Below are 57,671 nucleotides of genomic sequence, written 5' to 3'. Positions count from 1 at the left end.
GACTGAAGTAAATGGCGAATTTACCGCGATTTCTGCGCGCAAGCACGATGGTGCCGAAGTGTGGAAAGTGGTAGGTAGTCGTTCTCACCAAAGCCCAGAAATTCAGAATTTATTGGCACAGCTTAAAGGTGAAACCGAGCTTGTGGCGATGGGCAGCTCACTGAAGCTTTGCTTGGTGGCTGAGGGCGAAGCACATCTTTACCCTCGATTAGGCCCAACATCTGAATGGGATACAGGTGCAGCGCACGCAGTCGCACTCGCAGCAGGCGCAAACGTCACCGTACTTGACCCTGAAAACCCATTAGATGACAACGCTGACGCTCTTACGTACAACCAAAAAGAGTCTGTGTTAAACCCCTTTTTCCTTGTGAGCGCATAACATGAACAATGAAAACGAATTATTGAGACAGGACATTCTGTCTTACCTAGAACAACACGAAAAGAAAGACATGCTACGTTTCCTTACCTGCGGTAGCGTAGACGACGGTAAAAGTACCCTAATTGGTCGCTTGCTTCACGATTCTAAAATGATTTATGAAGACCAACTTGCAGCTATCACTAAAGACAGTAAAAAAGTGGGCACTACCGGCGAGAAAGTTGACCTTGCCCTTCTTGTAGACGGTCTTCAGTCTGAGCGTGAGCAAGGGATTACTATCGACGTAGCATACCGCTACTTCTCTACTGACAAGCGTAAGTTTATTATCGCAGATACTCCGGGGCACGAGCAGTACACCCGTAACATGGTAACCGGTGCGTCAACGTGCGACCTTGCTATTATTCTTGTTGATGCTCGCGGCGGCGTTAAGGTACAAACGAAACGTCACTCGTTCCTGGTTTCTCTTCTAGGTATAAAACACGTTATTGTTGCTATCAACAAAATGGACTTGATGGACTATTCAGAAGAAGTGTACAAGCAAATTCAGGAAGACTACCTGAAGTTTGCTGAGCAGCTTGATATTCCTGACATTCAGTTCGTACCTATTTCAGCACTTGAAGGCGACAACGTAGTAGGCAAGAGCGAAAAGACACCATGGTTTGACGGCACGCCACTTATGGAAATGTTGGAAAACATTGAAATTGGTGAAGACGATAACTTAGAAGATTTTCGCTTCCCTGTACAATACGTTAACCGCCCTAACTTAGATTTCCGCGGCTTTGCGGGTACCGTGGTATCTGGCCAAGTTGCACCTGGTGATGAAGTAACGGCACTTCCTTCTGGTAAGAAATCAAAGGTGAAGCAAGTCGTTACGTTTGAAGGCGACCAAGAGCGCGCTTATGTACCTCAAGCAGTAACGTTAACGCTAGAAGATGAAATTGACATCTCTCGTGGCGATATGATTGTAAAATCAGACAACTTGCCACTGCTTAACACGCAATTTAAAACTCACCTTGTGTGGATGTCTGAAGAGCCGCTAATGCCAAACAAGCAATACTTGTTTAAGTTCGCGACTAAATCAACGCCAGGGGTAGTTGCTCATATCGATAATCAAATTGATGTGAACACGCTGGAAGAAACGGATGCCATGCACTTAAATCTTAACGAGATTGGTGTAGTAGACGTTAAGTTTACTCAACCTGTTGCCTGCGACCCGTATAAGCGCAACCGCCCTACCGGTTCATTCATCGTCATAGATCGCTTGACCAACGGAACCGTTGGTGCAGGTATGATCATTGACGAAATTGCGGGTGACGCACAGCATACATCACCAAACTTCTCTGAGTTCGAGCTTGAATTCAATGCACTAGTACGCAAGCACTTCCCGCATTGGAACTCTGTGGATATCAGTAAACTTTAAGCAGGACTGGAGCAATATGGATGTGACCCAGTTCATCGTACTGGCAGTATTTGCCGGTACGATATGCGCGCTGATCTTTACCAATCAGCGCCCTTCCACTGTGTTTTCTGGTGCAGTGTTAGCTTTACTGGTTACCCAGCAGTTATCTCTTGATGACATCTTGCTAAATTTAACAAACAAGGGTCTTATTACCCTTGTTTTGTTGCTTTTGGTAAGCAGTGCAATTGATAAAACAGCGTTAATAAAACGCCTAGGTAGGAAACTAGTAAGTGCTAACTTTACTCAATCCTATTGGCGCTTGTTTTCACTGACCTTTTTATCGTCTGCGCTTTTGAACAATACTGCTATTGTGGCAAGCCTTATTGGTCCAATTAAGCAAAACCAATATCATCCTGCCTCTCGATTACTGATCCCGCTCTCATACGCAGCTATCTTAGGCGGTACGGTCACCTTAATCGGTACGTCTACCAACCTAATCGTAGACAGCTTTTTGCAAGAGCACGGGCATCCAGGCTTTAACTTTTTTGACTTCACACTTTATGGCACCGTAGCGGGTTTAAGCTGTGGTCTTCTCATGTTTTTGCTACTGCCTTTGCTACCTCATATTGGCAATAAGAGTAATAACTATCACGAGTATATGGTTGAAGCCGAAGTGGAGTCTGGTTCAGAGCTCATAGGCAAAACCGTAGAACAAAACCATTTACGTAACTTACCAGAACTCTTTTTGGTAGAAGTGGTGCGCAATGGCAACCTGATATCTCCTGTTGGGCCTGACCTGGTCATTCTGGAAAACGACAAACTGATCTTCTCTGGCAACGTTCAAAAGCTTGATAACCTTAGCCACATAAAGGGGCTAAGCATGTTTGCTGAGACCGATGGGGTATTGCGTGAGAGCTTAACCGAGGTAGTTGTTGCCAATCGCGCTCAAATTATTGGGCAAACCATTAAAAAGCTTGGCTTTAGAGCCCTATTTGATGCGGCTGTTGTAGCCATTCGCCGCGATGGAGAGCAGCTGTCAGGCAAGTTAGGAGAAATTAAGCTTCAAGCAGGTGACTTCTTACTTTTAGCTACAGGCCCAGACTTTGCGACTCGTCAAAATTTAAATAAAAACTTTTTTATTTTGTCAGAGCAAAAAATCGCCCGCCCACTAACCAACAAGCAAGAGTGGATTACCCTTGGCGGCTTTCTTTCCACGGTGTTATTGGCTGCAACTAATGTCATTTCACTGGCTATTGGTCTGCTGTTTTTAGCCGCTGTGCTAATTGGCGTAAGGGTAACGTCAAACGGCGAAATGAAGCGAAATTTACCGTTGAATTTGATTGTAGTGATTGTGGGCGCGCTAAGCCTGGCAACCGCATTAGAAAATTCAGGGGTTATAAATATAACCACCGAGGCACTTATGCCAGTGTTGTCGGGTACTGACTGGTTCATAGCATTGTTAGTCATCTACTTGCTAACACTGGTTTTAACAGAGTTCGTTACCAACAACGCTGCTGCGGCACTAATGTTCCCGTTTGCCTACGGGTTAGTGCAAATCATTGGCGCACCGCTATTGCCATTTGCGTTAGCGGTAGCATTTGCAGCAAGTGCCAGTTTTATTTCACCATTCGGCTATCAAACCAACTTGCTTGTTTATAATGCGGCGAATTATAAGTTTTCGCATTTTATAAAAATTGGACTGCCTATTTCGCTGTTGTATAGCACCATAGTTTTGACACTGCTTAATATTACTTATTTGTAAGGTCTTGCGGCGCGTTTTGAGAGGACATAGAAAATCACCAAAGATAGAGCAGCAATCAGCAGTATTACGTAAAGGGAAGCGAACGCTTCCCTTTTTTTATTTATAACCTTTCAATAAATTCATTTTCTCTTACAAATATCAAGATGTTGTGCTGTACAACACCTGTAGCCAACAGTAATCTATAACTCAATTTATTGCCTGCCTGTTGGCAAGCTAACAATGACTCATGGCTTTACCCAGAGCCAGAGTAATAAGAAAAACGAAATAGGAGCAAGGGATGCACAATGTAACGAACCCCTTTCAAGCGTGTAACGATATTTTCTTCAAGCCTAATGGCGTATTTAAAGCAGTAGGTGAAAACAACAATTGGAGCTGGATGCCATTTATATTGATCATGGCAATTTCGCTTGTTTCCCAGTACTTGTATGTAAACTTCGTTGACATTGAATGGTTCGCTCAGATGAATATTGCCGCGCAAGGGGATATGAGTCCGGCAGAAGAAGAGCAAATGAAGGCCTTCTTCACCAGGGATGCTTTGCTTTGGTCATCGGTTATAGGTGCCTTTTTTATTCCTATTATCGTAAACGCCATTTACGCCGTGTACGTGAATTTAATGACCCGTTCTGACGACAGCCATGTGTATGGCTTTACTGACTGGTATGGTTTCGCTTGGTGGCTTTCAATGCCTTATGTGCTTACTGGTTTGGTGGGTGTTGCTTTGCTGTTGTTCGCAGGCGACCATCAAGTAGCGCCATCAATTTTATCGCCAGCGTCTCTTGGGTATATTGCGAATATCCCGATGGACTCGCCTTGGTACGCTTTCGGCCAGGCGTTAAGGGTAGAGCTATTCTGGGGCATTTATTTAGCCACCGTAGGCATTACTCAATGGACCGCCTTTTCTCTTAAAAAAGCGGCATTAATTGCAAGTGCACCTTATATTGTTATCTACGGCATCTGGTTGATTGCCCTCGCCTTGTTCTAATTAACCTTGCGAATGTAACGCGCCCACTATACGAAAAGTGCGCTGTGCTATTAATACAGTAGTTATGAATATAATGTTTGTGATTACCGTGTTTTAGTACAGCGTTTCTATAAACTGGCCGCGCAGCCTTACTTTAAAAAGACGCACCCTTTCATTTCTTTCACTACCCATGAATAGCATCATTGCCGCTTTTGTCGTCACACGAAGTATCATTATACCATATATGGTATTACACCCACAGCGGCAGCTGTTTCGTTGGCTTAGACCCTTGTCGTAACGGCCTGAAATAATCTTTATTTTGATAAAACTTCGCATCCTGCGGTGAATGCCATAAAGGCACGCCTAACAAAGGAAGGGGCTTTAAGAGTGGTGTGACCTGAAAAGCATCGAGTGCTGAAATTCGGGCTGACATTGCATCGTCGAGTACGGCGCGTTGTTGCCATTTATCGAGCTCACTAAATCCTTGAGGCACTGAAACCGCGAGCCACTTTCCAGTAAGCCCAATAAACGGGTTCAGCATCATTTCTAAATTCGCATGCCCAAATACATAGGGCGTTACTTCAGCATGCCAACGCCCTCGATTTGCTAGAAATACCTGTTCCCATTCATGGGTGGCCAGTTGCTGTAGGAAAACTTCTAGCGATTCAACGCCACTTGGTCTGGGCTCTTCTATCGCCAGCACCACGCCACATTCATCAAAGTGGGTAATCCGATTGCGACGTGCGGTGCGAGGGTTTACGCCGTACGCCTCGATATCGCTTATATGCAGCTCATTTAATAAGGATTTTGTTTTGGGAAATTGCAGCCAGATCAGTGCATTAAACAAATCGTGCCAGCTTTGCTCTCTGGTAGGGACAACCCCATCTTCACTAATAATCGTTTCATAGTAACGCTGTTCATCTTCTGAAAACTGACTCTGTCCTTTAAATACAGGCCCCGTCCATTGCTTGTGATATATAGATGTAAGTTCATTAAGCACATCAGGAGATGGAAACTTACTATGACTCGTTAAACCGAGTTCATCTAAAAGAATGGTTACAGGATAACTTGCGTGTTTTTTTAAGTAGTCTTTACGGAAAGGGATTGAGTCTGATTGCATATCAACTATTGGTTCGCTCTGGGGTTTTCTCTATACTGAGCAAGTATTGTAGAGCAAACAGAGACTAACAATGAAAAAAATGTTTTTGCCATTGCTTGTACCTACCCTTCTGGGCGTAAGTGCTTGCACACCTAACAACGACAGCGCGTCACAAGATCAGTCTGCGAAAAAAGAGATGCCTGTGGCGTCTAACTTTGACAGTGTTTACAACAATATTTCAGACGCCGATATTCGCGAGCCATTAAAGGTACTGTCTTCAGATGAGTTTGAGGGCCGTTTACCGACGACTGAAGGCGAAAAGAAAACCATTGAATACTTAGTTAGTGAATTTACCAAAGCGGGGCTTAAACCGGGTAACGGGGATAGCTTTTTACAAAAAGTAGCCCTTATGGAAATTACTGCTGACCCAGATATGACCATGACTATTGGCGACAATAACTTCGCGTATAAAGAGCAAATGGTTGCCTCTTCCAAGCGAGAACAGAGCTCAGTTTCCCTTGAAGATTCAGAATTAGTCTTCGTTGGCTATGGTGTGAATGCACCAGAGTACGACTGGAACGACTACGAAGGGTTAGATGTTGAAGGCAAAACCGTCGTCATGCTAATTAATGACCCGGGATTTGAAAATCCAGAAAGTGGTAAGTTTCAAGGCACAACGATGACCTACTACGGTCGTTGGAGCTACAAATATGAAGAAGCGAGCCGTCAGGGCGCTGCTGGCGCCATTATTGTTCACGAAACAGCCCCTGCCTCTTACGGCTGGTCAGTTGTTGCTAACAGCTGGAGCGGTCCGCAGTACGGCCTAGTAAGTGCCGACAAAGGAGCAAGCCGTGTGGCTGTTGAAGGTTGGTTAACGTTAGATGCGGCGAAAAAAGTGTTTGCTGATGCAGGGCTCGACTTTGACCAAGAGAAAGCAAACGCCATGCAAGGTCCTTACAACAAAGCAATGGATATCAAAGCATCGGTTACGGTTAACAACACCTTCAAAAAGTCAGAGAGCAACAACGTTATCGCGACTCTGCCGGGCGCAGAGTTTCCTGATGAGCATATTATCTACACGGCACATTGGGATCATTTAGGTAAAGACGAGAGCAAAGAAGGCGACCAAATCTATAATGGCGCTCATGATAATGCGACGGGCACTGCGGCTATTCTAGCCATGGCCAAAGCATACTCAGAGTTGACGCCTGCACCAAAACGCTCTGTATCATTTTTAGTAGTAACTGCTGAAGAGCAAGGGCTGTTAGGCAGTAAATATTATGCAAGCAATCCTGTTATTCCGATTGAAAATACGGTTGCTAATATCAACATGGACGCAATGAACGTATTAGGTAAAACCAAAAACGTTGCCGTTGTAGGCATGGGTAAGTCAGAAATGGAAGACTATCTTGAAGCCGCTGCGGCTAAGCAAGGCCGTACACTGACTCAGGAAGACAGACCAGAAGCTGGGTACTACTACCGCTCAGATCACTTCAGCTTTGCCAAGCAAGGTGTTCCAGCACTGTACGCTGAAGGCGGAAATGAACCAGCAGATGAAGAGACAGCCAAATACAGAAAACGTATGAATGTCATTGTTACGGGCTGTTATCATCAAGTGTGCGATCAGTATCGTGACGATTGGGATTTAAGCGGTATCGTGCAAGACACACAAATGCTGTTTGATGTGGGTGTAGGTGTTGCAAATGCAGAGGCTTGGCCGAAGTGGAATGAAGCAAGCGAGTTCCAGCGCCAAAACTAAATCACCTTGACGTAAAAACGCAAAGAAGGCCGCGTCTTCTTTATCGTTAATAAAGGGTTTCTTCGTGAAACCCTTTTTTATTGACCCGCATTAATTTACTACCCTCTACATTTGAACTCACTTCCCTCTATATTAAGCACTGCTTACCGCATTCATAAGCTTACCTTTGCATGGAATTAGGATAAAAATGTTAATAAACGGCTATTTTGGGATAAATGGAATAAGAATTTCCATTTTCTCATCATAATGTACTTGCAATTTCCTGTCAGACTGGCACATTCAGGGGCACGCGAATAAGAATAACAACAAATCATCGCCCACTCGTACGCGAGTACCGACAGAAAAAACTTCTATTATTTTTTTCAACAAGTGAACAGAGAGAATCCGTTATATGTGTGGTATTTTCGGTATCCTTGATATCAAAACCGATGTGTCTGAACTCAGAACCCAAGCCCTCGATTTATCAAAACTTTTGCGCCACCGTGGCCCTGACTGGTCGGGTATCTGGAATAATGACAATACCATTCTTTGTCACGAAAGATTGGCGATTGTCGACGTTGATACAGGGGCGCAGCCTCTTATCAGCCAAAACGATAAACAAATTCTTGCCGTTAACGGCGAGATTTACAACCACAAGCAACTTGCTGCTAATCTAGATGAGCCGTACCCATTTAAAACCCGTTCTGATTGCGAAGTTATTCTTCCGCTTTTTCAGCAAAAAGGCATCGACTTTATCGATGAACTAGAGGGTATGTTTGCGTTCATTCTATACGATGAAGAACAAGACGCTTACCTTATTGCCCGCGACCATATTGGTATTATTCCGCTTTATACCGGTTACGATGAACACGGTAACTTCTATGTTTCATCTGAAATGAAAGCGTTAGCAGGCGTATGTAAGACAATCAGTGAGTTCCCTCCTGGCCACTACCTGTGGAGCAAAGAAGGTAAAATTACCAAGTACTACAAACGCGACTGGATGGAATACGACAACGTAAAAGACAACACCAGCAACCTAGAAGAGCTACGTGTAGCATTCGAGAAAGCTGTGAAGTCACACATGATGTCTGACGTTCCATACGCTGTACTTCTATCGGGCGGCTTGGACTCTTCACTGGTTTCAGCTGTCGCTGCGCAGTACGTTGCAAAGCGCGTTGAAGACGAAGACAAGACAGATGCATGGTGGCCTCGCCTGCACAGTTTTGCTGTGGGTCTTGAAGGAGCACCTGACCTTAAGGCAGCGAAGAAAGTGGCCGACATGATTGGCACCGTACACCATGAAATTCACTTTACCATTCAAGAAGGTTTAGATGCCATCCGTGATGTTATCTATCACTTGGAAACCTACGATACAACAACGATCCGCGCCGCTACTCCAATGTACTTAATGACACGCAAGATTAAAGCGATGGGCATTAAAATGGTGCTATCGGGTGAAGGTTCTGATGAAATTTTTGGTGGTTACCTGTATTTCCATAAAGCGCCAAACGCCAAAGAATTCCACGAAGAAACGGTACGTAAACTTGATCGTCTACATATGTTTGACTGTGCGCGTGCTAACAAAGCCACATCGGCATGGGGTGTAGAAGCTCGTGTTCCATTCTTAGATAAGAACTTCATTGACGTAGCTATGCGTTTAAACCCACAAGACAAAATGTGTCTAGATGGAAAAATGGAGAAGTGGATCCTTCGTAAAGCGTTTGATAACGGAGAAACCCTTCCAGCAGAAGTACTGTGGCGCCAAAAAGAGCAGTTTGGTGATGGTGTAGGTTATTCGTGGATTGATTCAATTCGCGATTTCGTTGAAAACGAAGTGACTGATCAGCAACTTGCAACAGCGGAATTCCGCTTCCCAGTTAACACACCAGACACCAAAGAAGGCTACTACTACCGCACTATTTTCGAGAGCTACTTTCCTCAAGAAAGTGCGGCGCGCTGTGTGCCAGGCGGTAAATCTATTGCGTGTAGTACAGCAGAAGCACTTGAGTGGGATGAGAGCTTTAAAAACAACGCAGATCCTTCTGGCCGTTCGATGAAAGGCGTCCACGCTGGCGAGTCTTAATAGACAATCGTACAAGCAGAGCTAACATTTAAAAAAAACGCGGCCTAAGCCGCGTTTTTTATTGTCTATTTATTCTTTTGAAGCTTCTGTTTTTGGTTTATACCATAAAGCAGAATTAGTAAGAGGGGTCTCAATGGGTAATAACGGATTTTCGAGAGTGAAAATTTTACGCTCATTAACCCCTAAAGACGCTAAGATTGGGGCGTACGTAGATTCAAATAACGCATCAAAAGAGCCATCTTCAATGGCTCTGTTAAGGCCTGTTTCAATAAGATTCGCTAACGTCTTATTACTTGAACTTACAAAGTAATACATAGCTGTGGGGTAATACAGCGCCATTGAAGGCTCAAGGTAAAGGTTGTTACGACGACCTTCCACCTCCAGCTCTGCGTCCACTTCCATAACAGAACGAGGAAAGAAGTCTCCTTTACCTTGTTTAATCATGTCATACGCTTCGCGAAACTCAGGCACAGTAAACACGTTAAACCCGTTGGCTTGAAGAATTTTGGTGTCCGGCCATTCTTCACCCTGAATGGGTATAAGTTTACGCATGTCGGTCAGCGATAAGACATCGTCGAACTTCGTCTTTTTATTTTCGTTAATAACGAAAACACGAAGACCTATAAGCCCTTTTGCGATTGGAATACGAATGGGGGTCAGTTCCTTCTCGCGCTGGCTGTCCGTCATACTCCATACTACGTTAACTTCTCTGTTTTCACGCAGCTGACGCATCGCTTTGCCCGTCAGCAATATACGATCAGAAGGGCGTAGCTCATAATTTACGCCGGTTTTATCGAGCGCAAGTTTAAGCAGTGCTATCGGATATTGAGCACGGGCATCTGAGTCGTCAATCGGACGCGGATAAGTGATTGTCCAAGTAGCGGCCTCAACCATTGATGCAGCAGTAAAAGAACATAAAGCGACGGCCGCTATCACGGCTTTTTTTAGCAGATTAAAGCTATGCATCTTCTTTATGTCCTTTGTTAATTTGAATACTTAAGCGCAAGACGTGTTTGCCACAAAGGCGGCGCATTTCAAACACTTATTCAATACCAATGTATTTATGTGTTTGTAAAGATAGCCGCCAGTTACGTTCAATACAAGTACGCACTGCAAGTTCTGTGGCTCTCTTTTGCTGGCTAATTGGTTGTAAACAAACCTGTTTTCCGTCTAATGACGATACATTAGCAAGCAGCGCATCAAGCTCGTCAATATGCTTTTGCATTGCGATGGGGTGCTTGATTTCATTCGCTCTTTCAAGCGCACTTACTAAGACGTCATATCCGCCTTTCATGTTTATTTTAGGAGAAACCGTCACATACGTACGCGTGTCACAAAGTACCTCAAAAGTACCGCTGGTCTCTATTTGTGTTGTGTATCCGTTGTCGTGAAGTAGGCTCGTCAGAGGACGTAGGTCGTACATACATGGCTCACCGCCGGTAATAACCACATGCTTTGCCACATAGCCTTGTTTCCCAAACTCAGCCAGCAAAGCCTCCTCACTGGAGATGAAATAGGTTTCAGACTCTTCGCCTTTTGTGATCACAGCTTGTGGCGACACACTCAAGTCAGGCTTAATTTCCCACGTATGTTTTGTATCACACCATGGACAGCCCACAGGACAGCCTTGTAAACGAACAAAGATAGAGGGAATACCAGTGTGAGCACCTTCACCCTGGATAGTTTCAAACATCTCATTGATGTTTAATGTGGACATTACAGACAATTTGACACCCTTTAACGATTGTATGTTGGGATTTTACCAAGGATCACATAAAATTCGGGCATAATTTCTTAAATCTTCGAAAAACTATGTCAGAAAACGTTGTTGTTATCTATTCAGGAGGCATGGACTCCTTCACAGTGCTGCATAAGGCGCTAAAAGCAGGCAAAAAAGTTCATGCACTGAGCTTTAACTACGGACAACGCCACAAGAAAGAACTCGATTATGCTGCCAACGTGTGTAATTCGCTTAACGTTCCCCACAAAATTGTAGATATTAGCGCCATAAATACGCTCATAGGGGGTTCAGCGTTAACCTCAGATATCGAAGTTCCAGAAGGCCACTATGAAGAGCCAAGCATGAAACAAACCGTGGTGCCCAATCGCAACATGATTTTGTTATCGCTGGCCGTTGGCTACGCGGTCAGTTTAGACGCTAACGAAGTTTACTATGGCGCTCACTCTGGCGATCACGCCATTTACCCAGACTGCCGCCCTGAGTTTGTTCATAAAATGAATGATGTGTGCGGCATTGCGAATTATACACCGGTTACGATTATGACGCCTTATATCGACGACAGCAAAACCGCTATCTTGACCGATGGTCTGTCAATGGGACTGGATTACGGCCAAACGTGGACCTGTTACAACGGCAGAGAAAAAGCATGCGGAAAATGCGGTGCGTGCGAAGAGCGCTTAGAGGCGTTCAAGGAAAATAACGCCGTCGATCCTCTAGAATACGAATAGCGTAATCTGAAATAAAAACACCTCTTATTGTTTATAAACGCTTTAATCCAAGCATTTATAAACAATAAGAGGTGTGATCGCAGGTGCTTGCTGCTACTACTTTTGACTCTCTGAAATGAAGTAGCTCAATTCTTTAATACAGTGACGTAATACTGGGTTTAATCGCGTATTTTTTCCATTCATTACAAACAGTTCGTGACTAAATTTAAATAAGCTCCCTTTTGCAATAGGTACGAGCCCAAGTGCAGCGCCCTGCTCTTTCGCCATATAGTCTGGCAGCAAACCAACATATTCGCCGGTCATAATCGCAGACATCGCTGCATCAAATGAGTCTGAAAAAGTTTGAATCGATAATCTGGTTTCATCTTCAATGTAATTTGCCGACGACAATCCAGAAATACCAATGGCAGGATAATCACCAATTTTTACGCCTTCTGGTAAATCAGTATCACGATACTTTGCCAGAGGGTGTGTAGGCGCACAGTACAATCGCCCTTCAGTTTTGATGCCGACAGGATGAAAAGTTACTGATTCCGGTTTGACCATGTCATAGGTTGAAACAACGAGGTGGCACTCACCAGATAGAGCGACATGCTCAACTTCATTGTATAAACGAGTTTGGATATTAACGTGAATATCGTCAAACTTCTTCATTGTACTTTTAACCGCTTTACTTACGGCTAAGTGCATAGAAAGCGGAAGACCAGCCATCAAGACCAAAGTGATATGACCAGAATAGTCATCATGCAGCGATTTCAGATTGAAGACAAAGTTGTCGAAGGCATTAAAGATGCGTTTGGTTTCTTGGAAAACCACCTCACCCTCTTTTGTCATTTGAAAGCCACCACGACCGCGATGACATAACACCAAATCTAAACGTTCTTCCAGTTTTTTGATGGCTGCACTGATGTTGGGTCGTTGCATACGCAACACGGGTTCTGCCGCAGTAAATCCGTTGCAGCTCGCTACAGCGTAAAACACACGCAGTAGCTTTATATCTGACTCCTGAAGACGATTAAGCATATTAGCACCTGTTTATAGGTATAATTATCGATACTCAACTTAGAACTATATTCAACTAATTGTGCTATTACAACGACATTTTGCGGCTTTTCATCTCATTTTTTATTAAAAATTTGAGTTTTGTGCTACCCAAAAACTGACGTCAAGTCGTATTGTCCACAGGAAAAAAGGGGGATTTTCTTACATCAAAAGGAAAAGTGCTGTAGTGAGTTATCCGGTTTTATACGGAAAGAACCCACATACAGCCTCAGCTAGCGGGACACATCGTCATTTTTAAGAGAGTGTAACAACTTGCTTTCGAAGTGCTTCAATATCGTCACGCAATGATGCTGCTTTTTCAAACTCAAGCTCACGCGCATATTCAAACATTTGCTTTTCAAGCTCCGTGATTTGGTCCATTAATTCAGTAGCACTTGCTGTTTTCTGTTGCTTCTTCTTCTCTTCAACTTTGCGCAGTCTGACTTTTCCAGACGCAGGGTGCGCGCTGTCGCCTAAGTCCATAATATCGGTAATAGGCTTGTTAAGTCGCATCGGCGTTATACCATTTGCCTCATTATGCGCCATTTGCTTCTCACGACGGCGTTCAGTCTCGTCCATCGCTTTTTTCATCGACTTGGTAATACTGTCAGCGTACAAAATAGCTTTACCATTCACGTGACGCGCGGCTCTACCAATAGTCTGAATTAATGAACGCTCGGCTCGCAAAAAGCCTTCTTTATCGGCATCTAAAATCGCCACCAGTGACACTTCCGGCATATCTAAACCTTCACGTAAAAGGTTAATACCTACCAACACGTCGAATTTACCCAGTCGCAAGTCTCGGATTATTTCAATTCGCTCTACGGTATCGATATCCGAATGCAGATAACGAACTTTAACGCCGTGCTCATTTAAATACTCGCTTAAATCTTCAGCCATACGCTTGGTTAAGGTAGTAATAAGCACACGTTCGTCAAGCTCTACCCGCTTTTGAATTTCAGACAAGACATCATCAACCTGAGTGGCTACAGGACGTACTTCAATAACAGGGTCTAGCAGACCCGTTGGACGCACAACCTGCTCTACTATCTCACCGTCAGTTTTCTTTAATTCATAATCGCCTGGCGTCGCAGAAACATAGATGGTTTGGGGGCAAATCTGTTCAAACTCTTCAAACTTAAGCGGACGATTGTCCAACGCCGACGGCAGCCTGAAACCAAACTCCACCAAGGTCTCTTTTCTAGAGCGATCCCCGCGATACATTGCCCCTACTTGAGAGACAGTTACGTGAGACTCGTCGATAAACATTAGGCCATCTGCTGGAAAATAGTCCAATAAGGTTGGAGGTGGTTCGCCCGGTGCTCTTCCTGAAAGATAGCGAGAGTAATTCTCGATCCCAGAACAATAGCCAAGCTCCATCATCATTTCGATATCGAACTGGGTGCGCTGTGAAATACGCTGCTCTTCAATCAGCTTATTCGCCTCTTGAAGTTGCTTTTTGCGATCGCCAAGTTCTTCCTTGATATGCTCAATAGCATTGAGGATTTTCTCTCGAGGGGTTACATAGTGCGTTTTAGGAAAAACCGTTGCTCGAATAACTGACTTATCGACAGCCCCGGTTAGCGGGTCGAACAGACTAATTTTATCTATCTCATCGTCAAAAAGCTCGACCCTTACGGCTTGCTTTTCAGAGTCCGCAGGGAAAATATCTATAACATCGCCACGCACACGAAATGTACCCCTTTCAAACGCTAAATCGTTACGCTTGTACTGCAGTTCTGCAAGGCGACGTAAAATGTCACGTTGGTCCATGGTGTCGCCCTGGCGAAGATGCAATAGCATCTTCATGTAGGATTCAGGGTCCCCCAAACCATAAATAGCCGACACACTCGCTACAATGACTACGTCTCTGCGCTCCATCAACGCTTTAGTTGCGGACAGTCGCATTTGTTCAATATGATCATTGATTGACGCGTCTTTCTCAATAAAGGTATCGGTACTTGGAACGTAGGCTTCTGGCTGATAATAATCGTAATATGAAACGAAGTACTCTACGGCGTTATTGGGGAAGAACTCTTTCATCTCACCGTAAAGCTGAGCCGCTAAGGTTTTGTTATGTGCAAGAATAAGCGTTGGTCTCTGCACTTCTTTAATGACATTAGCCATGGTAAAGGTTTTACCCGACCCCGTAACACCAAGCAGTGTTTGGCCGGCCAAGCCACTTTCTAGGCCATCCACCAAAGCTTCTATTGCTTTTGGCTGGTCGCCTGCTGGCTTGTATTTAGAATGAAGCTCAAACCCTCTACTCATTTACTTAACCTTTTCTTTAGCTTACTGCTTAACATCTTGCTTGCGGTCAAACTACTCAACATTAAAAACGCACAGCCTTAAATAGCCGCTCTTGTATTAGCTGTGCTCAGACGTTTCTTTATCTGATTCAAACTGAGTAATCGCACGTTTGAAAACAACAAATGAAACACACGCCATTGCAATATTGGCAATGACCGTTCCTGCAAATAACCCTTTCAGTTCAAATAGAAAACTACCCGCAACGCTGATAGGTACGAAGAAAACAAATAAGCGGATGACACTTAACGTTAATGCCGTCATTGGGCGATGCATGGCATTCAACGATGAGTTAGTCAGAATGATAATGCCTTGCATGCCATAACCCAGCGGTACAATCATAAGAAACAGCTGTATTAGTACGCTTACCTCTGCTTCATTAGCAAAGGCGACGGCTATCCAGCTAGATAGTCCCCACATGACAAGAAAAATGGCGAACTGCCAAACCAGAACAAATTTCAATGTAAGCGAATATGCCGTTTTTACCCGTTCTACTTGGCCTGCCCCAACGTTTTGACTGATAAATGGAGGCAGTGTCATGGAAAGTGCTAGCACAACAATACTTGCAATAGACTCCATTCTATTTCCCACTCCCCACGCTGCAACCGCTTCAGCACCGTAACCAGCAACTACAGCTGTCATCACGCCACCGGCAACAGGGGTAAGCATATTCGCGCCCGCCGCAGGTAGTCCTATTTTGAGAATTTCACGGCTGCTATCACGCAGCTCGGCAAGTGTCAGCAGTCGAGGCAACATCAACTTTCGACGAACGGCTAAAATATAAAGAATCCATAATGCACCAACTATCCACGCTATAAAGGTAGCGAGTGCCGCACCTTTTATTCCCATTGCCGGAATGGGCCCAAGGCCGAAAATGAAAATAGGATCAAGCAACGCGTTTAATCCGCCGCCTGCTGCCATAACAATACTGGGTGTGCGGGTATCGCCACACGCTCGCAGCACACTATTGCCAACCATCGGCATGGCAAGAAAGATGCTCGACAAGTACCATAGCCCCATATAGTCAGATATGTACGGCATTAGATTGTCTGTTGCATTAAGCAACTTAAACACAGACTCTATGGTGAAAAAGCCAATTGCAGCTAGTGCACCCACAAGCAAAACGGACAGCATTAATGAACCCGTCGCATAATGTTGAGACTTGGTTATTTCTTTACTGCCCTGTAACTTGCCTATAATTGCAGAGGTACCAATACCTAAACCTATGTTTAGGCTTATTACGGTAAAAGTAACGGGAAAGGTAAAACTAATAGCGGCTAAAGGGTCGGTGCCCAACAAGCTCACAAAAAAGGTATCGATAAGTCCAAAGCTCATCATCATTACCATACCCAGTATCATGGGAATAGTCATACGCTTTAACGTAGTACCTATATCTCCTTCCAATAAGTCGGAAGTACGTTGTTTAGCGTTACTTTTTATCACTTGAGCTCCGGCAAACTAAAATCCCCTCATCAATTGCGCGTTAGTGTAAAAGAGTGAACACTATTTAGCTATGCGTATTCGACAAACAAAACAAAGCATAAGAGGGTTGTATGAAAAGCGATGTTTTTGACAAAAGTACGTGCGATGACCCATTTCGCTGGCTACGCCACAAAACTACGAGTTTTTTGTAAAAATAAATCAAAACACGTGCGTATGTGTTCATTACAGTTTAATTTCTATCCTGTTTCACTTTTAATATGCAGGCAAAACGTCTCGGGCGCATCTAGCTATCCAAATAGAGCGTTTAAAAGACACACAAAAATGTTAACAAAATGTAAGGCATTGAGAATTAAGATGGATTTCATTGAATAGCATTTAGGCATTCGTTGAATTAACACACAAGCTACTTTTTGTTCAACCGATCTATTCCGATCGAGAAACAAGATCAAAAAAAACACCCTAAACCACTGTATTAAAAAGATTATCCACTCAATAACGCCATAACCTCATTAGATCAATACGTACGCGATCTCGTAAATAACTACAGCGATTCTAAGCTATCAACATAGTTATCCACAGATTTAGTGGATAACTAACGCCAGACCATATTCGGCGGGATTTCGTGCTCGATTAATTTCTCAGCACGTAAGTGGTGACTAACCTTTTAATCCTCAGGTACAGGTTACAGATTTATTAAAGCCTGTACATAATACCAGTATGGAAGCGCTTTTTTATTCCATTTAGTTATACCCTTTAACTTTAGTGAGATATATAAGAAAACGAGATGGGTAAAACTATCAATTACTAAAACAACCTCTTGTTCATAAGCAATGAGGGAATAATGTGCAGTTATTAACCATCATTTTCTCAGCATTGACGACAAAATGAACATAAAAGCCGTAAAAAGCTATTTTTTGCGCAGTCAGCACAAATATTTCATTTATGTTGTTGACAGTTCCTAAGTACGTCTTTAATATTCGCCTCCGTTGAAGCACAGGTCCCCCTTAGCTCAGTTGGTTAGAGCGACGGACTGTTAATCCGCAGGTCCCCCGTTCGAGTCGGGGAGGGGGAGCCAACTTCAGCAAACAACTTAGGTGTCGATTCCCCCTTAGCTCAGTTGGTTAGAGCGACGGACTGTTAATCCGCAGGTCCCCCGTTCGAGTCGGGGAGGGGGAGCCACTTAGTTGGCTCTTAATCGCCTCACCCACTTCATTCTATTTTAATTCCTAAAACAACGCGTTTAGACATTAAATAACCCTAATTCAATCAAGTTGTTAAACCCGTTCTAAAAAGGGATAATAGACCTAATCTGTTTTTCTTTTTAATTCGCGGGCATTGTCCGTCAAAATTCCTCGAAGGAATTGCGTTATTCATGACTGAATTTTTACTGCTATTGATTGGTACAGTACTGGTTAACAATTTTGTGTTGGTTAAGTTTCTCGGCTTATGCCCGTTTATGGGTGTGTCTGGCAAACTTGAAACTGCCATGGGCATGTCTATGGCCACCACATTTGTTCTCACCCTTGCCTCTGCATCGAGCTATCTAGTGGAAACCTATTTACTTGCTCCACTGGGCATCGGTTACCTTAGAACGCTTGCCTTTATTCTTGTTATCGCGGTGGTGGTTCAGTTCACAGAAATGGTCGTGCACAAAACCAGCCCTACCTTATATAGATTGTTAGGTATATTCCTTCCTCTTATCACAACCAACTGTGCAGTGCTTGGTGTAGCGCTATTAAACCTTACCGAACAGCATAATTTCATGCAGAGTCTTATTTATGGTTTTGGCGCTGCTGTGGGGTTCTCTCTTGTACTGGTGTTATTTGCGGCCATGCGTGAGCGTTTAGCTGCTGCTGATGTACCTGTATCTTTTAAAGGTGCCTCAATCGCTATGATAACCGCTGGTCTCATGTCCCTAGCATTTATGGGCTTTAGTGGACTGGTGAAAGTGTAATGACGATATCTACCGCAATTATATTCGCCGTTGTTGCCATTGGCGTCCTTGCGCTTATTTTTGGCTTGGTTCTGGGCTACGCGAGCATTCGCTTTAAAGTTGAGGGCGACCCGCTTGTTGAGCAAATAGATGCCGTACTACCACAAACTCAGTGTGGCCAATGCGGATATCCGGGCTGCAAGCCTTATGCTGAGGCAATTGCTGAAGGTGATGATATTAATAAGTGCCCACCTGGTGGCGAGGCAACGATTAAAAAACTCGCAGACTTGATGGGAGTTGAACCTAAACCCCTTGATGCAGCTCATGGCGAAGAAGACGTTAAAAAAGTCGCGTTTATACGCGAAGACGAATGTATCGGCTGTACCAAATGTATTCAGGCCTGCCCTGTCGACGCCATTTTAGGTGCCGCCAAACACATGCACACGGTTATTACTGATGAATGTACTGGGTGTGACCTATGTGTAGATCCCTGCCCTGTCGACTGTATCGACATGGTGCCAATTGCTCAAACAACTTCTACATGGAAGTGGGATTTTAAATCATCGCCTAAAGGTGATATCCCCATCAAAATGGTGTCGTAATTGTGATGTATCCAAGTTTTGATTCAATTATAGAAACCCTTGAAGCGGGAAAGATGTACTCATTTCCAGGTGGCGTACATCCCGACGATAAGAAATCTCTATCTAATACATCAGTAATAAAGAAACCGTCGTTACCCGAATTATTGATTGTTCCTTTAAGGCAGCACATTGGCTCAGACGGTATCTGCTGCGTAGAAGTTGGCGATACCGTATTGAAAGGCCAAATTCTTTCGCAAAGCTCATCGCCTTTTTCTGTGCCAGTTCATGCGCCAACCTCGGGCGAGGTTGTTGCGATTGCTCCGCATGTTGTAGCGCATCCTAGCGGCCTAACAGAAATGTGTATTTCGATACGTCCTGATGGTAAAGACACATGGTGCGACCTCTCTCCAATAGCAAATTATAGCGACATAGATAAGAACAAGCTTATAGAAGCTATTTGCCAAGCAGGAATTTCAGGAATGGGTGGTGCCGGCTTCCCTACCCATATAAAAACCTCAACATCTAAACCTGTTGAGTTTCTTATTTTAAATGGGATTGAGTGCGAGCCTTACATTACTTCCGATGATCGATTGATGCGTGAGCACGCCTGGCAAATACGCCAGGGTCTAGACATTCTTACTCACCTTATTGGGCCGAAGGCCATTGTAGTTGCGGTTGAAGACAACAAGCCAGAGGCTTTCGAAGCACTTAATATTGCCTGTCAGGATAAGAAAGACTATCGCGTTGTTAGCGTTGAGACTAAATACCCTGCCGGCGGCGAAAAACAGCTGATTCAGGTACTGACTGGCCGAGAAGTTCCAAGAAATGGATTGCCTGCCGACGTAGGCGTGATGATGTTCAACGTTGGTACCTGCTATGCCATTGCAGATGCTATTTTACACGGCAAGCCGCTGATTGAACGGGTTGTTACCGTAACTGGTGAAGCCGTTGAATCACCAAGCAATTTTAGAGCGTTGTTGGGTACGCCCGTCTCTCATCTATTGGATGAAGCAAACTACAACCCGAAAAAACAGAAAGCACCTAAAGTGATTATGGGCGGGCCTATGATGGGCTTTACCTTATCAGACGCTACGATCCCCGTAGTTAAAACCACAAACTGTTTGCTGGTTCCTGCAAAAAAAGAGCTGGTAGACGACAATGCAGAGCGCCCCTGTATTCGCTGTAGCGCATGCGCCGACGCATGCCCTGCGTCGTTGCTCCCCCAACAAATGTTTTGGCACGCCAAAGCAAAAGAATACGATAAAGCCGAAGAATACGACCTTTTCGACTGTATAGAGTGCGGCGCATGTGCTTACGTTTGCCCCAGTGAAATCCCACTGGTGCATTACTACCGCCAGGCTAAATCCGAAATACGCATTCAGCGTGATGAAAAGAACAAGGCCGAAAAAGCTAAACAGCGTTTTGAAGCACGTAAAGAACGTTTAGAGCGCGAAAAACTTGAGCGCGAAGAAAAACATAGAAAAGCAAAAGAAGCACGATTAGCCGCCAACAAAGCCAAAGAAGAAAATGCAGTAGCCGATAATGCGAATAGCGCTGTTGATGCTGGCGCAACTGAGGCCAAGGACAAAGTAGCGGCGGCGCTTGCGCGTGCGAAAGCAAAGAAAGCGGCTATGCAGGCCAACGCAAAGGATGAAAGTAATACAACAAATACCAACGAGCCAAGCACTGCGGCAGACGATAAAAAAGCACAGGTAGCAGCAGCTATTGCCAGAGCAAAGGCGAAAAAAGCCGCACAAGCCCAGAACGAAGCTCAACTTGAAAGCGCGGATAAGCAAGTTGAGCAAGCGTCATCGCCAGAAGATGATAAAAAGGCAAAGGTTGCTGCAGCAATCGCCAGAGCAAAAGCGAAAAAGGCCGCACAAGCTCAAAACGAAACGCGAGATGAAAGCGCTGTCGAACCATCAACCACAGAACAGCCAAGTAACCAGTCATCATCACCAGAAGATGAGAAAAAAGCTAAAGTTGCTGCCGCTATCGCTAGAGCAAAAGCCAAAAAGGCCGCGCAAGCCAGCCAGTCTGAAGCATCTTCAGCAGAAAAACCTGCGGGCTCTCAAGGCGAAAAGCATACCGAACTTTCCGATACTGAAGCTAATTCAGAGCTAAACGCTGAAGCGCAGAAAAAAGCGCGTATTGCCGCGGCAATCGCTAAAGCTAAAGCGCAAAAAGCTGCTAAAAATAGCGAAGACGGGCAGCCTGATAAGTCAGTTTTAGAGCAAGGTGCGCCAACTCAATTAGATGAGCAACCAGACAGTCACTCCAAAGAACAGCTAGATGAAAAGCAGACTAGGATCGCAGCGGCAGTAGCGAAAGCGAAAGCTAAAAAGGCCGCTTCGCAAAAAGCGCAAGCATCTGGCCCTGATGGCGAGGCTGGTATTGAGAATCAAGACGGTAACTCGCCAGAAGAAGCCAGTTTTCAGAGCTTCAGCGATCAAAATAATAGTGCTCAGAGTGATAGCGCATCAGATCCTGCTAACAACTTGAGCGAAGCGGATGAAAAAAAAGCGCGCATTGCTGCTGCGGTGGCGAAAGCGAAAGCCAAAAAAGCGGCTAAGCAGGAAGAACATCAAGGAAGCGAGCAAACTGATGCTAACGACGCTGCCTCGACAAATGAAGCTGACGAGAAAAAGGCGCGCATTGCTGCAGCAGTGACAAAGGCTAAAGCAAAGAAACTTGCTCAAGACAGTAATGGCAATTTAGCGACCTCATCAAATACTGCTGAACAGGAAAGTAGTAAAGCACATGAGCAGAGCGAATCGTCTAGCCGTGTAGGTCAAGCAACAAGTACGCAAGCGCCTTCTCAACCGACGGCACAAGATGAAAAGAAAGCGCGCATTGCAGCTGCAGTAGCAAAGGCTAAAGCAAAAAAAGCAGCAGCTGAACAAGAGAAAGAATCATAATGAAGTTAAGTTTATCGAGTTCACCACACCAACGGGTTAAACGCGATACTGCCCAAGTCATGCGCATGGTTATTTATGCCATGCTCCCTGGCATGATTGCACAATCCTTCTTTTTTGGCTGGGGAATGCTCATTCAAGCCATCATTGCAGTAGTGAGTGCACTGGTCATTGAAGGCGTGATTTTATTTTTAAGAAATCGCCCCATCGAGCGCACATTAACAGATTACAGCGCAGTATTAACCGGCTTACTCATCGCAATTAGTATTCCTCCTACCCTACCTTGGTGGATGACGGTAACGGGTGTTTTCTTCGCTATTGCGGTGGCTAAACAGGTTTACGGCGGGCTTGGCTTTAATATTTTCAACCCTGCCATGATAGCGTATGTGGTGCTGCTTATTTCATTCCCTGCGGCTATGAGCCTATGGCTGCCTCCTGCGACTCACGCTGGCATTACGCCAAGTTTCTTTGATTCGGTATCACTCATATTTACTGGTTTTACTACTAGCGGATACGATGTCACTCAACTCAAAACCATTGCCGATGGTGTAACTATGGCTACACCGTTAGACACATTGAAAACCGACCTAACGCAAGGAGTAACATACTCAGAATCATTAGCGAAGCCAATCTTCGATGGCGGGGTATTCGAAGCTGCTGGTGCTGGGTGGGGAATGGTGAGTCTTGCGTATTTACTTGGTGGCCTCTACCTTTGGAAGACCCGCGTTATCAGCTGGCATATCCCGGGAGGTATGCTGCTAAGCGTGTTTATTTGTGCATCACTGCTTCATTTAGCAAACGCCGATTACTACGCTTCACCGCTATTTCACCTGTTTAACGGTGCAGTAATGGTAGGCGCCTTCTTTATCGCCACCGACCCGGTTTCAGCGTCAACAACACCAAGAGGCCGCATTATATTTGGTGCAGCTATTGGCTTTTGGGTGGTAATAATCCGTACCTTTGGTGGTTACCCTGATGCTGTAGCGTTTGCGGTTATTATTATGAACATGGCGGTGCCTTTAATTGATTACTATACCCGTCCTCGCGTGTACGGCAAAAACGTAAAAGGTCGAGGTAAACACTAATGATGAAAGAAAGCCTGGCCAAAAACGGCCTTATGTTAGGTGCGTTTGCCGTTGTTACCACAACATTAATAGCACTCACATTTTTTGGCACCCAAGATAAAATTGAGCAACAAAAGCAGCAAAAACTGCTAAGCGTACTTAATGAAGTCGTGCCTAGCGAATTCCACGACAATGCCCTTTACGCCAACTGCACAGAGGTCAATGCACCTGAACTTGGCAACAAAAAAGCCCACAAAATATATCGTGCGACGTTAAACGGCCAACCTAGCGCATTAGTATTAGAAGCCACTGCTCCAGACGGATACAGTGGAGATATCGATATCGTTGTTGGTGTAAAAGTGGATGCACACGTTGGTGGAAACACACAAGGCAGCTCGAGTACTGACTCGCTCGACGGTGAGAGCGAAAATCTCAATATCACCGCGTTAGCGCTCTCGGAGTTGTCCGAGCTTGACTCAACACCTCAGAGCCCATCGGAGCAAGACGAGAATGCGTCCGATATTTCTGCGCCCAACACTAATAGAATCAGTATGAGGGTGCTTGGCGTACGCGTTATCGAACACAAAGAAACCCCTGGCCTTGGCGATAAAATAGAGCTTGCCGTTAGCAATTGGATAACGGCGTTCAGTGACAAGCCTTTTTCACCCGACAATTTGGCGCCTTGGCAGGTCAAAAAGGACGGTGGTGAGTTCGATCAGTTCACTGGCGCTACCATCACGCCGCGAGCAGTAGTAAGAGCAGTACGCGAAGCCTTGCTTTATGCACAGGCCAACCAATCTGCACTTTTCAACGCTCCTAACACCTGCGCAATTACAGATTCCGTTGAAACAATTGATGCGATTAACGTGAATGAGGCTCAACCTCATAGTGTAGAGGAGCTATAACGTGACTGATTTTCGCGACCTGTCTTTACAAGGGCTTTGGAAGAACAATCCTGCGCTGGTACAACTGTTAGGTTTGTGCCCGCTATTGGCCGTTACCGCGACGTTTATCAATGGTCTCGGGTTAGGCCTTGCTACCATGTTGGTACTCATTGGCAGTAACGTTACCGTTTCACTCGTTCGTAATGTGGTAAGAAACGAAATCCGCATTCCCGTTTTTGTTATGATCATTGCTGCGTTCGTTACCATTGTTCAGCTATTAATGAATGCATACACCTATGACCTTTACTTAGCGCTAGGTATTTTCATTCCGCTGATTGTAACTAACTGCGCCATCATAGGCCGCGCAGAGGCCTTTGCGTCGAAAAACGGGCCGCTCGCCTCTGCCTACGACGGACTCATGATGGGACTGGGTTTTACCGCAGTGCTGGTCATTTTAGGTGGTATGCGCGAGATATTGGGTGCAGGTACATTGCTAGCAGGGGCAGACAGACTGTTTGGCTCAATTGCTGAGAACTGGACCATAACGCTTTTCAACACTGAAAATCCGTTTTTGCTTGCGATACTGCCGCCTGGTGCCTTTTTAGGTATGGGTCTTCTCATTGCTATCAAAAACAGTATTGATGCAAAGTTAGCCGCTAAGCAAACATCGCCTGCAGTGAAGGCTGAACGGGTACGCGTTACAGCTGAAAGCTAAACGCTAAAAATCAAAAACAAAAAAGTATTTAGAAATGAATGATGTAGCTAAGCCGGCCAAGCCGCTTTCTAAGCAGGAAAAAGTAAAAGAAATCATGCGAATACTGGATGACCTTTATCCGGAAATTCCTATCTTTTTAGATCATAAAGACCCATATACGTTACTCATTGCGGTTCTGCTATCGGCGCAATGTACAGACGAGCGCGTTAACCAAATTACGCCAAAGCTCTTTGCTCGGGCAGATAATCCGTACGACATGGTATTGATGAGTATTGAAGAAATTCAAGACATTATCCGTCCTTGTGGTTTATCTCCCATGAAGTCCAAAGGCATTTGGCATTTGTCTGACATGATCATCAAGCAGCACAACGGTGAAGTGCCTGCAAACTTTGAAGCGCTAGAAGCCATGCCCGCAGTGGGTCACAAGACTGCCGCTGTGGTTATGTCTCAAGGCTTTGGCATTCCTGCTTTTCCCGTAGATACTCATATCCACCGATTAATGTATCGCTGGGGTTTGTCGAACGGGAAGAGTGTTGAGCAGACAGAGCGTGACGCAAAACGCTTGTTCCCAAAAGAAAGGTGGAACGATTTGCATCTGCAAATCATCCTATATGGCAGAGAATACTGCCCTGCCCGCGGTTTCGACTTAAACAAGTGTGTTATCACACGTGAGTTCGGCAGAAAGAGTTTTATTAACGAAGTGCTGAAAGAACAAGAGAAGAAGCAAAAATTGGCGCTTAAGAAGAAGCGTAAATAGAAACTTTCAGAGAGGAGCCTTAGGCTCCTTTTTTATTCTCCATTTATTTTCTCTTAAAAGAAATTTTGCGACTAACACACGACTTACGCTTGTGGTTTGCCTCGAAAGGGACTACCAAATTGGCTATGATGGATGGGTTAGAGTTTTGCTCGCGCAAATAAAAAAAGAAATATAAAAATAAATCCATGGAGAACACATGTCTCGATTGAATACTATCGCTAGAAGGCTAGCGTTTGGTGCATTAGTAAGTGCATGCAGTTTTGGTGTTTTTGCAGAAACTTCCCCCATTACTGACGAGCAAAAGAAAAATGCGGAAGCATTAATTCAAAAAGCCCTGAAAAGTGATTTAGGCTATAGCATCGTTGAATCACTAACCACTGAGATTGGCCCTCGCCTGGGCGGCTCTGAAGCAGAAAAACGAGCTAGAGATTGGGGCGTGGTGGTAGGAGAGCGTCTAGGTTTTGATAAAGTCAGCATAGAAGAATTCACTATGCCATTTTGGGATAGAGGCCACCTACACATTTCACTCACGGCGCCTTATGCCCAACCGCTTTACGGCACAGCCCTTGGCGGCGCAGCGCCTTCTGAAAGCGAGATCAATGCAGACATCGTTTATTTCAGAGATATTCACGCGCTAACCGCAGTTAAAGATGGTGCCCTTAAAGGCAAAATTGCATTTGTAGACGGCGACGCCATGGTAAAAAGCCAAACAGGTGCAGGCTATGGTCAAGCGAACCAACGTCGCCGAATTGGTTGGCAACATGCTCAACGCGGCGGCGCTGAAGCGCTGGTCGTGCGCTCAGTAGGATCTGACTCTCATCGTTTTCCTCACTCAGGCATGATGAGCTCAGACGGCGATAATTGGGCAGATATCCCCGTAGTCGCTATCTCAAACCCTGACGCAGACCATTTACGACGTTTACATAACTTAGGTAAACCGCTGTCATTGTCGCTTCACTCTGAATCGAAATGGAAAGGCGAAGTAAACAGCGGCAACGTAATACTGGATTTAGTGGGCAGTGAGAAGCCCGAAGAAATTATCCTTATTGGCGGCCACCTAGACAGCTGGGATTTAGGAACGGGTGCAGTTGATGACGGCGCAGGCGTTGCTATTACCACGGCAGCGGCTGCGTTGATTGCTTCTTTACCAGAGCGCCCAAAACGCACCATTCGTGTGGTCATGTTTGGCGCTGAGGAAGTGGGCTTATTAGGTGCCTTTGCTTACGCTAAACAACACGAAAAGAACCTTGAAAATCACGTTCTGGCCACAGAGTCTGACTTTGGTGCGCAAACTATCTGGCAAGTAGTGTCAAATGTGAATCCCGAAGCGACTGTGCTAGTCGATGAAATCGCGAAGATTTTATCACCGCTAGGTATAGTGCGTGGCGGTTCAGACATTGCTGGCGGCGGCCCTGACATTATTCCGCTAGCAGCGAAAGGCGTACCAACGATTAGGTTAAATCAAAACGGTAGAGATTACTTTGATCTTCACCATACGCCAGATGATACCTTAGATAAAATTGACCCCGATGAGCTTGCGCAAAACATTGCAGCCTACGCAGCAAGTATATACTTGTTAGCCGATTCGGACGTTGACTTAAAAGCTAAACAGTAGTTACACGTTAGTAATCATCAAACATTGGTCAGTGCATCTCGTGCTGGCCAATGCTTACCAGTGCTCTGCTTACCCTCGCCTCTGCTAATACCCATTCTGCATTCCCACGCTCCGCTAGCAAACTTGCCAGCGCCTTCTGAGTAGGCAATGATCTATGTGGATTGGTAAATATACCTCGTCCGAAATACTCAAGCTTTATTGCGCTTGAATAAGCTGGGCAACAAATCGCTTCGCCTCTTGCCTTGATGGCAGCTCTACATGCCGATACGTATTCGCATGTTTAAAAGCAACGGTTGTTTTATTTATGGAGATATTTGAGATTAACGCACCTGACATGGCGCTATTAAAGGTAGAGATAGAATCTTGAAATTGCATAGTAAATACTTCTTTATTAATGTTGTTTGTTTTGAATTCCTCGCAGGTTGGGTAAAGAAATCGAAAAACGATAATTAGGCTCTAGCGTGAACATAGCGTTTCAGAAAGAGCCCACTTTTTTGAGGTCACTTCAGAAAAGAGAAATGACCTTAGATAAGCATAGAGGTCTTATCGAACTACTACGTTAGCAGCTTGAGGACCTTTTTGGCCTTGTTCAACTTCGAAGCTAACTTCTTGGCCTTCTTTCAACGTTTTGAAACCGTCAGAAGCAATTGAACGGAAGTGTACGAATACGTCTTTGCCGCCAGCTTCAGGAGTGATGAAACCAAAACCTTTTTCTTCGTTGAACCACTTAACTGTACCGTTTACAGAATTAGACATAATAAAAACCTTTTAAAAAATTGATGTGATGGTGGAAAACCACCGAATAGCTATAGACATCTCCAAGCTAGTAAAGCAGTTGTATATCTATATAAAACTTCAATTTGAAGGATTTAAAAAAGAGGTACAGCGCAGTATTAGGTAAAGCAAATAACATATCTAGAGCGATGCGAAAGGTACAGGTAATTGCGAGCAATGTCCACTAGTTTTCAGTTTATTTTTTAACCAAAACACAACTTTTTTACAAATTTTTTTGGCGAAGCTGAATACGTATGGTTGTTCAAGGCACTTGAAAGGGAACAGCCATTCCTGCATTCCCACGCTTCGCTAGGAAACTTGCCAGCGCCTTCTGAGTGGGTGATTATCTATGCGGATTGGTATAGTACGTTTAACGAGAATTGTAAAACTGTCTTAAAGCGTTAACATTTCCTGATTAACATAAAAGCGTGTTGTTTGCGTTTACTCAAATAAAGTACTCATCGTATTTATGTGTACAAAAAGTTACGGCCAACACGCAATCACAGTGCAGTGTGCCATCGAGTAATTCCGATGGCTCAAAAAAGGAATCTCTTATGCGAATGCTTCACACCATGCTTCGAGTTGAAAACTTAGAGGCCTCTCTTCACTTTTATACCTCACTCATGGGCATGCGCCTTCTTCGCCAGTCTGAAAACAAAGAGTATGAATACACGCTAGCTTTCGTGGGATATGGCGATGAAACCGAGAGTACCGTCATAGAACTTACCTACAACTGGGGCGACAACACCTACGATAAGGGTAACGCATATGGTCATATTGCGATTGAGGTAGATGATATCTATCAGTTTTGTGAAAACTTAGAAACAAACGGCGCTGATGTATATCGTAAACCGGGGCCAGTAAAAGGCGGCTCCACAGTTATTGCTTTTGTTCGCGACCCCGATGGGTATGCAATAGAACTCATACAAAATAAATCCATTTCGCTATGAAATGGCTCAAAAACAAGAACTGAAGATGCAGCCAGCGTAGTCAAAGCGATTTGAACGCTTAAATCGCCAAACTATCAACTTAAAAACGTGCGGCTCTGGAAAAACGATAAAAACCACATGGAGTGATACTACATGCTACGTAACCGCTTATTATTTTCGCAAAATGATAAAAACAAAAGCCAAGCTAGAACAGCGATAAGTCGGAAGCCTCGAGCAGCGCACAATATCGGCTTGCGCAGTCAGCCAAAAGCAAAACTGGCCGCTATTCTGCCAGCGTTGGTTGTCGCTTTTACCGGTACAGTTGCTGCTGGCAGTACGTTTTCGGCCATGGCTGCAAATAACGAGAATGGACAAATACACGCTGACACAAAAGAAAATGTTGAAACGCACTTTACCGTGATAGCCCATCGCGGCGCGTCGGGCTATTTACCTGAGCATACCCTTGAAGCAGCTACCCTCGCCTTTTCTCTGGGCCCCGATTTTATTGAGCAAGATGTTGTTATCACCAAAGACGACATACCCGTTGTGCTACACGACATCCACTTAGAAACGGTCACCAATGTAGAAGATGTGTTTCCTGCACGCCACCGCGATGACGGCCGCTATTACGCGCGTGATTTTACTCTTGAAGAACTGCGACAACTGCGGGTACACGAGCGCGCTAACAGTGACGGGAAGCAAGTTTTTAAAGATAGGTACCGCGGCACACATGCTAATTTTAAAGTTGCCACGTTAAATGAACACTTTGAGCTAATCAGCGAGCTAAATCGCCAATTTGGAACGTCTGTCGGGGTTTATCCTGAAGTAAAGTCCCCTGCCTTTCACATTAAAGAAGGCGTTGATGCCAGTAAAATCGTTGTAGATGCTTTGAATGCTTACGGGTTTGGTGGAGAGAGCGGTAATAGCTACCTGCAATGCTTCGATTTTAACGAAGTTAAGCGCGTTCGTGAAACCCTGGGCTATAAAGGCAAAGTTGTGATGCTGATTGGCGAAAACGACTGGGGCGAAAGCGACACAGATTATAACTGGCTGCGCACTCAGGAAGGCATGCAGCAGGTTGCGTTGTATGCCGATGGCATAGGCCCTTGGTTAGGCCATTTACTCGATAATGAAGCGATGACTCAAGGAAAAATAGAAGCCGCGGCATGGATTGCCTACGCCCACGAAAATAACCTGACAATCCACCCCTACACCTACCGACATGATGCACTACCAGCAGGTATGAGTTCAGAACAAGTCTTGGAAGTTTTAGACAAGGTGGTAGGTGCTGACGGTGTTTTCACCGATCATTTAGTACCGGTATTAAGGTGGCGAGAAAAATTAAACTAACGCATTTTAAAGCGAGTGTAGGCGCGATAATTAGCGCCTAGGATTTTGAAAGTCGCACCACCACGCGTCTGTTTTGGGCGCGGCTTTCTCGCGTATCGTTTGGCGCAATATGGCGTTTCTCACCGTGGCCTGTCAACTGAATTCGATCTTCAGGTACACCTAGCGTAGTCAAATAGCTTTTTACTTCGTTAGCACGTCGAATAGACAACTGCTCATTATTATAGCGACCGCCGTAGCTATCGGTGTAACCATCAAGAAGCACAAGCTCAAGCTCGCTGTCTTCTTTTAAGTATTCACCTATCATGGTTAAGCGCTTCTGCGAATATTTGGTTAGCTCTGTACTGTTGTTTTGATACGACAATACCGTGTAGGCAATGTCATCAAAACCGAAGGGCAATAAGTTCGATACACACTTCACAAATTCACGATACACACCAGAGAAGTTGCTAGCGTTTAATGCCACACTCACTTGGTCGTATTTGTTATACCAATCTTGGTAATAGATTGTGGGCCAAAAGCCTTTTTCTAATTCAGACAACATAGTCCAAGCCGCATCCTGCGGAAGGTCGCCATTGTACTGTTTACGAATAGACATGTCGGCAATGGTTTTAGGCGCAACGCCGGGCATCCATTTAGGTGGTACAGAATAAACAGCAGCCATATCAAATTTGCTTGGCAGCAAATACATGTCCAGTTCAAATTCCATATTAAGCTGCTTCGACGCTGAGCTCGTGAACATGGCTTCGCCATAACCGGGTAGTTCGTGGTTCAAGGTACACTGAAGTCGCGTGTCTTTGTCTATTCGCCAGTTGGAGCTTTCTATGGTTGCAGAATATTGCCGCATGGCAGCGTGGGAAGACAATGACCCCAGCATCCCCAATAAAGCGATGTATTTTAATTTCGACACCATTTCGACACCATAACGAAAATCAGACTAACACAGGTAAAAGACAACACTACGTGCACAAATTACCGAACATAATGAATCAAATTAGCTCACACAAAAAGAAGAAATGTGCCTAATGATTTTTTCACGCTTAATTTGATTATCGTCCAAATTGTAGAAAAGTTTAGCGTTTAATACCATTCGCGTTTTGTACTTTTGCTAGCCCCCTGATTTAACAGTTTATAAATTGCAACTGGCAACTCGAGAGTATCCTTGCGATAATTCTTTTACGCAATATGCTTCGCAGGTTGGTACGCATTTTAGTCACCAACCAATTAACGCAATCGAGTCTTACAAGAGTGTTTATGTCTGCCAACCCGCCCCTTCTCTCCCAGCGCTTTCGAGGTTACTTTCCCGTTGTTATCGACGTTGAAACAGCCGGATTTAATGCAGGCACTGACGCTCTGTTAGAATTAGCCGCGGTAACGGTGAAAATGGATGAAAACGGTATACTTCATCCTGATCAAACTTTTCATTATCACATTGACCCCTTTGAGGGCGCTAACCTAGAGCCAGCAGCCTTAGAATTTAATGGCATCGATCCTAATTGTGCATTGCGAGGGGCTATTGAAGAAAGCGAAGCCATGAAGGACTTATGTAAAGGCATCCGCAAGGCGCAAAAAAATGCAGACTGCCAACGTTCAGTTATTGTTGCTCACAATGCAACGTTCGATCAGAGTTTCGTCAATGCCGCGATAGAACGCTGCAATATAAAACGCACGCCGTTCCATCCGTTTGTTTCATTTGACACCACCAGCCTTGCTGGATTGGCCTTAGGCCAAACTGTTTTGGTAAAAGCATGCCGTGCAGCGGGGATCGCATTTGACCAAAGTGAAGCGCACAGTGCGCTGTATGACGCCCAAAAGACCACCGAGCTATTTTGCTATATGGTAAATCGCTATAAAGCGCTAGGCGGATGGCCTGTAGAAAATAAAGAGTAGTTTTATTCAAACTGATATAAACAAAAACAGCGCCAAAAGGCGCTGTTTTTTTTATAATCTTTAAACAGTTTAGCTTATAGCTTGTCTGCTTCTTCAGATAGGTACTTAGCGACACCTTCAGGCGACGCATCCATACCAGCTTTACCTTCAGTCCAACCCGCTGGGCAAACTTCACCATGCTCTTGGTGGAATGCTAGTGCATCAACCATGCGTAGCATTTCATCAACGTTACGGCCAAGTGGAAGGTCATTGATTACCTGATGACGTACCATACCTTCTTCGTCGATTAGGAATGAACCACGGAACGCAACGCCATCTTCTGGGTGCTCAACATCGTATGCCTGGCAGATGTCGTGCTTAACGTCAGCAACAAGGGTGTACTTAACCGGACCAATACCACCTTGATTTACCGGAGTGTTTCTCCACGCATTGTGTGAGAACTGAGAGTCGATTGAAACACCGATCACTTCAACACCACGCTTTTTGAACTCGTCGAAACGCTTGTCAAAGGCGATAAGCTCTGACGGGCAAACAAACGTAAAATCTAGTGGGTAGAAGAATACAACAGCTTTCTTGCCCTTGATTGCTTCACTTAGTGTGAAAGTGTCAACAATTTCACCACTACCAAGTACCGCTGCTGCAGTAAAGTCAGGTGCTGGACGGCCAACTAATACACTCATGAGTCTCTCCATTTATATTTGGATTGTAATAATAGAAGTGATTACGTTGCGTAACCACTTTGATAAGAAATTTCCTTCAAAGAAAATAGGTACGAATATGCAAATAACAATATTAAACAACGAGTTTTTTTACTGATCATACCAATAACCGCTTAACATCCACCCACACTGTTCAGTCTTTCTTCAATTACCTTGTATTAAATTTGTCATTATCCACTTGCCAAAGCAAAGAATAACAATTATTATCATTTACAGATTCATTTGGAGTACGTTTAATGTTTGTTTGCATGTGCTATGGGGTAACTGATAAAAGCATTCGCGCAGCGGTTGAAGAAAACGGTGTGGGAAATATGCGAGAGTTACGTCAACATTTAGAGCTTGGCTCACAATGCGGTAAGTGCATCAACATGGCGCAACAGATCATTGACCAAACTATCGTCGATGAGTCCCTATTCAAAGACGTTGGCTAGGCAATTAGCCAACCCGCGTATTCTTAACACGCAACGTCATCGCTCTTAGCATCCTTGGCTAGACTTAAAACACCATATTTATTATCACGATTATTTCTTTAAGTGGCCTAAGTCATATCCTAGTTTAAATACCTAAGTAATATTCACATCGTCACCTAAAACGATCGGTTGTTGTCCTTTCAAACTCAGAGCTAGGCTCATTTTCTTACTTTCACTGAGTGCAGCGTGCTATTTAACTACGTAGCTTTGCTGAAACACGCCCTAGTTAAAGGTGTACTCAATGCCTGCATAATAGAAAGCCCCATTGATACCGCTAGGCGATGTAGGTGGGTAGAGTGCGCCAACTTCACCTTGAAAAGGATTTTTATTAGGCAGCGAATCAAACAGATTTTGGGCGCCGAGGGTAACTTGTGTTTGAGGCAGTACTTTCCATGCAACTTGGGCATCGAATGTGGTTAACGCATTGCCGTATATGTCCATGCCTGCGGACGCATCAAGATGGTCTTCATAAAACTCATCGTAATAGTTAAGCCGCCAAGTAAATGCCCAATTTCCTTTCGATTGCTCCAGCGTGATACTGCCTCGATGAGCAGGCAAGTTATCTTCCAGCATACGAATTCTTGCCTGTGTTAGATTAGGTAGAAGCCGTATTTCGTCCCTCACTTGCGCAGGATAAAGTGTAACCCGCTCTACTTGTGTGTCTGTCCAGTTGAAGGCAAGAAGTAAAGAATTTGACCAATCAGCTAGCGCAAAATTGTAGTTAACAACTAAATCAACACCCTGAGTTTTTGTGTCAAAGTCATTTGTAAAATACTTTGCAGCATTATATTTCGCCGCATCTGGACGCCCTTGGGCAATAAGCGCACTAATGTCGTCGTCGGTTAACGGGATTGCAGATGTCGTACTAATGCGATCAGAAAGGCGAATATTGAAATAGTCGAGCGTCGCAAAAAAGTTCTCGCTTGCCTGCATAACAAGCCCGAGGCTAAAGTTCACCGATTCTTCAGGCGTAAGCGGAGTTGCGCCTAGTTGCAGTGAGATAAGATCAGTTGGAGGCAGCGTTGCTTGGTCTTCCAAACCGTTAACACCGTAGGCGGTAGTTACGTTGATAACATTACTCTGCCCCACTGTTGGCGCCTTAAAACCGGTGTTTACAGATCCGCGTAATGCAAAAATATCATTTAATTTATAGCGAGTACTCAATTTGCCATCAAATGTCGAGCCGAAATCACTGAAATGCTCTACACGTGTGGCCACGCCAAACTGCCATGCTTCGGTAACATAAAATTCCAAATCAGCGTACACAGCCCAATTGCTTCTGCTCCAGTGCCCGGCACTTTGAGGCTGATACCCCGGAAAACCGTTGGAACCGATGGAAAAGCCTTGGTTCAACCCAAGTGGCGGCTCTAGAGCGAAAGGGCCTGCAATATATGACGCTTCGTCGCCGGACTTTTGAAAATAGGTTTCTTTACGCCATTCTAAGCCCACGGCAATGCTAACCGGATCGTCGAAAATAGTTTGAATGAGTTTGTTAAAATCTAAGTTAAGCGTTCGCTCTACTTGCGACACACCACCGGGCGAAAACGACGTTGGCGTTTGTGGCCCTAACGATGGATTAACTGTATTTGAGATGGTGTACTCAATGTCACTGTAGCCCAATGTCGCACTGGCATCCATCGCCCAGCCATTAGGTAACTCATGTTTAACGCCCATCGCAACAGAAGCGTCCGTTATCGTCCCCCCAAATTTTGGTGTGAAACCGCCAGGGAACCACTCGTTGAAAGCAAAACAGTTGGCACCAAGCGCCGTTGTGTTATCTGCAATAAGTTGATACGTGGGGTCCAGCAATACGCTATTACTAGACAAGGTTATAGAAGGGCAAGCAATTCCACTTTCCAGCCCGTCGAGATCGGCTACAATCAGACGACTTTCCCCAGTATTTGGGTCGGTACGGCTGAACACCCCTTCTCGGGTTTGCGGATTTCGAAAGTAAAAACCACCGTTTATTTCTCTTCTTGCTGCAGTGGCAAAGCTGTAAAATTGTGATTTAGACGAAATGTCTGCGCCTGCATTTAGCGCAAGTTTAATATCTTCGTTAACATCAAGCGCTCCCCATACTTGGGACGGTGACGCGATGAACACATTCCCTTGGTCAATCAAGTTCTGCGCATCAATCCGCTGTACAGAGCGCGACGTGCCATTTTGCTGACGATACTCTGCCGTTGCATTTAAAAAGCCGTTTTCTCCAATAGCAAAGCCTTTATTCAACTGCACTTGAAACAGTTCGCCGTCGCCTTCACTGTATCCGCCAACTTTCAGCGCAACATGCCCTCCTTCACGAGCATCCTTAAGTACGAAGTTAATCACGCCTGCAATGGCGTCTGAGCCGTACTGGGCTGCTGCACCATCTCGCAATACTTCGACTTGCTTTAGCGCATAGGCAGGAATAACCGATATATCAGGCCCTTGTGCACCGTCAGATAAACCTCCGCCTAAAAACGTGATTACCGCAGAGCGATGGCGTCGCTTTCCGTTAAGCAGCAAAAGCGTGTGATCCGAGGACATGCCTCTAAGGTTCGCCGGCCTTACCAGGCTACTGGCATCGTTGATGGGCTGATCGTTTACGTTTAACGAAGGAACCATCACGCTTAACATAGAAAGTACGTCTGAATTTCCCTGTGAGTTGAGGGTTTCAGAACCAATCACATCCAAAGGAACTGGTGAGTCAACAGCACTTCGAGGCGAGTTACGAGTACCGACGACCGCAATTTTTTCAAGTCCATTGCCTCCCTCGTCTGTTTTCTTTTCGGTATCTTGTGGCTGTGTTTCCTTCGCCACTAACGATGAACGAGAACGAATACTTACCGCACCGCTTTCATCAGTTACTACCGCCAATTCTGTTCCTTCAAGAAGCTGTGCCAGCGCTTCATTCAGTGTGAACGTACCTTCCAATGCGTTTGTTTTCACTTTTTTTGCTAAATCAAAAGGAAAAAGCAATGTGGTATTTGCCTGTTTAGCTAGTTCGGTTAGCGCTTCATTAGCATTTTGTGCGGGTATTGAAAAGCTGTAAGCACCCAATTTTGGTTCGGTTTGGTCGGGTGATTGCGAAGGGCTGTCTGTTTGTGCATGAAGCGTTGGCGCTGGTGCTATGAAAAGAAAAAAGCCGGACGCTATGTGAAGTGCCGAGAGGGACAAGATACGGGAGAATTTGCGCATTCTTTTTTGCGAAAGGCATTGGGCCGAACACGCTAGGGCATGCAGCTTTTCTATTGCCTTTTTGGTTTGCCTGCTTATCGCAAAATTGCTGTATTGCAAGATATAAAATCGATGTGCTTATTATTTTAATTATATTGTCACATTAAAGAAATTGATGCCAACTACGAATAGTAGAAAGCACCTATCTTTCAGAAATATTTAACTTTTCGCTAGCTTAAGCTCAATACTTGTTTCTGTGACTTTCTCGTAGTTGATGTTAAAGCTGCTCTTAAGTGCAGACAACAAACCGTCTATATCGCCTACCTTAAAGTATCCCGCTACACGTCGCTTGCGCAGACTTTCGTCCGAAATGTTAAAGCGAACGGGTGTATAGCGGCCAATCTCAGCTAATACGGCCTCTAGCGGTTCACCTTTAAATACAATCATACCTTGTTGCCACGCTAAATCGTCATCAATGTCATTTTGAGACATGCTTTCACGGGCTTCCACTTTACCTTGTACAGTGGCTTTTTCACCCGCGAACATAAGAAGCCCTTCTTCAGCAACAGGACGTTTAGTGAAGAGCGATTCATTTGAGGATGAAGCCTTAAAGCGGTCTTTCACCAATACCTTTCCGTCGGTAACCACTAACTCAAACGCATTATCATCCACATATTGCATATTAAAAGCAGTTCCGACAGCGGTAACGGTGTTGTTGCCTGCGGTCACAGAGAACGGGCGAGACGTGTCGTGAGCCACTTCAAAGTGTGCCTCCCCTTTCAATAAAACGATATTGCGCGCCGTTGATGAGAAGTCTACGGTAACTACCGAGTTTGTATTTAGATGAAGTTTAGAGCCATCAGCTAGCGTCACGTTTTTCTGTTCGCCAACACCCGTTTGCACTTTCTGCATTACCGCTGCGAATTCAGGGGTGCTATTTAGCCACGTGCGCTGAACCACTACCCCAACAGCAATTGCCATCACTAAAAATGTGGCCGCAATGCCCCAAACCGCTGTTTTAGGCATATTGCGTTTTTTCGACGACTGACGTGAGGTAGGCTGCGGGAATAAACCGCTCAATTCATTTAATACCGACATGTCGTCCCACAAGCTAGCGGTGTCAAGCAAAGCTTGACGATGCGCATTACTTTCCGACAACCAAGCATCTAGCTCCGTCTTTTCGTCACTGTTTAAGCCGCGATCGAGACGGCTTATCCATAAGCATGCTTGCTCTTGGATATCTTCTTTGCTTGAAAACTGGCGAATATTATTCATGTTAACTACGGCTTATGTCCTGAGTCGCGTTAGCAGTGGCACGGGGGGATGCACTGTCCTTTGACAGCTCGGCTAAGTACCTAGAGCACATCATTAAACCTTTGGCGACATGCTTCTCAACGGTGCTTTCGCTTAGCCCCACAAGCTCTGCAATCTCTTTTTGTCGCATGCCATATACTTTTTTCAGCAAAAATACGCGTTTTACATCAGCAGACAATGTATCTGTCGCTCGGCAAAAATGAATAAAACGCTCTTTGCTTTCTACATTTTTTTCTAAACTGTGCCCTACAAGTTCATAAGGCAAAATATCCATGTCATCGAGCTGCTGCTTATTTTTGTTTTCAGCTTTCGCAACATGGTTCAGCGCTAGATTACGCGCTGTCTTGAGCATATAGGTACGCTCATACTGTATTTCTTGTTTTAACTCTGCTTCGTAGCTTTTAATAAAAGCTTCTTGCACGATGTCTTCAATGTCGTCGGCGCCAACAATAGAACCTACCGCACGCATTAGCTTTGAGCGGTATTTTAAAAAGGTTTCAGCTACTGTCGACTTTCTCGTCATAATGTTAAATGTTTTGTGTTTCGATTTGCTTACATTGGCATCAATCATGCCTGCTTTTTCGTTCTTTTTCACCTAATAAAATAAAAGGGGGCTAATGCCCCCTTAACTTTGAAACATTAAGTGAAAGTTTGGTTTATAGGTAATTGCTTACCTATTAAAAAGTGTAAACACCTCTTAGGTAGTAGAAGCCACCGTTAATACCAATTGGCGAGGTTGTTGGATACAACGAACCTGCGATTCCGGCATACTGTGTATTCTCATCAGGGTATTCATCAAAGGCATTTTTCGCACCTACAGTTACAGTAAGTTGCTCTGTGAAATTGTATGCTACTTCAAGGTCAACTGTAATTTCTGAACCTACGTTATCAATCGGAAGTGCAGAATCTAAGTGGTCTTCGAAAATGCTACCGTAATAGTTCATACGTGCAAGGAAACGCCAGTCGCCATTAGTGTGGTTAGCTGTTGCACTGTAACGTACCGCTGGAAGGTTATCTTCCAGCATGCGAATACGGAAATCAGAGATATTATCCGACGCGCGGTCAACTTCAGTAGATGTCCAGTTGTATGCAAGTGAGAACTTAGTTTCACCGCCCATCATATCCATCGAATAGTTTGCTACTACGTCTACACCTTCGGTGGTGGTGTCGAAGTCGTTAGTAAAGAAGCTGATTTCAGAGAAGCTAGACGCATCGTTGATACCTTGCTCAAGCAGCGTGGCAATGTCTTCTTCAGTCAGCGCAATACCAGAGGCAGTACTGATACGGTCAGTCAGTTCGATGTTGTAGTAGTCTGCGGTAATGAATAGACCATTATCGAAATCGGCTACCACACCAAACGTGATACTTTCTGACTCTTCAGGCGTTAACTGCTCACCACCTTTAAGTTGAGACACTGGATCTGTCGGAGGCAGTGTTGCACGGTCAATAAGTTCACCACCAGTACCAAACGCGGTAGTTACGTTACGCACGTTGCTTTGACCAAGGGTAGGTGCTTTAAAGCCTGTTGAGAACGCACCACGGAAAGCGATGTTCTCAAGTGCTTGCCAACGGAAAGCAATCTTACCTTTCGTTGTGTCACCGAAATCAGAGAAGTCTTCATAACGTAGCGCACCGGCTAACATGAAGTTTTCAGTAATATACGCTTCTGCGTCAATGTACAGTGCGATGTTGTTGCGGGACACACGACCTTGGCTATTGGCCGCCAAGCCAGGGAAACCATTTGAGCCAATGCCAAAGCCTTGTGTCGCCAGCGGACCTATTTCATAAGAGGCAGTATCACCTGCAAAGCTCTCATAACTTTCGTTGCGATATTGGAAACCAGTTGCCACGAATAGTGGTTCATATAAACCAACATCGAACGGCTTAGTGAAATCAATATCAAGGGTTTGCTCAGACTGCGTATAGCGACCTGGGCTAAATTCTGTAGGTGTTTCTGGACCTAAAGACGGGTTGATGGTGTTGCTAATAGCAAAGTCAACTTCGTTTTGGCCAAGGTTCAAGCTCACGTCATACGTGATATCGTGGTCAAGTTCGCCTTTCGTACCAAAGACAAGTGACATATCTGTAACCGTACCACCGAAACGAGGTGTGAAACCACCTGGCAGCATTTCGTTGAACGCCCAACAGTCAGGATTGTTCTGAACTTCGTTAATATAACGCGGGTTCTCTAGTACGTTATCACCAACTACGATGTCGGTTGGACAGTTACCTGACATATCACCGGTTAAATCACCAACAAGCAGTAGTTGCTCGCCATCGTCATTTGTACCACCATCGTTCACACCACCACGATTATGCGGATTACGGTAGTAGAAACCACCTTCAACTTCACGCTCGGCGTAGTTACCAAACATGTAAGCTTCTGAGGTAGCAGAAAGCTCAATACCTGCATTAGCGAAAAGTTTGATGTCGTGTTTGATTTCAGGTGAGCCCCAAATTTGCGCAGGATCTGCAACAAAGGTGTTCCCTGCCGCTATCAATGCAGCAGCATCGGCACGCTGTACACTTCGAGATGTGTCGTCTGCAGTGCGGTATTCAGCTGAAAGGTTAATAAAGCCTTTATCAGATAGCGGAAGACCTACGTTGCCCGACATCTGAATCATGTCGCCGTCGCCTTCGTAGTAAGAGCCGTAGCGAGCTTCAAATGAGCCGCCTTCTGATGCATCGTTAAGTACGAAGTTAATTACACCCGCAATCGCATCAGAACCGTATTGTGCTGCTGCACCATCACGAAGTACTTCCACTTGCTTTAATGCCGCTGCTGGGATAACAGAAATATCAGGACCTTGTGCACCGTCAGAAAGACCACCACCAAGGAAAGTGATAACCGCAGAACGGTGACGACGTTTACCATTTACAAGCACAAGCGTGTGGTCTGATGCCATACCGCGAAGGTTAGCAGGACGAACAAGCGTTGAAGCATCGTTGATTGGTTGGTCGTTTACGTTAAAAGACGGAACAACAGTCTGCATCATAGATACCATATCGGTGGCACCCTGCTGCTTAAACTCTTCGTCAGAAATAATATCAATTGGCACCGCTGAGTCAGCGACCGAGCGAGGCGCTGCACGTGAACCAACTACCGCAATTTGTTCAAAATCTTCGGCCTTAGCACTCTCTTCAGCTTCTTGCGCATAAACAGGTGCAACGGCCATTACTGAAAACGCAGCTGATGCAGCTAATACGCCGCGCACGTTTTTGGTCAATAAAGACAAGGTTGTATTCATGGTGGTTTCCCGGAGTTTCTCTAAGACACTTCAGCGTTTTAAACACATTTAAAAAATGCTCAGAGTAGTTGTTATTTTTTTACCTTCAACACTGACTCATTTGCGGTCAGATGATGTTTTTTATAGAACGCAAGATATTAAAAAACAAACCTTTTTCGACAAAATAAAAATATTTTTTCACTCCGTAGAGGATTTTAATTTCTGACCTGTCTATATAACTTTTACGGGAATAAAAGTGCGGGATTTTTGGCGGGTTTTAATAAAAAAAGCCGACTATAAGCCGGCTTTTAAATCGTTTTTACAAACCTAAAGATTTGTATATGGAAACAAGATTTACTCTGCTTCTTTGTACTTTGCAGCCGTTTCTTTAATAAGCGGTTGAAGCTCGTTTTGTTGGAACATTTCAATAATGATATCGCAACCGCCTACAAGCTCACCTTCAACCCATAGTTGCGGGAATGTCGGCCAGTTTGCATATTTTGGTAGTTCTGCGCGGATGTCTGGGTTTTGAAGAATATCTACATAAGCAAATGGTTCGCCACATGACATCAACGCTTGCGATGCTTGTGAAGAAAAGCCACAGCTAGGTAGTTTAGGAGAACCCTTCATATACAACAAAATTGGGTTTTCTTCGATTTGCTGCTTGATTCTATCTAGCGTTGATTGATTTTCAGTATTATCCATTTGATTCCTCTGAGCACAAAAGTGTATTCCCAGTTAGATGGGAATGCATGAATGATTTATCAAGGGAAAGGGTATCATAATTTTATGTTTAATTACCCATAGCTGAATTGATCTTTTCAACCTCTGGATCGTTATCTACCCATACATTGCAATACAAATTAGTGTCACATTTTAACTTTTGAAAAAAAATTCACATTTTTGTCATTGAGTTATAGGACTTTATCCCCACATTTGGGATATGCTTTAGCGTCTAAAGCAGTATATTGAACATAGAATTAATATGCACTTATTGAACAGGCGAAGATAAGTGGGCTTTAGACTACAATACTAAACCAACATGGAGACCGTCATGGCTTTTGAATTACCAGCATTACCATACGAACAAAATGCACTAGAACCGCATATTTCTGCTGAAACGCTTGAGTACCACTATGGCAAGCACCACGCTACTTATGTAACTAAGCTTAACGGCCTAGTTGAAGGTACTGACATGGAAAACAAAAGCCTAGAAGAAATCATCAAATCTTCTGACGGCGGTGTTTTCAATAACGCAGCGCAGGTATGGAACCACACGTTCTACTGGCACTGTCTAAGCCCGAATGGCGGCGGTGAGCCAACAGGCGCGCTAGCAGAAGCTATCAACGCGAAATGGGGCTCATTTGCAGACTTCCAAGCAGCATTTAACGATAAAGCGGTTAACAACTTCGGTTCAAGCTGGACGTGGTTAGTTAAAACTGCAGACGGCAGCCTAGATATCGTTAACACAAGCAACGCGCAAACGCCTATTTCTGGCGACGACCTTACGCCAGTGCTTACTGTTGACCTTTGGGAACACGCTTACTACATCGACTACCGCAATGCGCGTCCTAAGTACCTAGAAAATTTCTGGGCGCTGGTTAACTGGGAATTCGCAAGCAGCAACTTTGCATAAGCCAAAGACTGAAGCGTTAAGCGCCTTGCGCTCTTAACAGCGTAAAGTATCAGTTATAAAAAGCCCCGCTTCCAAGCGGGGCTTTTTTTATGCACTATTGTTCATTAAGTGACACTAAATTCTTATTAAAGTTGCATTTTTCATTAGACGAAAAGATTAAAAACTATACACAATAATTACTATCGTTTTCCCAAATACCTACTAAGCTGAAATTACGGGGTTCCGTATTTAAGGGGTATTCATGGGTATTTTTGAACACTATCAAAGTCGCTATGAAGAGCGAAAACAGGAAGAGTTCACCATTGGGGAGTTCCTTGAAATTTGTAAAGAGGATCAAACCGCTTATGCAAATGCAGCAGAACGTTTGCTACAAGCTATTGGTGAGCCTGAATTAATCGACACTGCCAACGACCCGGCACTTAGCCGCATTTTCTCAAACCGCGTTATTTCTCGTTATCCAGCTTTTTCAGAATTCTATGGCATGGAAGAGGCCATAGAACAAATCGTTTCTTACCTTAAACACGCCGCACAAGGTCTTGAAGAGAAGAAACAAATTCTCTATTTGCTCGGCCCAGTGGGTGGCGGTAAATCGTCTCTGGCAGAGAGACTTAAAGAACTGATGCAGCACGTACCTATTTACATGCTGAAAGGCTCGCCTGTTAACGACCATCCATTCTGTCTGTTTGATGTCAAAGAAGATGGCGACATTTTACAAAAAGAGTACGGCATTCCTAAGCGCTACTTAAAAACCATTATGTCGCCGTGGGCACGCAAACGCCTGCATGAATTCAATGGCGATATTACCCAGTTCAAGGTGGTTCGCGTTTATCCATCAGTGCTCGACCAGGTGGGTATCGCTAAAACCGAACCCGGTGACGAAAACAACCAAGATATTTCATCTTTGGTGGGCAAAGTTGATATTCGCTGCTTAGAACAATACGCACAAAACGACCCTGATGCTTACAGTTATTCAGGTTCACTATGTAAGGCCAATCAGGGCTTAATGGAATTCGTGGAGATGTTCAAAGCACCGATTAAGGTGCTGCATCCACTATTAACTGCTACACAAGAGGGTAACTACAACCCAACAGAGGGCTTCTCTGCCCTTCCCTTCGATGGGCTTATACTTGCGCACTCAAATGAGTCTGAGTGGCAATCGTTTAGAAACAATAAGAATAACGAAGCCTTCCTAGACCGTGTCTATATTGTAAAAGTTCCGTACTGTTTGCGAGTACGTGAAGAGATTAAGATCTACAAAAAGTTGCTAGACAGCAGCGAGCTTAACGGCGCGCCCTGTGCGCCAGACACGCTAGAGTGTTTAGCGCAGTTTACTGTGTTATCGCGCTTGAAAGAGCCAGAGAACTCCAGTCTACTTTCTAAAATGCGAGTGTATGATGGCGAGAGCCTGAAAGACACCGACCCGAAAGCCAAGTCTTATCAAGAGTACCGCGACTACGCCGGTGTCGATGAAGGCATGGAAGGGTTATCCACCCGCTTTGCATTTAAGATTCTCTCCAGGGTTTTTAACTTCGATCACCAAGAAGTGGCGGCAAACCCAGTCCATTTGTTTTATGTACTAGAGCGTCAAATTGAACGGGAGCAGTTCCCTCAAGAAACCGCTGATAAGTATTTGGAGTTTTTGAAAGGCTACCTCATTCCTCGCTACGTGGAATTCATTGGTAAAGAGATTCAAACGGCTTACTTAGAATCGTATTCTGAATATGGGCAAAACCTGTTTGACCGCTATGTAACCTATGCTGATTTCTGGATCCAAGACCAAGAGTATCGCGACCCAGAAACCGGACAGCTGTTCGACAGAGCGTCACTGAATGCTGAGTTAGAAAAAACAGAGAAGCCTGCGGGAATAAGTAATCCGAAAGACTTCCGTAACGAAATCGTCAACTTTGTTTTGAGAGCCCGTGCAAATAACGGCGGCAAAAACCCAGTATGGACCAGTTACGAGAAACTTCGCACCGTGATTGAGAAGAAAATGTTCTCTAACACGGAAGACTTACTGCCGGTTATTTCTTTCAACACCAAAGGCTCTGCAGAGGAGCAGAAAAAACACGACGACTTTGTAAATCGTATGACCGAGAAGGGATATACGCAAAAACAAGTTCGGTTGCTGTGTGAATGGTACCTGCGCGTACGTAAAGCGTCTTAGCGCTAAACGCATGTGGTGCTGAAGCGCGTGTAATGCGTGCTTCAGCACGGGTATTTGTAGTTCACAACAAGACAAGCAGGTGTGTATGGCGCATTTTATTGACCGAAGATTAAACAGCAAAGGTAAGAGTACGGTAAACCGCCAGCGCTTTATTAAGCGTTACAAACAGCAGATAAAGCGCGCTGTTTCTGATGCAGTGGGTAAACGTTCTGTTACCGATTTAGATTCTGGCGAGCAAATTAGCATTCCAGCCAGAGATATCTCTGAACCAATTTTTCATACCGGCCGCGGCGGCAGTAGAGATATTGTCCACCCTGGCAACGACCAATTCACAGCGGGTGATAAAATTGATAGACCGCCAGGTGGCGGTGGCAAGGGCGCAGGCGAAGGCGACGCTAGCAATGAAGGCGAAGGCCAAGATGAGTTCGTATTTTCTATATCCAAAGACGAATATTTAGACCTACTTTTTGAAGATTTAGCGCTTCCCAACTTAAAGAAAAATCAATTTGATAAAGTCACCCAATACGAAACTTATCGCGCAGGTTATCAGACCGATGGCGTGCCAAGTAATTTAGATATTGTTCGCTCACTCAAAGGCTCTGTGGCAAGGCGTATTGCCTTAAGCGGAAGTGATAGAAAGAAACTGAGAGAGCTTGAAGAAAAACTTGCACTGCTTATAGAAGACAAGCACGACAATACGTTAGCCATAAATGCATTAAAAGAAGAAATTGAAGCACTTAAAGCCAAAATAGCCCGAGTGCCTTTTATTGATACTTTCGATTTGCGCTTTAAGAACTATGACAAGCGTCCGCTTCCCTCAAGCAAAGCCGTAATGTTTTGCTTAATGGATGTATCTGGCTCTATGGACCAAGCCACCAAAGACATGGCTAAACGGTTTTATATCTTGCTGTATCTCTTTTTGACGCGAACCTACGAAAATGTAGACGTGGTGTACATTCGTCATCACACGCAAGCAAAGGAAGTAGACGAGCACGAGTTTTTCTACTCTCAAGAAACCGGCGGCACTATTGTTTCAAGTGCATTGAAGCTAATGGATGAAGTCGTTCGCGAGCGCTACAGCGATGGAAACTGGAATATCTATGCAGCACAAGCGTCAGATGGCGATAACTGGGCTGATGACTCGCCACAGTGTCGTGACTTGCTTACCGCTAAACTGCTACCCGCAACCCGTTACTATGCCTATATAGAGATAACCGAGAGGCAGCACCAAAGTTTGTGGCGAGAATACGAGAAAGTGGCCGCCACTCACGACAACTTTGTATGTAAGCACATACAAACACAGGCCGACATCTATCCTGTGTTCAGAGAGCTATTCAAACGCTCTGAACAAGATGCGCAGCAAGGAGCCTAATATGACAACCGACGCTATGGCAAAAGAAAACAGCAAGCCTGAAACATCAAAACGCCACTTATTAAGCGATGGGCCCGACTGGACGTTTCCACTTATCGAAGAGTATGAGCAACACATTGATCGCATCGCCAAAAAATTTAAGTTAGACACCTATCCCAATCAAATTGAGGTGATCACCGCAGAGCAGATGATGGATGCTTACGCCAGCATCGGCATGCCGCTTAACTACACGCACTGGAGCTTTGGCAAAAAGTTTATTCAAACTGAGCAACAATACCGTCGTGGACAAATGGGGCTGGCTTACGAAATCGTCATTAACTCTGACCCCTGCATTGCGTATTTAATGGAAGAGAACACCATTACCATGCAAGCGCTCGTTATGGCTCATGCGTGCTACGGTCACAACTCATTCTTCAAAGGCAACTACTTATTCAAAACCTGGACCGATGCCAGCTCTATCATCGACTACCTAGTATTTGCTAAAAACTACATTGCTAAATGCGAACAAAAATATGGATTTGACGAAGTCGAAAATATGCTCGACTCGTGCCACGCGCTAATGAATTACGGCGTTGACCGATACAAACGCCCGCAGAAAATTTCGTTACAGGAAGAGAAAAACAGACAAGAAGAGCGCGAGGCCTACCTGCAATCGCAAGTGAACGAGCTTTGGCGCACCCTGCCAAATAGCCCGCATAGCAAACACAAAGAAAAAATTCGTTTTCCACAAGAACCGCAAGAAAACCTGCTTTATTTTATTGAAAAAAACGCACCTTTACTTGAACCTTGGCAACGTGAAATTGTGCGTATTGTACGGAAAGTTTCGCAGTATTTTTATCCGCAAAAACAAACCCAAGTAATGAATGAAGGATGGGCCTGTTTTTGGCACTACCACATTCTAAATGAGATGTATGACGAGGGTTTGGTCAGCGACCGCTTCATGATGGAGTTTTTGCACAGTCATTCAAGCGTCGTTATGCAGCCAGAGTACAACAGCCCTTATTACTCTGGCATCAATCCGTATGCGTTAGGCTTTTCCATGTTCATGGATATTAAACGGGTGTGTCAGTCTCCCACTGAAGAAGACTATAAATATCTTCCAAGTATCGCAGGAAAAGACTGGCTTGAGACCGTGCATTTCGCCATGGAAAATTTTAAAGACGAAAGTTTTATCAGTCAGTTTTTATCGCCTAAAGTTATTCGCGACTTTAAGTTATTCGCCCTTGAAGATGACACCACCAAGCCCTTTATTGCGGTGAGCGCTATTCATGACGAAATGGGTTATCAAATTATTAAAGAGAAGCTGTCTGCTCAATACAATTTGAGTAATTTAGAACCCAACATTCAGGTACATAACGTTGATGTAAGAGGCGACCGTTCGCTTACTCTTCGCTATATTCCTCAGCGAGGAATTCCGCTAGGCGATTCAAAAGATGAAGTTATGCGCCACCTGCACAGGCTGTGGAAATTTGATGTACGTTTAGAGCAAGACAATGGTGATGATGGTATTGACGTGATATCAGAGTGTAAACGTGCACCGCAGGCGTAAGCCTGCGGTCAGCCATCAGAACAAGATTTTAAGCCGCCTTTGCACTTTCCATTTCTTTTCTGGAACACAGTAGCAGTGACAGTGCGCCTATTGCTGCAAAAACTGCTGCAGTAACGAACGTCTCATAGGCGTTAGTGCCTTGCTGCCACTGCTGCCCTGCCAAGTAGTTTCCAAATGCGCCACCTAATCCAAACGCTATACTGATGTATACCGCTTGCCCTCGGCTTTGATACGCCTTCGGCAGGAACTGGTGGATAAAATGCACCGATACTGCATGCGTTAAACCAAAGCTTAACGCATGAATAAGCTGACTCAACACAATCACCATAAAGGTATCTGCGAATGCCGCCATGACATACCAGCGAAGCCCTGTCAGTGCGATGCTCACAAACAATAAATTCCACACGCCAAACTGGCTAATCAGACGGCGGGCAATAAGAAATATCCCGACCTCGGCAAGTACCCCAAGCGCGATAAAGATGCCAGTTTGTTGGCCGCTGTAATCAAGGTCGCGCATGTAAAGTGCGAAAAATCCGTAATACGCACCAAAGCTAATTTGCAAGCACGCTGAAGCGAATATAAAGATGGCGAAAGGTTTTTGTTTGGCGTATTTCCAAATACTTCCCGCCGTAGACGTTTCAGGTGCAGCTTCTTTGGGTGCACGTATGAACAAGGTACTGATGAACAGTAACGCGAGTACGCCAATACTGGCGTGCACTGGCGTATCGGTAGAAAAAATATCTAGGGCCTTTCCTACACCGACCGTCAAACAAATGAAGCCAACGCTCCCCCATAGCCTTACCTGCCCATACGTGGCATTGGTTTTCGCCACCGTGTTCATCGTGATAACTTCAAGTTGAGGCAACACCGCTGTCCAGAACATCATCATTAACCCGAAAGCCAACGTAAGCCCCCAAAAACTGGTGAAGTAAAACACCGAACTGAAAGTTAGTACGGTGAGCAAGCAGCCTAAACGCATTACGCCAATGGCATTACCCGTTTTATCGGCCACGCCAGCCCACAGGCCTGGCCCTAAAATACGCGCTAGCGTTATAACAGCAAAAAGTTCACCGATTTCGGCAGAAGAAAATCCCCGCCCATCAAGGAAGATACCTAAATAAGGCACAAGCACGCCAAGCTGACCGAAGTAAAGCCAGTAGGTGATAGCAAGAATAAAGAGGCCGGTTTTGCTGCTTGCTGGGCTCGCCACAGTATTGTTGGCATCGTTTAGGCCATTTGGTGACAATTCACATCTCCATATGCAAAAACGCCACTAGCGCAGAACCGGCAGTGGCGAATGATAAAATTAATTAGCGCAACATGCGCTCATGCTGCGTGTATCTTTAATCCGCGTTAACGTCGCAGTCTTGGCATTGCGGTCTTGCGATTTAAAAAACTGCTATGCCTGACCCGCAATTGGTTTCGTGGTCGACTGCACACCGGCATTTTGCGCGCGGTGGCGTAGCAGATGATCCATCAATACCAGTGCCAGCATGGCTTCGGCAATAGGTACAGCACGGATACCCACACACGGGTCGTGACGACCTTTGGTGACGATATCGATTTCTTCATTGTCTTTATTGATAGTTTTACCGGGAACCGAAATACTTGAGGTCGGCTTAAGCGCCATGTGTACTTCAATATCCTGACCGGTAGAGATGCCGCCTAGCACGCCACCTGCATGATTAGATGTGAATCCTTCAGGAGTAAGCGTATCGCGGTGTTCACTGCCTTTTTGATTAATAACATCAAAACCATCACCAATTTCCACGCCTTTCACGGCGTTAATTCCCATCATGGCGTGGGCGATTTCAGCATCTAGCCTATCGAAAACAGGCTCGCCTAGGCCTACAGGCACATTCTTCGCAACAACCGATACTTTCGCGCCAATGCTGTCGCCTGACTTTTTAAGGTCTCGCATGTACTCGTCCAGCGCGTCTAGCTTAGACTCATCAGGACAGAAAAACGGGTTAGTGTTGGTTACGCTGTGATCAACCTTATCTACTGTTACCGGCCCAAGCTGAGACAAATAGCCTAATACTTCAATACCGTGCACTTCTTTAAGGTACTTTTTCGCAATACCACCTGCGGCTACGCGAATAGCCGTTTCACGTGCAGACGAACGACCACCACCGCGATAGTCACGGCTTCCGTACTTTTGATCGTAGGTATAGTCAGCGTGGCCTGGACGAAAGCGGTCCTTGATATTGCCGTAATCTTGGCTTCGCTGATCTTTATTTTTAATCAATAAACCAATACTGGTGCCAGTAGTTTTACCTTCAAATACGCCAGATAAAATTTGTACTTCATCGTCTTCTCTTCGCGCCGTAGTATAACGAGAGGTGCCGGGCTTACGTCTGTCTAAATCAACCTGAAGATCTTCTTCTGTGATCTCAAGTCCTGGAGGGCAACCGTCTACCACACCGCCAATTGCAATGCCGTGGCTTTCACCAAACGTGGTTACAGTGAAAAGTTTTCCGAAGCTGTTACCTGACATAATTAACTGTTAATCCTTACTACTAAAATACTGTACTAATGTGTTTTTCTGAATTGCGAAAATACCTGAACCGCCATTTTCGAACTCAAGCCAAATGACTTCTAAGCCAGGGAACCTTTCGCTCATGTGCACTTCGCTATTTCCAACTTCAACGAATAACCAGCCACCGTCATTAAGGTAAGTTGGCGCCTCTTTAAGCATGATATCAACCAGTTCCAGACCGTCTTCACCTGCGGCAAGGGCAAGCTCAGGCTCGTGGTGATACTCTTCAGGCAAGTCAGCCATGTCCTCTGCGTCAACATAAGGCGGATTAGACACGATAAGGTCGTATTTCTGCCCTTCTAAACTTGAAAACAGGTTAGACTGAATGGGATAAACACGGTGACTAAGACCATGCTCCTGAATATTGATATCGGCCACTTCCAATGCATCTGTGCTGATATCAACGGCATCTACCTGCGCCTCTGGGTATGCATGAGCAAGCGCAATAGCAATACACGCGCCGCCCGTGCACATATCAAGAATACTGTTAGGCGTAGATTCTACAAATGGCGCAAACTCTTTTTGAATAAGTTCAGCAAATGGAGAGCGAGGAATGAGCACTCGCTCGTCTACGTAGAACGGCATACCGCAGAACCAGGCTTCGTTTGTGATATAAGGCAATGGCATGCGAGTTTGCACGCGCTTTAAAACAAGCTCTGCAATCTTCTCTCGCTCGCTTTTCGTTAAGCGAGACGTCATTACGCTGTCCCCAACTTGTTCCAATATAGGGTGAGGCAAATGTAAGGCTTGCATAACTAGGCTTGTCGCTTCATCCCATGCATTGTCAGTACCATGACCAAAATACAAAGCCGCATCGTTAAAACGGCTGGTTGCCCATCGTGTCATATCTAACAGGGTATGCAGATCTTCAATGGCTTCTTCAAGGTAAAACTTATCGGTCATGGCGTTAGGGTACATCAAAAATTTTAAAGCTGGTATCATACCCAAACTTCATACCGATTCACATAATTAACTACGTACCGAATCTTTCTATTCGTTATAATTTAGGCATTTTGAATCGTTAAACTCGAGTGTATTTACCCAAGCTATTGTTGATGAAAACCTTTAAAAAAGAACTCAAAGCATTAAAGAAGCAACTTTCTGGACCTCATCGCCATAAAAGTCAGGCGAGTCAGGAAGGCGCCCGTAATGGAGATATGTCTACGAATACCGAGGAAGAGACCTTTTCATTTGCCGATGCAATGCAGGGAGTGACGCCTTTATCACAAGATAAAGTTGAGCCTGATAAGCAAGTTGAGTTATTTAAGAAGTCACAGCAGGTAAAAGGTAAACACCTAAAACACAGCAAGCAATTAGCGGCAAGCTTCGACTTTTCTGATATGTACCAGGCAGCGTTGCCGCAAGAAGGGCCTATGCGCTTTTGCCAAGAAGGTGAGTCTACGCATATTTTGAAGCAGCTGCGCCGTGGCGACTACTCGCCAGAAATGACGTTAGATTTACATGGCCTTACCCGAGAGATGGCAAAAGCCGAGCTTGCCGCACTTATTCACACGGCAAGAAAAGAACTGATAGATTGCGTGTGCGTAATGCATGGTTTTGGTCAGGGCGTGCTAAAAGCCGCCCTGCCCCATTACTTAGTTCAGCACCCACACGTACGTGCATTTCATCAAGCGCCCCTCGAATACGGTGGACAAGCAGCACTACTGGTACTCATCGACATACCGCTTCAAAACAACAAGCGTTAATTTGCGCCTGGACAGCCATACATGGTGACTTATTTGTCTTCATCTGCACTGTTGTGCATAAACAAATAAGTGTAATACATCATCATCGCTACAATAATGCCTATACCGAGTAGTGAGCCCCATACTACGGGGTCTTTCATCATAGTCCACAACATAAGTAATCTCCTCTTCAACTAAGTAAATAGTAGAAGAGGCGTTAGATAGAGGATGTGATCCAGATCAAATTCGATTCCTGGTGGTTAGCTGTCGGCCTAATTATTTGATCCAGGTCAACATACAGTTAATACGAATCCACATATTCGTCGCGCCATCACAATTGGGGCTTTGCCATACTTAGTTGTAACGATTGAATATGTTCAGGTCTCCCTCATAACCAAGCAACGCCTCCGCATTACGGCACAGCTGCTCCATCGACTCACTAACTTGTATATCAAAATTGGGGGGTGTTGCTCGAAGACTGTGTTGAAAGATTTTGGCGTTTACATGGTTCGCAAGCAAAAGAAACCCCAAACATCCATACGTTCGCAGAAAGGGAAGCCGTGAGCAAAGTTGAGATGCGGCAGTATGTGTAATCGTTAAACTTTTATCGGGTATAGATAGAATTACCCACTTATCAAGTTTCTGACCCTCTCTTGCGATATTCCTAAACCACCCGTCGACAACGCTATCGTAGTATACATTGCTTGGTATATCGAATAGAACATTGTTGACGTTGAAAAAACGGTATTGATGCTGACTACCTACCATGGCTACCTCCTGTTATGCCTTCATTCAATTGATAGAGTGGAGCACTGAGCAAAGATCAGTTTTAACAGGGCGAGTTCGCCTAGTTAGGGCTGTTATGGCTATCGTCTGGCATTATTGAACTGATTAACATTGTGGGCCTGCAGACAAGCAAGTACTTTTTCACTCAACCACAGTGTTGCCTGAGCAGTGTCGTCGAAGTATTCGAATGCTAGTGTTGAAGATTCATAAACACGAGACCAAAACTTCTTTTGCATTGCCACACCTTCTGGTTCATGAAGCACCACTGCCGTAGCAATTAGACCCAATGCTACGGCTTTACTAACAATTTCTTGCCCAGCGTTAGTAGCCTCCATGGGCGCAAGTGCCAGGCCATGCGCACTAAACTTGTCTATATCCATACGTTCCTCCACTTGAAAAGTATAGAACAAGATTAGGGCCAGATAAATTTGTTGCATATTGAGGCATAAAATTAATCAAAAAAATGTATTGCAAATCATTCTCATTTGCACTATCTTGTAAATGCCTGTTCGACGTTGGGTAAAAAACGGTCTTGGCTTAGCGTCGCTGAGGGATAGACGCCCGTCTATTCCTCAATTTTTTTCTTCAATATATTTTTCTACTTATTTTAATCAACGTTCATAGACGCATAAAAAAAGCGACAATAACGTCGCTTTTTCTCGCTTCTTTAATTTAGCTAAACAGCTTCATAAACCAACCTTTTTGAAGATCTTCCTCGCAGGTCTTAAGTTGCGTAGCGTAGCGCAGCGAGCGCGCTTTAACTTTTGACGCCACTTTCTTCAACCACGGCTTTCTATCATAGCTTCTGCGTTTGTACCCGCCCCATCCTTCGTGATAGTTAAGGTATTGCGCGTAGGCGTCCCATTTAGAAATACCGTTCACTTTTTGCGACTTGTAAATAAACCATCCCATAAAGTCGATAGCGTCCTCGAAATCATCACGATCCGCACCACTGTTATCTGTTTCTCTCATATAGTCAGACCAGGTAGGTGTTTTCGCTTGTGAATAGCCATAAGCCGAACTAACACGCCCCCAAGGGATAAGCCCGAAGAAAACGTAATCACGCGGTGGAAGCGCATCGTGGCGGAAGGAACTTTCTTGATACATCATGGCCATTGGAACATGTATAGGCACACCCCATTTATCGCGGGCATCAGCAGCTGCATCATACCAATCGTCCTTTTCGTAGAATATTTCGCACAAATTACTGATGTCTTTAGGAGGCGTAGTTGCACACCCAGCGATAAACAGCGGAAAAAGAACGATGAGTGTTGATAAAAAAACAACCAATTTTTTGAACTTTTGGTTCATAGCTTGTCTTAACTAATGTTCTAGTAAAATGTGTGTTTCCCTGGAACCCTTCGATGCCTGACCTATGTCAGGCATTTTTTTTTGCTGGGGCCTCAGCGAAATAATCACGAATAAATGTATCAAAGTCTTTCACATCAGCAGCTTCTATTTCTTTTTGAGCAGCAAACGACACGTCAGCTTGGGCAGCAAAACCAGCAGCATCCGTATCCGTGTATTCAAAAGACTTCATCTCAGCTTGATAAGCTTGTGCCAGTTCTAAGCCCAACACGCCATTATCTTTGTCGCTTTCTAGCAAAGTAGCAAGTAGTTTACCTGACGGTGTTAGCGCCGGATCCGCCACTTTTTCAGCCTCGACGTTCACCGCTTGTGTATAACGCGACGTATCATTGGCCAAGTCGAGTAATTCGGCCGCTTGCTCGAAGGACTTAAACAGCGAGGCACACCAGTTAGGTAGTGAAATATTTTCTCCGCCATTTTGCAGGAGCAAATCAGGGTTTCGCCCTTCTAACACCACTTTATTCATATTCTCTTTAGCTTCTTTAAGCTGCGCTTCGTCAAGTTCTGCACTTGGCATTAGTAAGCACGCCACTAAAAAAACATCTAAGAAATCGAATTGCGTCTGTGAAATACCAATTGCCGAAAATGGATTTACATCTAGAGCGCGCACTTCGATGTAGCTGATACCGCGTCTAACCAAAGCGTCTGTTGGCTTTTCCATTGACTGAGTGGGCTGCTTAGGGCGTATAGGCGAGTACAGTTCATTTTCAATTTGAATGATGTTGCGACTTAACTGTTGATAATTGCCCTCTTCGCCTGCAGCAAACTGGCTGAACCGGGATGACGGCGTATTCATCGCATCGCGCAGCAAGGTGACATAGTTGTCTAGCTTGTTGTAACAAATCTTAAGCGATGATTGCTCTGCACTTGTGTAGCCTAAATCACTCATGCGAAGTGATGTCGCGTATGGCAAGTATACCGTGCCCTTACCTACCTTTTTAAAAGGTAACGCATGCTCCTTTCCTTTTAAAAACGATCCACATAATGCAGGGGATGCACCATACAAATAAGGAATAAGCCAACACAACCTGCGGTAGTTGCGGATAAGCCCAAAATAATCGGCTGAAGTCTGCTCTTGAGAATGTTCTTTTCCGTTCAGTTCAGCCCATAGCTTCCAAAACGTTTCGGGAAGAGAAAAGTTGAAATGCACGCCGGCAATTGCCTGCATCATACTGCCGTAGCGGTTTTTCAGACCAATGCGATATACACGCTTCATCTTGCCCACATTTGACTCACCAAAATAGGCGATGGGAATGTGCGCTTCATCATCTATAAAGCATGGCATACTTAGCGGCCATATTTGCTCTTCACCAATATTATCAATAACGAATTTATGGATATCTTTTAACTGAGAAATCGTTTTGGCAGCACTGTTTTCTGGCGGCGTAATGAATTCAAGCAACGATTCAGAAAAGTCTGTGGTGATTGAATCATGGGTTAGCGCAGACCCCAGCGGTTTAGGATGGGGTGTTTGTGCCAACGTACCGTTCGGGTTTATACGCAGGGCTTCGCGCTCAACGCCTCGCCTAATATCTTTTAGCGCAGCGAGAAATTCGGGTGACTTAAGCGCAGCAATGCGCGCTTCAAAACGGGATGAGTCTACAGTCAAAATGGTGGTCCGTTATGTCAATATAGCCCCCTGTTATGGGGGGCAATAATGTAAATTCAACAAAAATCAATCTATCAGTTTAACGTTTCTCGGGTGGTACTCTCTACTGATAACTCGATAATTGGCATCGATAGCGCGTTTAACTGAGGCAAAATTTTAGCTTTATCGCCTACTACAATAATTTGCATCTTATCAAGATTCAAATATTGCTTTGCCAAGGTATCCATCGTTTTCTTATCAATATTGTTGATAATAGCAAGCTGCTCTTCACGATAACCTTTATCAAGACCATAGCTAAGCAATTGCCTTAAAAAGCGCGCTTTACTGGTAGGTGTTTCAAATTCAAGTGCGTCGCTTAACGTAAAGGCATTGCGCATGAACGCAATTTCTTCCTCGGTTACACCTTCAGTGCGGTAGCGATTAATCTCTTTTAAAATTTCAGCGATACCGTCACCTGTGTTAGCAGCAGTGAGGTCGGTACTTGCTTCAAACCAGCCAAGGGTTTTGCCACCAACGAAACCACTATTTGCTCCATAGGTAAAGCCTTTATCTTCTCGAAGGTTCAGATTTATGCGGCTATTAAATGCTCCTCCTAATGGGAAGTTCATAAGGCGAGACTTAAAGTGATCGCCTGTCGCATCAAAAGGTAAGCTTCTATCAACAATAAATACTACCGATTGAACCGCTTCTGGGCTATCTACTAAGAAGATTTGGTTTTCTTCGTACTTGGGAAAGTCGCTGTAATCAGCAAATTCATAGGTATTACCCTTCCACTGACCAATAAAGTCTAGTGTATTCACCATGTCTTTTTTCGGTAAGTTACCAACAACGACGATACTCGCTTTATCTGGCGAATAGTAATTGGCATAAAACGTTTTAACATCTTCCAACGTGATATTCTGCACAGTTTGCAGCGTGCCTTCATCCGGCAGGCTCACACGGTTCTCTTCACCAAACAAAACGAGGTCACGCGCGCGGCGGGCTAAGCTAGACGGCGTTTTCGCTTGTTGCTGCAAGCCTTGAACAACACGCTCTTTCATGCGGTCGAAATCTTCTTGAGTGAACGCAGGGTTGAACAGTTTTTCTTTTAACAGCGCTAAGGTTTCATCTAAATGCTTGGTTAAGGTAGAGACGTAAACTTGTGAGTATCTACCCGCAGTACTAAATCGGATAGCGCTACCCAGTTTTGCAAGTTCGCTGGCTAATTCTTCGTTGCTGTAATGCTTTGTAGTTTCATTCATAAGTAACGCGGTTAAGTAGGCCGTACCCGCTTTACCCTCAGGGTCTAGCAGCATGCCTCCATCCATACCTAATGTAAGCGTTACCGTTGGCGTTTCGGTGCTGGTTACGCCGAGTATTTCAATGCCGTTAGCAAGTTCAGACTCCCAATAATCAGGAACTTCCACAACCGGTGCATCACCGGCTTTCGGCATTACGCTTCTATCAAAGCTAGGGGCGGTATTGGTAGATAGGGCACTGGAAAAGGCTTCGTTATCAGACACATCTACCGTATCGATTTCAATATTTCTCACCGGACGTTCAAAGGTCTGCTCAGCCGCAGCAAGCTGAACCTGCTCTTTGGGCACCACGCTTAATACAACGCTATTGGCGTCTTTAATATATTTATTGTAAACACGCATAACGTCTTCAGCAGTTACGGCGTTATAGCGCGCAATATCTTCGGCAATCAAATCTGGCGTTTGGTAAAAGGTTTCGTTAGCAGCGAGGGCGGACACTTTGCCAGATACACTTTGTAAACCAAATACCGTACGCGCTTCAATTTGTCCTTTTGTACGCGCTAAATCATCTGCTGTTACACCACGTGTCTCAAACTCTTTTAGGGTTTCATTCAGTACGTTCTGAAGAGTAGAAAGTGAGGTGATTTTTGCAGGGTTAGCCAAAGCGAGTAGCTGAAATTCACAGGCAAGTTCGCGGCAAGGGTGAGACACCACGGCTTGCACCGCCATGCCTTCTTTCACTAGGTTTTTGTAAAAC

Annotated in this window: 48 protein-coding genes and 2 tRNA genes (1 of these 50 running past the window's edge); 26 read left to right on the top strand and 24 right to left on the bottom strand. The window is 44.7% G+C overall.

Annotated elements, in window-relative coordinates; genetic code table 11:
* From cysQ to BIZ39_RS00230, 4 genes are all read left to right on the top strand, one after another.
* On the top strand, positions 1-379 hold the end of the coding sequence (gene cysQ, locus BIZ39_RS00245) for a 3'(2'),5'-bisphosphate nucleotidase CysQ (RefSeq protein ID WP_014975999.1). It extends 413 nt beyond the left edge of the window; the window shows 379 of its 792 coding nt (coding positions 414-792); its start codon lies off the left edge, out of view; the stop codon is at positions 377-379.
* A 1-nt stretch (position 380) separates the two neighbouring features.
* Positions 381-1,796 (top strand): sulfate adenylyltransferase subunit CysN, encoded by a 1,416-nt coding sequence (cysN, locus tag BIZ39_RS00240; RefSeq protein ID WP_014948795.1) that lies wholly within the window; start codon positions 381-383, stop codon positions 1,794-1,796.
* A 16-nt stretch (positions 1,797-1,812) separates the two neighbouring features.
* The gene (locus BIZ39_RS00235; protein WP_187446090.1) at positions 1,813-3,537 is read left to right on the top strand and encodes an SLC13 family permease; all 1,725 of its coding nucleotides are present in this window, start codon (positions 1,813-1,815) and stop codon (positions 3,535-3,537) included.
* Positions 3,538-3,814: 277 nt separating this feature from the next.
* Entirely contained in the window at positions 3,815-4,519 is a 705-nt protein-coding gene (locus BIZ39_RS00230) for a YIP1 family protein (RefSeq protein WP_014948793.1), read from the top strand.
* Between the two features lie 229 nt (positions 4,520-4,748).
* Here the strand turns inward: BIZ39_RS00230 and BIZ39_RS00225 are convergent, their stop codons facing one another.
* Entirely contained in the window at positions 4,749-5,618 is an 870-nt protein-coding gene (locus BIZ39_RS00225) for a DUF3025 domain-containing protein (protein WP_187446089.1), read from the bottom strand.
* 70 nt (positions 5,619-5,688) lie between these two features.
* On the opposite strand from BIZ39_RS00225, the gene BIZ39_RS00220 reads away from it, so the two are divergent.
* On the top strand, positions 5,689-7,356 hold the full coding sequence (locus tag BIZ39_RS00220) for a M28 family metallopeptidase (protein WP_014975997.1): 1,668 nt from the start codon (positions 5,689-5,691) through the stop codon (positions 7,354-7,356).
* Between the two features lie 391 nt (positions 7,357-7,747).
* Entirely contained in the window at positions 7,748-9,418 is a 1,671-nt protein-coding gene (gene asnB, locus BIZ39_RS00215) for an asparagine synthase B (RefSeq protein WP_014948790.1), read from the top strand.
* 69 nt (positions 9,419-9,487) lie between these two features.
* On the opposite strand, the gene BIZ39_RS00210 is transcribed toward asnB, so the two are convergent.
* Positions 9,488-10,384, bottom strand: a complete 897-nt coding sequence (locus BIZ39_RS00210; protein ID WP_014975996.1) for an amino acid ABC transporter substrate-binding protein — start codon at positions 10,382-10,384, stop codon at positions 9,488-9,490.
* A gap of 76 nt (positions 10,385-10,460) precedes the next feature.
* Positions 10,461-11,135 (bottom strand): 7-carboxy-7-deazaguanine synthase QueE, encoded by a 675-nt coding sequence (gene queE / locus BIZ39_RS00205; protein ID WP_014948788.1) that lies wholly within the window; start codon positions 11,133-11,135, stop codon positions 10,461-10,463.
* 95 nt (positions 11,136-11,230) lie between these two features.
* Between queE and queC the strand changes: the two genes are divergently transcribed.
* Positions 11,231-11,887, top strand: coding sequence for a 7-cyano-7-deazaguanine synthase QueC (gene queC, locus BIZ39_RS00200; protein ID WP_014975995.1), 657 nt, complete (start codon positions 11,231-11,233; stop codon positions 11,885-11,887).
* 96 nt (positions 11,888-11,983) lie between these two features.
* Here queC and BIZ39_RS00195 read toward each other — a convergent pair whose 3' ends face one another.
* The 3 genes from BIZ39_RS00195 to BIZ39_RS00185 form a co-directional block, all read right to left on the bottom strand.
* The gene (locus BIZ39_RS00195; RefSeq protein WP_014948786.1) at positions 11,984-12,910 is read right to left on the bottom strand and encodes a LysR family transcriptional regulator; all 927 of its coding nucleotides are present in this window, start codon (positions 12,908-12,910) and stop codon (positions 11,984-11,986) included.
* Between the two features lie 273 nt (positions 12,911-13,183).
* Positions 13,184-15,199 carry an excinuclease ABC subunit UvrB gene (gene uvrB / locus BIZ39_RS00190; protein ID WP_014948785.1) on the bottom strand — a complete coding sequence of 672 codons (2,016 nt, stop codon included), beginning with the start codon at positions 15,197-15,199 and terminating at the stop codon, positions 13,184-13,186.
* Between the two features lie 96 nt (positions 15,200-15,295).
* The gene (locus BIZ39_RS00185) at positions 15,296-16,678 is read right to left on the bottom strand and encodes an MATE family efflux transporter (RefSeq protein ID WP_049585837.1); all 1,383 of its coding nucleotides are present in this window, start codon (positions 16,676-16,678) and stop codon (positions 15,296-15,298) included.
* A 998-nt stretch (positions 16,679-17,676) separates the two neighbouring features.
* Between BIZ39_RS00185 and BIZ39_RS00180 the strand changes: the two genes are divergently transcribed.
* From BIZ39_RS00180 to BIZ39_RS00135, 10 genes are all read left to right on the top strand, one after another.
* Positions 17,677-17,753, top strand: a tRNA-Asn gene (locus BIZ39_RS00180).
* Between the two features lie 27 nt (positions 17,754-17,780).
* Positions 17,781-17,857 (top strand) — tRNA-Asn (locus BIZ39_RS00175).
* Positions 17,858-18,050: 193 nt separating this feature from the next.
* Positions 18,051-18,632, top strand: coding sequence for an electron transport complex subunit RsxA (gene rsxA, locus BIZ39_RS00170; protein WP_014975993.1), 582 nt, complete (start codon positions 18,051-18,053; stop codon positions 18,630-18,632).
* A complete protein-coding gene (gene rsxB, locus BIZ39_RS00165) occupies positions 18,632-19,213 on the top strand; it encodes an electron transport complex subunit RsxB (RefSeq protein ID WP_187446088.1) in 582 nt (193 codons plus the stop codon). The genes rsxA and rsxB overlap by 1 nt, the downstream gene beginning before the upstream one ends.
* A 5-nt stretch (positions 19,214-19,218) precedes the next feature.
* The gene (gene rsxC / locus BIZ39_RS00160; protein WP_187446132.1) at positions 19,219-22,110 is read left to right on the top strand and encodes an electron transport complex subunit RsxC; all 2,892 of its coding nucleotides are present in this window, start codon (positions 19,219-19,221) and stop codon (positions 22,108-22,110) included.
* The gene (gene rsxD / locus BIZ39_RS00155; protein WP_168462729.1) at positions 22,110-23,192 is read left to right on the top strand and encodes an electron transport complex subunit RsxD; all 1,083 of its coding nucleotides are present in this window, start codon (positions 22,110-22,112) and stop codon (positions 23,190-23,192) included. The genes rsxC and rsxD overlap by 1 nt, the downstream gene beginning before the upstream one ends.
* Positions 23,192-24,076: an RnfABCDGE type electron transport complex subunit G gene (locus tag BIZ39_RS00150; protein ID WP_187446087.1), complete on the top strand. Its 885-nt coding sequence runs from the start codon at positions 23,192-23,194 to the stop codon at positions 24,074-24,076. The genes rsxD and BIZ39_RS00150 overlap by 1 nt, the downstream gene beginning before the upstream one ends.
* Before the next feature lies 1 nt (position 24,077).
* Positions 24,078-24,770 carry an electron transport complex subunit E gene (locus tag BIZ39_RS00145; RefSeq protein WP_187446086.1) on the top strand — a complete coding sequence of 231 codons (693 nt, stop codon included), beginning with the start codon at positions 24,078-24,080 and terminating at the stop codon, positions 24,768-24,770.
* A gap of 34 nt (positions 24,771-24,804) precedes the next feature.
* Entirely contained in the window at positions 24,805-25,527 is a 723-nt protein-coding gene (gene nth, locus BIZ39_RS00140) for an endonuclease III domain-containing protein (RefSeq protein ID WP_187446085.1), read from the top strand.
* Between the two features lie 196 nt (positions 25,528-25,723).
* A complete protein-coding gene (locus BIZ39_RS00135) occupies positions 25,724-27,142 on the top strand; it encodes a M20/M25/M40 family metallo-hydrolase (RefSeq protein ID WP_014948778.1) in 1,419 nt (472 codons plus the stop codon).
* A gap of 195 nt (positions 27,143-27,337) precedes the next feature.
* On the opposite strand, the gene BIZ39_RS00130 is transcribed toward BIZ39_RS00135, so the two are convergent.
* On the bottom strand, positions 27,338-27,517 hold the full coding sequence (locus BIZ39_RS00130; RefSeq protein ID WP_039233139.1) for a hypothetical protein: 180 nt from the start codon (positions 27,515-27,517) through the stop codon (positions 27,338-27,340).
* A 168-nt stretch (positions 27,518-27,685) separates the two neighbouring features.
* The gene (locus BIZ39_RS00125; RefSeq protein ID WP_014948776.1) at positions 27,686-27,898 is read right to left on the bottom strand and encodes a cold-shock protein; all 213 of its coding nucleotides are present in this window, start codon (positions 27,896-27,898) and stop codon (positions 27,686-27,688) included.
* Between the two features lie 572 nt (positions 27,899-28,470).
* Here BIZ39_RS00125 and gloA point away from each other — a divergent pair.
* Together gloA and glpQ are read left to right on the top strand one after the other, a co-directional pair.
* A complete protein-coding gene (gene gloA, locus BIZ39_RS00120) occupies positions 28,471-28,866 on the top strand; it encodes a lactoylglutathione lyase (protein WP_222936401.1) in 396 nt (131 codons plus the stop codon).
* A gap of 132 nt (positions 28,867-28,998) precedes the next feature.
* A complete protein-coding gene (gene glpQ, locus BIZ39_RS00115; RefSeq protein WP_187446083.1) occupies positions 28,999-30,195 on the top strand; it encodes a glycerophosphodiester phosphodiesterase in 1,197 nt (398 codons plus the stop codon).
* A 37-nt stretch (positions 30,196-30,232) separates the two neighbouring features.
* Here glpQ and BIZ39_RS00110 read toward each other — a convergent pair whose 3' ends face one another.
* On the bottom strand, positions 30,233-31,105 hold the full coding sequence (locus BIZ39_RS00110) for a flagellar protein MotY (RefSeq protein ID WP_014975986.1): 873 nt from the start codon (positions 31,103-31,105) through the stop codon (positions 30,233-30,235).
* Positions 31,106-31,446: 341 nt separating this feature from the next.
* Between BIZ39_RS00110 and rnt the strand changes: the two genes are divergently transcribed.
* Positions 31,447-32,082, top strand: coding sequence for a ribonuclease T (gene rnt / locus BIZ39_RS00105; RefSeq protein ID WP_014948771.1), 636 nt, complete (start codon positions 31,447-31,449; stop codon positions 32,080-32,082).
* A 74-nt stretch (positions 32,083-32,156) separates the two neighbouring features.
* Here the strand turns inward: rnt and BIZ39_RS00100 are convergent, their stop codons facing one another.
* A complete protein-coding gene (locus BIZ39_RS00100; RefSeq protein WP_014948770.1) occupies positions 32,157-32,762 on the bottom strand; it encodes a peroxiredoxin in 606 nt (201 codons plus the stop codon).
* Between the two features lie 275 nt (positions 32,763-33,037).
* Between BIZ39_RS00100 and BIZ39_RS00095 the strand changes: the two genes are divergently transcribed.
* Complete coding sequence (locus tag BIZ39_RS00095) at positions 33,038-33,232, top strand: bacterioferritin-associated ferredoxin (RefSeq protein ID WP_014948769.1); 195 nt, start codon at positions 33,038-33,040, stop codon at positions 33,230-33,232.
* 261 nt (positions 33,233-33,493) lie between these two features.
* On the opposite strand, the gene BIZ39_RS00090 is transcribed toward BIZ39_RS00095, so the two are convergent.
* The 5 genes from BIZ39_RS00090 to BIZ39_RS00070 form a co-directional block, all read right to left on the bottom strand.
* Positions 33,494-36,427: a TonB-dependent receptor gene (locus BIZ39_RS00090; protein WP_187446131.1), complete on the bottom strand. Its 2,934-nt coding sequence runs from the start codon at positions 36,425-36,427 to the stop codon at positions 33,494-33,496.
* Positions 36,428-36,646: 219 nt separating this feature from the next.
* On the bottom strand, positions 36,647-37,702 hold the full coding sequence (locus BIZ39_RS00085) for a FecR family protein (protein WP_187446082.1): 1,056 nt from the start codon (positions 37,700-37,702) through the stop codon (positions 36,647-36,649).
* A 1-nt stretch (position 37,703) separates the two neighbouring features.
* Positions 37,704-38,336 carry an RNA polymerase sigma factor gene (locus BIZ39_RS00080; protein ID WP_187446081.1) on the bottom strand — a complete coding sequence of 211 codons (633 nt, stop codon included), beginning with the start codon at positions 38,334-38,336 and terminating at the stop codon, positions 37,704-37,706.
* Positions 38,337-38,418: 82 nt separating this feature from the next.
* Positions 38,419-40,989: a TonB-dependent receptor plug domain-containing protein gene (locus tag BIZ39_RS00075; protein ID WP_187446080.1), complete on the bottom strand. Its 2,571-nt coding sequence runs from the start codon at positions 40,987-40,989 to the stop codon at positions 38,419-38,421.
* A 333-nt stretch (positions 40,990-41,322) separates the two neighbouring features.
* Positions 41,323-41,673: a Grx4 family monothiol glutaredoxin gene (locus BIZ39_RS00070; protein WP_014948765.1), complete on the bottom strand. Its 351-nt coding sequence runs from the start codon at positions 41,671-41,673 to the stop codon at positions 41,323-41,325.
* A 349-nt stretch (positions 41,674-42,022) separates the two neighbouring features.
* Between BIZ39_RS00070 and sodB the strand changes: the two genes are divergently transcribed.
* From sodB to BIZ39_RS00050, 4 genes are all read left to right on the top strand, one after another.
* Entirely contained in the window at positions 42,023-42,604 is a 582-nt protein-coding gene (gene sodB, locus BIZ39_RS00065) for a superoxide dismutase [Fe] (protein WP_014948764.1), read from the top strand.
* A gap of 241 nt (positions 42,605-42,845) precedes the next feature.
* Positions 42,846-44,768: a PrkA family serine protein kinase gene (locus BIZ39_RS00060; RefSeq protein ID WP_187446079.1), complete on the top strand. Its 1,923-nt coding sequence runs from the start codon at positions 42,846-42,848 to the stop codon at positions 44,766-44,768.
* An 85-nt stretch (positions 44,769-44,853) separates the two neighbouring features.
* A complete protein-coding gene (locus BIZ39_RS00055) occupies positions 44,854-46,140 on the top strand; it encodes a YeaH/YhbH family protein (protein WP_014948762.1) in 1,287 nt (428 codons plus the stop codon).
* Between the two features lies 1 nt (position 46,141).
* Positions 46,142-47,689: a SpoVR family protein gene (locus BIZ39_RS00050; RefSeq protein ID WP_014978686.1), complete on the top strand. Its 1,548-nt coding sequence runs from the start codon at positions 46,142-46,144 to the stop codon at positions 47,687-47,689.
* 28 nt (positions 47,690-47,717) lie between these two features.
* On the opposite strand, the gene BIZ39_RS00045 is transcribed toward BIZ39_RS00050, so the two are convergent.
* From BIZ39_RS00045 to prmB, 3 genes are all read right to left on the bottom strand, one after another.
* Positions 47,718-48,935: an MFS transporter gene (locus tag BIZ39_RS00045; protein ID WP_187446078.1), complete on the bottom strand. Its 1,218-nt coding sequence runs from the start codon at positions 48,933-48,935 to the stop codon at positions 47,718-47,720.
* 153 nt (positions 48,936-49,088) lie between these two features.
* Positions 49,089-50,186: a chorismate synthase gene (gene aroC / locus BIZ39_RS00040; protein ID WP_014948759.1), complete on the bottom strand. Its 1,098-nt coding sequence runs from the start codon at positions 50,184-50,186 to the stop codon at positions 49,089-49,091.
* Positions 50,187-50,195: 9 nt separating this feature from the next.
* Complete coding sequence (prmB, locus tag BIZ39_RS00035) at positions 50,196-51,131, bottom strand: 50S ribosomal protein L3 N(5)-glutamine methyltransferase (RefSeq protein ID WP_061094557.1); 936 nt, start codon at positions 51,129-51,131, stop codon at positions 50,196-50,198.
* 152 nt (positions 51,132-51,283) lie between these two features.
* Here prmB and smrB point away from each other — a divergent pair, with 152 nt between their 5' ends.
* Positions 51,284-51,934, top strand: a complete 651-nt coding sequence (smrB, locus tag BIZ39_RS00030; RefSeq protein ID WP_061094556.1) for an endonuclease SmrB — start codon at positions 51,284-51,286, stop codon at positions 51,932-51,934.
* A gap of 29 nt (positions 51,935-51,963) precedes the next feature.
* Here the strand turns inward: smrB and BIZ39_RS22110 are convergent, their stop codons facing one another.
* The 6 genes from BIZ39_RS22110 to BIZ39_RS00005 all read right to left on the bottom strand — a co-directional run.
* A complete protein-coding gene (locus BIZ39_RS22110; RefSeq protein ID WP_012517787.1) occupies positions 51,964-52,089 on the bottom strand; it encodes a hypothetical protein in 126 nt (41 codons plus the stop codon).
* A gap of 178 nt (positions 52,090-52,267) precedes the next feature.
* On the bottom strand, positions 52,268-52,681 hold the full coding sequence (locus tag BIZ39_RS00025) for a hypothetical protein (protein ID WP_187446077.1): 414 nt from the start codon (positions 52,679-52,681) through the stop codon (positions 52,268-52,270).
* A gap of 98 nt (positions 52,682-52,779) precedes the next feature.
* Positions 52,780-53,079 (bottom strand): hypothetical protein, encoded by a 300-nt coding sequence (locus tag BIZ39_RS00020; RefSeq protein ID WP_262385670.1) that lies wholly within the window; start codon positions 53,077-53,079, stop codon positions 52,780-52,782.
* Between the two features lie 292 nt (positions 53,080-53,371).
* Positions 53,372-54,010, bottom strand: a complete 639-nt coding sequence (locus tag BIZ39_RS00015; protein WP_014948754.1) for a hypothetical protein — start codon at positions 54,008-54,010, stop codon at positions 53,372-53,374.
* Between the two features lie 67 nt (positions 54,011-54,077).
* Positions 54,078-55,676 (bottom strand): glutamate--cysteine ligase, encoded by a 1,599-nt coding sequence (gshA, locus tag BIZ39_RS00010; RefSeq protein WP_187446076.1) that lies wholly within the window; start codon positions 55,674-55,676, stop codon positions 54,078-54,080.
* 74 nt (positions 55,677-55,750) lie between these two features.
* Positions 55,751-57,671 (bottom strand): M16 family metallopeptidase (locus BIZ39_RS00005; protein WP_187446075.1); only part of this gene is annotated, 1,921 nt, incomplete at its 5' end.

It is taken from the genome of Alteromonas sp. BZK5, from assembly GCF_014349115.1.
Classification (GTDB): domain Bacteria; phylum Pseudomonadota; class Gammaproteobacteria; order Enterobacterales; family Alteromonadaceae; genus Alteromonas; species Alteromonas macleodii.
The sequence above is the reverse complement of the archived record's forward strand: the minus strand, read 5'-3'. Positions and strand labels throughout refer to the sequence as shown.

What these genes read in the sequence shown, in the direction of transcription:
- BIZ39_RS00195 (WP_014948786.1), bottom strand. Translation starts at nt 12,910, where the DNA reads ATGCTTAATCGTCTTCAGGAGTCAGATATAAAGCTACTGCGTGTGTTT.
- rsxD (WP_168462729.1), top strand. Translation starts at nt 22,110, where the DNA reads ATGAAGTTAAGTTTATCGAGTTCACCACACCAACGGGTTAAACGCGAT.
- uvrB (WP_014948785.1), bottom strand. Translation starts at nt 15,199, where the DNA reads ATGAGTAGAGGGTTTGAGCTTCATTCTAAATACAAGCCAGCAGGCGAC.
- BIZ39_RS00110 (WP_014975986.1), bottom strand. Translation starts at nt 31,105, where the DNA reads ATGGTGTCGAAATTAAAATACATCGCTTTATTGGGGATGCTGGGGTCA.
- BIZ39_RS00055 (WP_014948762.1), top strand. Translation starts at nt 44,854, where the DNA reads ATGGCGCATTTTATTGACCGAAGATTAAACAGCAAAGGTAAGAGTACG.
- BIZ39_RS00130 (WP_039233139.1), bottom strand. Translation starts at nt 27,517, where the DNA reads ATGCAATTTCAAGATTCTATCTCTACCTTTAATAGCGCCATGTCAGGT.
- smrB (WP_061094556.1), top strand. Translation starts at nt 51,284, where the DNA reads ATGAAAACCTTTAAAAAAGAACTCAAAGCATTAAAGAAGCAACTTTCT.
- asnB (WP_014948790.1), top strand. Translation starts at nt 7,748, where the DNA reads ATGTGTGGTATTTTCGGTATCCTTGATATCAAAACCGATGTGTCTGAA.
- sodB (WP_014948764.1), top strand. Translation starts at nt 42,023, where the DNA reads ATGGCTTTTGAATTACCAGCATTACCATACGAACAAAATGCACTAGAA.
- queC (WP_014975995.1), top strand. Translation starts at nt 11,231, where the DNA reads ATGTCAGAAAACGTTGTTGTTATCTATTCAGGAGGCATGGACTCCTTC.
- BIZ39_RS22110 (WP_012517787.1), bottom strand. Translation starts at nt 52,089, where the DNA reads ATGTTGTGGACTATGATGAAAGACCCCGTAGTATGGGGCTCACTACTC.
- gloA (WP_222936401.1), top strand. Translation starts at nt 28,471, where the DNA reads ATGCGAATGCTTCACACCATGCTTCGAGTTGAAAACTTAGAGGCCTCT.
- nth (WP_187446085.1), top strand. Translation starts at nt 24,805, where the DNA reads ATGAATGATGTAGCTAAGCCGGCCAAGCCGCTTTCTAAGCAGGAAAAA.
- BIZ39_RS00220 (WP_014975997.1), top strand. Translation starts at nt 5,689, where the DNA reads ATGAAAAAAATGTTTTTGCCATTGCTTGTACCTACCCTTCTGGGCGTA.
- glpQ (WP_187446083.1), top strand. Translation starts at nt 28,999, where the DNA reads ATGCTACGTAACCGCTTATTATTTTCGCAAAATGATAAAAACAAAAGC.
- BIZ39_RS00125 (WP_014948776.1), bottom strand. Translation starts at nt 27,898, where the DNA reads ATGTCTAATTCTGTAAACGGTACAGTTAAGTGGTTCAACGAAGAAAAA.
- cysN (WP_014948795.1), top strand. Translation starts at nt 381, where the DNA reads ATGAACAATGAAAACGAATTATTGAGACAGGACATTCTGTCTTACCTA.
- BIZ39_RS00100 (WP_014948770.1), bottom strand. Translation starts at nt 32,762, where the DNA reads ATGAGTGTATTAGTTGGCCGTCCAGCACCTGACTTTACTGCAGCAGCG.
- rnt (WP_014948771.1), top strand. Translation starts at nt 31,447, where the DNA reads ATGTCTGCCAACCCGCCCCTTCTCTCCCAGCGCTTTCGAGGTTACTTT.
- BIZ39_RS00050 (WP_014978686.1), top strand. Translation starts at nt 46,142, where the DNA reads ATGACAACCGACGCTATGGCAAAAGAAAACAGCAAGCCTGAAACATCA.
- BIZ39_RS00210 (WP_014975996.1), bottom strand. Translation starts at nt 10,384, where the DNA reads ATGCATAGCTTTAATCTGCTAAAAAAAGCCGTGATAGCGGCCGTCGCT.
- BIZ39_RS00095 (WP_014948769.1), top strand. Translation starts at nt 33,038, where the DNA reads ATGTTTGTTTGCATGTGCTATGGGGTAACTGATAAAAGCATTCGCGCA.
- BIZ39_RS00150 (WP_187446087.1), top strand. Translation starts at nt 23,192, where the DNA reads ATGATGAAAGAAAGCCTGGCCAAAAACGGCCTTATGTTAGGTGCGTTT.
- BIZ39_RS00235 (WP_187446090.1), top strand. Translation starts at nt 1,813, where the DNA reads ATGGATGTGACCCAGTTCATCGTACTGGCAGTATTTGCCGGTACGATA.
- BIZ39_RS00015 (WP_014948754.1), bottom strand. Translation starts at nt 54,010, where the DNA reads ATGAACCAAAAGTTCAAAAAATTGGTTGTTTTTTTATCAACACTCATC.
- prmB (WP_061094557.1), bottom strand. Translation starts at nt 51,131, where the DNA reads ATGACCGATAAGTTTTACCTTGAAGAAGCCATTGAAGATCTGCATACC.
- BIZ39_RS00230 (WP_014948793.1), top strand. Translation starts at nt 3,815, where the DNA reads ATGCACAATGTAACGAACCCCTTTCAAGCGTGTAACGATATTTTCTTC.
- BIZ39_RS00060 (WP_187446079.1), top strand. Translation starts at nt 42,846, where the DNA reads ATGGGTATTTTTGAACACTATCAAAGTCGCTATGAAGAGCGAAAACAG.
- rsxB (WP_187446088.1), top strand. Translation starts at nt 18,632, where the DNA reads ATGACGATATCTACCGCAATTATATTCGCCGTTGTTGCCATTGGCGTC.
- rsxA (WP_014975993.1), top strand. Translation starts at nt 18,051, where the DNA reads ATGACTGAATTTTTACTGCTATTGATTGGTACAGTACTGGTTAACAAT.
- BIZ39_RS00225 (WP_187446089.1), bottom strand. Translation starts at nt 5,618, where the DNA reads ATGCAATCAGACTCAATCCCTTTCCGTAAAGACTACTTAAAAAAACAC.
- BIZ39_RS00070 (WP_014948765.1), bottom strand. Translation starts at nt 41,673, where the DNA reads ATGGATAATACTGAAAATCAATCAACGCTAGATAGAATCAAGCAGCAA.
- queE (WP_014948788.1), bottom strand. Translation starts at nt 11,135, where the DNA reads ATGTCCACATTAAACATCAATGAGATGTTTGAAACTATCCAGGGTGAA.
- BIZ39_RS00135 (WP_014948778.1), top strand. Translation starts at nt 25,724, where the DNA reads ATGTCTCGATTGAATACTATCGCTAGAAGGCTAGCGTTTGGTGCATTA.
- BIZ39_RS00085 (WP_187446082.1), bottom strand. Translation starts at nt 37,702, where the DNA reads ATGAATAATATTCGCCAGTTTTCAAGCAAAGAAGATATCCAAGAGCAA.
- BIZ39_RS00020 (WP_262385670.1), bottom strand. Translation starts at nt 53,079, where the DNA reads ATGGATATAGACAAGTTTAGTGCGCATGGCCTGGCACTTGCGCCCATG.
- BIZ39_RS00025 (WP_187446077.1), bottom strand. Translation starts at nt 52,681, where the DNA reads ATGGTAGGTAGTCAGCATCAATACCGTTTTTTCAACGTCAACAATGTT.
- BIZ39_RS00075 (WP_187446080.1), bottom strand. Translation starts at nt 40,989, where the DNA reads ATGAATACAACCTTGTCTTTATTGACCAAAAACGTGCGCGGCGTATTA.
- rsxC (WP_187446132.1), top strand. Translation starts at nt 19,219, where the DNA reads ATGTATCCAAGTTTTGATTCAATTATAGAAACCCTTGAAGCGGGAAAG.
- aroC (WP_014948759.1), bottom strand. Translation starts at nt 50,186, where the DNA reads ATGTCAGGTAACAGCTTCGGAAAACTTTTCACTGTAACCACGTTTGGT.